Annotated in this window: 49 protein-coding genes and 1 tRNA gene (1 of these 50 running past the window's edge); 23 read left to right on the top strand and 27 right to left on the bottom strand. The window is 57.3% G+C overall.

Going from position 1 to position 57,671, the window contains the following annotated elements; genetic code table 11:
• Both ACR0FB_RS00250 and ACR0FB_RS00245 read right to left on the bottom strand, forming a co-directional pair.
• A protein-coding gene (locus tag ACR0FB_RS00250; RefSeq protein ID WP_171632863.1) for an adenylate/guanylate cyclase domain-containing protein crosses the window boundary here: on the bottom strand, nucleotides 1-135 show its beginning. 924 nt of this gene lie to the left of the window's left edge; only the first 135 of its 1,059 coding nucleotides appear in the window; the start codon lies at nucleotides 133-135; its stop codon lies off the left edge, out of view.
• Nucleotides 132-500, bottom strand: a complete 369-nt coding sequence (locus ACR0FB_RS00245; protein ID WP_152457802.1) for a group I truncated hemoglobin — start codon at nucleotides 498-500, stop codon at nucleotides 132-134. Before ACR0FB_RS00245 ends, ACR0FB_RS00250 begins: the two co-directional genes overlap by 4 nt.
• A gap of 402 nt (nucleotides 501-902) precedes the next feature.
• On the opposite strand from ACR0FB_RS00245, the gene speB reads away from it, so the two are divergent.
• On the top strand, nucleotides 903-1,877 hold the full coding sequence (speB, locus tag ACR0FB_RS00240) for an agmatinase (RefSeq protein ID WP_480619246.1): 975 nt from the start codon (nucleotides 903-905) through the stop codon (nucleotides 1,875-1,877).
• Nucleotides 1,878-1,909: 32 nt separating this feature from the next.
• On the opposite strand, the gene ACR0FB_RS00235 is transcribed toward speB, so the two are convergent.
• The 7 genes from ACR0FB_RS00235 to ACR0FB_RS00205 all read right to left on the bottom strand — a co-directional run bounded on the left by ACR0FB_RS00235 (nucleotide 1,910) and on the right by ACR0FB_RS00205 (nucleotide 10,147).
• Entirely contained in the window at nucleotides 1,910-3,130 is a 1,221-nt protein-coding gene (locus tag ACR0FB_RS00235; protein ID WP_480619244.1) for an aminopeptidase P family protein, read from the bottom strand.
• Nucleotides 3,131-3,292: 162 nt separating this feature from the next.
• Entirely contained in the window at nucleotides 3,293-4,504 is a 1,212-nt protein-coding gene (locus ACR0FB_RS00230; RefSeq protein ID WP_171723384.1) for an ABC transporter permease, read from the bottom strand.
• A gap of 5 nt (nucleotides 4,505-4,509) precedes the next feature.
• The gene (locus tag ACR0FB_RS00225) at nucleotides 4,510-5,784 is read right to left on the bottom strand and encodes an ABC transporter permease (RefSeq protein WP_210092272.1); all 1,275 of its coding nucleotides are present in this window, start codon (nucleotides 5,782-5,784) and stop codon (nucleotides 4,510-4,512) included.
• A gap of 72 nt (nucleotides 5,785-5,856) precedes the next feature.
• Nucleotides 5,857-6,948, bottom strand: a complete 1,092-nt coding sequence (locus ACR0FB_RS00220) for an extracellular solute-binding protein (RefSeq protein ID WP_171632876.1) — start codon at nucleotides 6,946-6,948, stop codon at nucleotides 5,857-5,859.
• 108 nt (nucleotides 6,949-7,056) lie between these two features.
• Complete coding sequence (locus ACR0FB_RS00215) at nucleotides 7,057-8,157, bottom strand: ABC transporter ATP-binding protein (protein WP_171632879.1); 1,101 nt, start codon at nucleotides 8,155-8,157, stop codon at nucleotides 7,057-7,059.
• A gap of 137 nt (nucleotides 8,158-8,294) precedes the next feature.
• Nucleotides 8,295-9,005 (bottom strand): maleate cis-trans isomerase family protein, encoded by a 711-nt coding sequence (locus tag ACR0FB_RS00210; RefSeq protein ID WP_209833281.1) that lies wholly within the window; start codon nucleotides 9,003-9,005, stop codon nucleotides 8,295-8,297.
• On the bottom strand, nucleotides 9,002-10,147 hold the full coding sequence (locus ACR0FB_RS00205) for a M24 family metallopeptidase (protein WP_209833282.1): 1,146 nt from the start codon (nucleotides 10,145-10,147) through the stop codon (nucleotides 9,002-9,004). Before ACR0FB_RS00205 ends, ACR0FB_RS00210 begins: the two co-directional genes overlap by 4 nt.
• Before the next feature lie 195 nt (nucleotides 10,148-10,342).
• On the opposite strand from ACR0FB_RS00205, the gene ACR0FB_RS00200 reads away from it, so the two are divergent.
• Nucleotides 10,343-11,527 carry a M24 family metallopeptidase gene (locus ACR0FB_RS00200; RefSeq protein ID WP_480619242.1) on the top strand — a complete coding sequence of 395 codons (1,185 nt, stop codon included), beginning with the start codon at nucleotides 10,343-10,345 and terminating at the stop codon, nucleotides 11,525-11,527.
• 33 nt (nucleotides 11,528-11,560) lie between these two features.
• Here ACR0FB_RS00200 and ACR0FB_RS00195 read toward each other — a convergent pair whose 3' ends face one another.
• Nucleotides 11,561-12,403, bottom strand: a complete 843-nt coding sequence (locus tag ACR0FB_RS00195; protein ID WP_171723389.1) for a LysR family transcriptional regulator — start codon at nucleotides 12,401-12,403, stop codon at nucleotides 11,561-11,563.
• Nucleotides 12,404-12,509: 106 nt separating this feature from the next.
• On the opposite strand from ACR0FB_RS00195, the gene ACR0FB_RS00190 reads away from it, so the two are divergent.
• Genes ACR0FB_RS00190 through ACR0FB_RS00170 form a run of 5 tightly spaced genes read left to right on the top strand, consistent with a single transcriptional unit; the run spans nucleotide 12,510 to nucleotide 17,309 of the window.
• Complete coding sequence (locus tag ACR0FB_RS00190; protein WP_480619240.1) at nucleotides 12,510-13,109, top strand: amino acid synthesis family protein; 600 nt, start codon at nucleotides 12,510-12,512, stop codon at nucleotides 13,107-13,109.
• Nucleotides 13,081-13,869 carry an alpha/beta fold hydrolase gene (locus ACR0FB_RS00185; protein ID WP_171632894.1) on the top strand — a complete coding sequence of 263 codons (789 nt, stop codon included), beginning with the start codon at nucleotides 13,081-13,083 and terminating at the stop codon, nucleotides 13,867-13,869. The genes ACR0FB_RS00190 and ACR0FB_RS00185 overlap by 29 nt, the downstream gene beginning before the upstream one ends.
• On the top strand, nucleotides 13,866-14,783 hold the full coding sequence (locus ACR0FB_RS00180) for a flavin reductase family protein (protein ID WP_209833290.1): 918 nt from the start codon (nucleotides 13,866-13,868) through the stop codon (nucleotides 14,781-14,783). Before ACR0FB_RS00185 ends, ACR0FB_RS00180 begins: the two co-directional genes overlap by 4 nt.
• 3 nt (nucleotides 14,784-14,786) lie before the next feature.
• Nucleotides 14,787-15,821 (top strand): LLM class flavin-dependent oxidoreductase, encoded by a 1,035-nt coding sequence (locus ACR0FB_RS00175; protein WP_480619238.1) that lies wholly within the window; start codon nucleotides 14,787-14,789, stop codon nucleotides 15,819-15,821.
• Nucleotides 15,822-15,830: 9 nt separating this feature from the next.
• Nucleotides 15,831-17,309: an aldehyde dehydrogenase gene (locus tag ACR0FB_RS00170; RefSeq protein ID WP_480619990.1), complete on the top strand. Its 1,479-nt coding sequence runs from the start codon at nucleotides 15,831-15,833 to the stop codon at nucleotides 17,307-17,309.
• A gap of 405 nt (nucleotides 17,310-17,714) precedes the next feature.
• Here ACR0FB_RS00170 and ACR0FB_RS00165 read toward each other — a convergent pair.
• The 9 genes from ACR0FB_RS00165 to pyrH all read right to left on the bottom strand — a co-directional run bounded on the left by ACR0FB_RS00165 (nucleotide 17,715) and on the right by pyrH (nucleotide 28,063).
• Nucleotides 17,715-17,804, bottom strand: a tRNA-Ser gene (locus ACR0FB_RS00165).
• A 134-nt stretch (nucleotides 17,805-17,938) separates the two neighbouring features.
• A complete protein-coding gene (locus tag ACR0FB_RS00160; RefSeq protein WP_480619236.1) occupies nucleotides 17,939-20,365 on the bottom strand; it encodes a DUF3772 domain-containing protein in 2,427 nt (808 codons plus the stop codon).
• A complete protein-coding gene (locus tag ACR0FB_RS00155) occupies nucleotides 20,365-21,399 on the bottom strand; it encodes a cysteine synthase A (protein ID WP_480619234.1) in 1,035 nt (344 codons plus the stop codon). The genes ACR0FB_RS00160 and ACR0FB_RS00155 overlap by 1 nt, the downstream gene beginning before the upstream one ends.
• 68 nt (nucleotides 21,400-21,467) lie before the next feature.
• Nucleotides 21,468-22,583, bottom strand: a complete 1,116-nt coding sequence (locus tag ACR0FB_RS00150) for an NUDIX domain-containing protein (RefSeq protein ID WP_480619232.1) — start codon at nucleotides 22,581-22,583, stop codon at nucleotides 21,468-21,470.
• A 27-nt stretch (nucleotides 22,584-22,610) separates the two neighbouring features.
• On the bottom strand, nucleotides 22,611-23,051 hold the full coding sequence (locus ACR0FB_RS00145; protein ID WP_171632910.1) for a TrgA family protein: 441 nt from the start codon (nucleotides 23,049-23,051) through the stop codon (nucleotides 22,611-22,613).
• A 15-nt stretch (nucleotides 23,052-23,066) separates the two neighbouring features.
• Nucleotides 23,067-24,275 (bottom strand): class I SAM-dependent methyltransferase, encoded by a 1,209-nt coding sequence (locus tag ACR0FB_RS00140; protein WP_480619231.1) that lies wholly within the window; start codon nucleotides 24,273-24,275, stop codon nucleotides 23,067-23,069.
• Nucleotides 24,276-24,344: 69 nt separating this feature from the next.
• The gene (locus ACR0FB_RS00135) at nucleotides 24,345-25,769 is read right to left on the bottom strand and encodes a cryptochrome/photolyase family protein (RefSeq protein ID WP_480619229.1); all 1,425 of its coding nucleotides are present in this window, start codon (nucleotides 25,767-25,769) and stop codon (nucleotides 24,345-24,347) included.
• A gap of 50 nt (nucleotides 25,770-25,819) precedes the next feature.
• Nucleotides 25,820-27,046, bottom strand: coding sequence for an aminotransferase class V-fold PLP-dependent enzyme (locus ACR0FB_RS00130; RefSeq protein WP_480619227.1), 1,227 nt, complete (start codon nucleotides 27,044-27,046; stop codon nucleotides 25,820-25,822).
• A 264-nt stretch (nucleotides 27,047-27,310) separates the two neighbouring features.
• The gene (gene pyrH / locus ACR0FB_RS00125; RefSeq protein ID WP_152457773.1) at nucleotides 27,311-28,063 is read right to left on the bottom strand and encodes a UMP kinase; all 753 of its coding nucleotides are present in this window, start codon (nucleotides 28,061-28,063) and stop codon (nucleotides 27,311-27,313) included.
• 97 nt (nucleotides 28,064-28,160) lie between these two features.
• Between pyrH and miaA the strand changes: the two genes are divergently transcribed.
• The 5 genes from miaA to ACR0FB_RS00100 all read left to right on the top strand — a co-directional run bounded on the left by miaA (nucleotide 28,161) and on the right by ACR0FB_RS00100 (nucleotide 35,915).
• Nucleotides 28,161-29,054, top strand: a complete 894-nt coding sequence (gene miaA, locus ACR0FB_RS00120; protein WP_480619225.1) for a tRNA (adenosine(37)-N6)-dimethylallyltransferase MiaA — start codon at nucleotides 28,161-28,163, stop codon at nucleotides 29,052-29,054.
• 355 nt (nucleotides 29,055-29,409) lie between these two features.
• On the top strand, nucleotides 29,410-31,074 hold the full coding sequence (locus ACR0FB_RS00115) for an ABC transporter substrate-binding protein (protein ID WP_171723401.1): 1,665 nt from the start codon (nucleotides 29,410-29,412) through the stop codon (nucleotides 31,072-31,074).
• 136 nt (nucleotides 31,075-31,210) lie between these two features.
• Nucleotides 31,211-32,257 carry an ABC transporter permease gene (locus ACR0FB_RS00110; protein WP_152457770.1) on the top strand — a complete coding sequence of 349 codons (1,047 nt, stop codon included), beginning with the start codon at nucleotides 31,211-31,213 and terminating at the stop codon, nucleotides 32,255-32,257.
• Nucleotides 32,258-32,270: 13 nt separating this feature from the next.
• Nucleotides 32,271-33,734 carry an ABC transporter permease gene (locus tag ACR0FB_RS00105; protein WP_171723402.1) on the top strand — a complete coding sequence of 488 codons (1,464 nt, stop codon included), beginning with the start codon at nucleotides 32,271-32,273 and terminating at the stop codon, nucleotides 33,732-33,734.
• A gap of 93 nt (nucleotides 33,735-33,827) precedes the next feature.
• Nucleotides 33,828-35,915, top strand: coding sequence for a dipeptide ABC transporter ATP-binding protein (locus ACR0FB_RS00100; RefSeq protein WP_480619223.1), 2,088 nt, complete (start codon nucleotides 33,828-33,830; stop codon nucleotides 35,913-35,915).
• Between the two features lie 119 nt (nucleotides 35,916-36,034).
• On the opposite strand, the gene ACR0FB_RS00095 is transcribed toward ACR0FB_RS00100, so the two are convergent.
• From ACR0FB_RS00095 to ACR0FB_RS00085, 3 genes are all read right to left on the bottom strand, one after another.
• Nucleotides 36,035-37,021, bottom strand: coding sequence for an MBL fold metallo-hydrolase (locus ACR0FB_RS00095; protein WP_480619221.1), 987 nt, complete (start codon nucleotides 37,019-37,021; stop codon nucleotides 36,035-36,037).
• Nucleotides 37,022-37,151: 130 nt separating this feature from the next.
• Nucleotides 37,152-38,114 (bottom strand): LuxR C-terminal-related transcriptional regulator, encoded by a 963-nt coding sequence (locus ACR0FB_RS00090; RefSeq protein ID WP_171632933.1) that lies wholly within the window; start codon nucleotides 38,112-38,114, stop codon nucleotides 37,152-37,154.
• A gap of 97 nt (nucleotides 38,115-38,211) precedes the next feature.
• The gene (locus ACR0FB_RS00085; protein ID WP_171632935.1) at nucleotides 38,212-38,790 is read right to left on the bottom strand and encodes a lytic transglycosylase domain-containing protein; all 579 of its coding nucleotides are present in this window, start codon (nucleotides 38,788-38,790) and stop codon (nucleotides 38,212-38,214) included.
• 203 nt (nucleotides 38,791-38,993) lie between these two features.
• On the opposite strand from ACR0FB_RS00085, the gene ssb reads away from it, so the two are divergent.
• Both ssb and ACR0FB_RS00075 read left to right on the top strand, forming a co-directional pair.
• Nucleotides 38,994-39,482 (top strand): single-stranded DNA-binding protein, encoded by a 489-nt coding sequence (gene ssb / locus ACR0FB_RS00080; RefSeq protein ID WP_171723404.1) that lies wholly within the window; start codon nucleotides 38,994-38,996, stop codon nucleotides 39,480-39,482.
• 18 nt (nucleotides 39,483-39,500) lie between these two features.
• The gene (locus tag ACR0FB_RS00075) at nucleotides 39,501-40,571 is read left to right on the top strand and encodes a site-2 protease family protein (RefSeq protein ID WP_480619219.1); all 1,071 of its coding nucleotides are present in this window, start codon (nucleotides 39,501-39,503) and stop codon (nucleotides 40,569-40,571) included.
• Nucleotides 40,572-40,580: 9 nt separating this feature from the next.
• On the opposite strand, the gene aroB is transcribed toward ACR0FB_RS00075, so the two are convergent.
• Together aroB and ACR0FB_RS00065 are read right to left on the bottom strand one after the other, a co-directional pair.
• Nucleotides 40,581-41,693, bottom strand: coding sequence for a 3-dehydroquinate synthase (gene aroB, locus ACR0FB_RS00070; protein WP_171723406.1), 1,113 nt, complete (start codon nucleotides 41,691-41,693; stop codon nucleotides 40,581-40,583).
• On the bottom strand, nucleotides 41,694-42,281 hold the full coding sequence (locus ACR0FB_RS00065; protein ID WP_480619217.1) for a shikimate kinase: 588 nt from the start codon (nucleotides 42,279-42,281) through the stop codon (nucleotides 41,694-41,696).
• Between the two features lie 218 nt (nucleotides 42,282-42,499).
• Between ACR0FB_RS00065 and ACR0FB_RS00060 the strand changes: the two genes are divergently transcribed.
• The 8 genes from ACR0FB_RS00060 (at nucleotide 42,500) to ACR0FB_RS00025 (ending at nucleotide 54,224) form a co-directional block, all read left to right on the top strand.
• Nucleotides 42,500-44,020, top strand: coding sequence for a hypothetical protein (locus ACR0FB_RS00060; RefSeq protein WP_480619215.1), 1,521 nt, complete (start codon nucleotides 42,500-42,502; stop codon nucleotides 44,018-44,020).
• A gap of 2 nt (nucleotides 44,021-44,022) precedes the next feature.
• Entirely contained in the window at nucleotides 44,023-44,979 is a 957-nt protein-coding gene (locus tag ACR0FB_RS00055) for a site-specific tyrosine recombinase XerD (RefSeq protein ID WP_171723408.1), read from the top strand.
• A 63-nt stretch (nucleotides 44,980-45,042) separates the two neighbouring features.
• Nucleotides 45,043-46,350, top strand: coding sequence for an HlyC/CorC family transporter (locus ACR0FB_RS00050; RefSeq protein ID WP_480619213.1), 1,308 nt, complete (start codon nucleotides 45,043-45,045; stop codon nucleotides 46,348-46,350).
• Nucleotides 46,351-46,764: 414 nt separating this feature from the next.
• Nucleotides 46,765-49,182 carry a GcvT family protein gene (locus ACR0FB_RS00045; protein ID WP_480619212.1) on the top strand — a complete coding sequence of 806 codons (2,418 nt, stop codon included), beginning with the start codon at nucleotides 46,765-46,767 and terminating at the stop codon, nucleotides 49,180-49,182.
• A gap of 31 nt (nucleotides 49,183-49,213) precedes the next feature.
• Nucleotides 49,214-49,813, top strand: a complete 600-nt coding sequence (locus ACR0FB_RS00040; RefSeq protein WP_480619211.1) for a nucleotidyltransferase family protein — start codon at nucleotides 49,214-49,216, stop codon at nucleotides 49,811-49,813.
• A gap of 750 nt (nucleotides 49,814-50,563) precedes the next feature.
• Nucleotides 50,564-52,000, top strand: coding sequence for a DegQ family serine endoprotease (locus ACR0FB_RS00035; RefSeq protein ID WP_480619209.1), 1,437 nt, complete (start codon nucleotides 50,564-50,566; stop codon nucleotides 51,998-52,000).
• Nucleotides 52,001-52,180: 180 nt separating this feature from the next.
• A complete protein-coding gene (locus ACR0FB_RS00030; protein WP_152457754.1) occupies nucleotides 52,181-52,861 on the top strand; it encodes a response regulator transcription factor in 681 nt (226 codons plus the stop codon).
• A 49-nt stretch (nucleotides 52,862-52,910) separates the two neighbouring features.
• Nucleotides 52,911-54,224 carry an ATP-binding protein gene (locus tag ACR0FB_RS00025; protein ID WP_253284951.1) on the top strand — a complete coding sequence of 438 codons (1,314 nt, stop codon included), beginning with the start codon at nucleotides 52,911-52,913 and terminating at the stop codon, nucleotides 54,222-54,224.
• Here the strand turns inward: ACR0FB_RS00025 and ACR0FB_RS00020 are convergent.
• The 3 genes from ACR0FB_RS00020 to ACR0FB_RS00010 are packed head-to-tail and all read right to left on the bottom strand — an operon-like array spanning nucleotide 54,221 to nucleotide 56,964.
• The gene (locus tag ACR0FB_RS00020) at nucleotides 54,221-54,688 is read right to left on the bottom strand and encodes a CYTH domain-containing protein (RefSeq protein WP_480619207.1); all 468 of its coding nucleotides are present in this window, start codon (nucleotides 54,686-54,688) and stop codon (nucleotides 54,221-54,223) included. The genes ACR0FB_RS00025 and ACR0FB_RS00020 overlap by 4 nt on opposite strands.
• Nucleotides 54,685-55,440 (bottom strand): ParA family protein, encoded by a 756-nt coding sequence (locus tag ACR0FB_RS00015; RefSeq protein WP_480619205.1) that lies wholly within the window; start codon nucleotides 55,438-55,440, stop codon nucleotides 54,685-54,687. Before ACR0FB_RS00015 ends, ACR0FB_RS00020 begins: the two co-directional genes overlap by 4 nt.
• A gap of 3 nt (nucleotides 55,441-55,443) precedes the next feature.
• Nucleotides 55,444-56,964: a CHAD domain-containing protein gene (locus ACR0FB_RS00010; protein ID WP_480619204.1), complete on the bottom strand. Its 1,521-nt coding sequence runs from the start codon at nucleotides 56,962-56,964 to the stop codon at nucleotides 55,444-55,446.
• A 305-nt stretch (nucleotides 56,965-57,269) separates the two neighbouring features.
• On the opposite strand from ACR0FB_RS00010, the gene ACR0FB_RS00005 reads away from it, so the two are divergent.
• A complete protein-coding gene (locus ACR0FB_RS00005) occupies nucleotides 57,270-57,617 on the top strand; it encodes a TfoX/Sxy family protein (RefSeq protein ID WP_171632970.1) in 348 nt (115 codons plus the stop codon).
• Nucleotides 57,618-57,671: the final 54 nt, after the last annotated feature.

The raw sequence follows: 57,671 nt of genomic DNA, 5'->3' as shown, positions 1-57,671 counted from the left end.
GCCCTTTTCAGGAGTGCCGAACCATTCCGTGAAAGGCCCGTTGTGAAACACGAATTGCAGGTCGGATGCGCGCACCACGGCGACGCCGACTCCGATCGCACGCAGCAATTGCTCGTTTATCGCCAGAATGCTCATGCCGCGTTCCGGGTGACTATGATCGAACGTTTGCCTTCGATTGCGGTCAGCGCAGTTTTGATGTCTCCGTCGGACATGCCATGCTGACTTAGCGCGTCGCCAAACAGCTCGGCCATGACGTCAAACTCATTGTGCGAAATGTTCAGATGCCGATGAACTGCTTCGATCCTGTCATCACTGAAAGATGCGGGCCCACCAATCAAGGACGAGACGAACTTGGTTTGATGGTCGATCAGGCGCGGCATATCAATGTCTTCGAAATGATGGCCGATCTCATCCGAATCCAGCGCCATTTCATAGAAGGTCATCACGACCCGGCTGATCGTTTTGAAACCGCCATATTTCTCATAAAGTGTCTGTGCCACACGAATACCCGCGCGTTACCAATCAATAACCCCACAACTTTATATCAAATCGATATTTTTGTTAACGCTTATGATTTTCTGGCCCAGACGGATCAAAAACCGTCTTGCTGAAAAGGAAAATCTGCCAGAGCACCGCTGAGGCCGAAGGGGATCTTTCATACGTTCTTTGGGTATGGGAAATGAAGGAAAGGCAACACTATCAGCGGGATTATCTTTTGACTGATCTTGAAGCACTCTGATGGGCTGGGCCGGATCAGCTTTGAACGCAAGCCAGCCCGCCCTTCTGGAAGAAAATTTCCTCTGGTTCCCCAAAATCCGCCGTTCAAAGAGAATTTGGTTTCAAAACGGCGTGTCCTCATGTTCACATGCAGGAAAACGGCACAACAATCGAAAGGACCCAAAGTGCAGGAACATGGATATGCGTCCGGGCGACTGAATCTTCCTTTTGTCGGAATATCGACCTTCGCAAAATCTCCATATGTCGAGAACTGGGACAGAATCGAGGCCGACGTTTGCGTGCTCGGCGCGCCGTTCGACTTTGGAACCCAATGGCGCCCCGGCGCGCGTTTTGGTCCTCGGGCCGTGCGAGAGGCATCGACCCTTTTCAGTTTTGGCCATGCCGGCGCCTATGATCATGAGGATGACGCGACCTATCTGGACAGTTCGGTTCGGATCGTCGACCTGGGCGATGCGGATATTGTCCACACCAAGACCGAGACGAGCCACAAGAACATAGCCTTTGGCGTGCAAAAAATTCTCGAGGCCGGGGCACTTCCGCTGGTGATTGGCGGTGATCACTCGGTCAACATCCCCTGCATTTCCGCATTTGAAAGCCACTGCGCTGAAAACGGCCCGATCCATGTTGTTCAAATCGATGCGCATTTGGACTTTGTGGATGAACGTCACGGCGTCACCAACGGGCACGGAAATCCCATGCGCCGCGCGATCGAGAAAGACTATGTTTCAGGGATGACCCAGCTGGGCATTCGAAACGTATCGTCCACCGCCAAGGAAGGGTATGACGACGCGAGTGCGCGCGGATCGGACATCCTGTCCGTGCGGCAGGTTCGCAGATTGGGAACAGGGGCTGTTCTTGACCGCATTCCCGAAGGCAAACGGTACTATGTAACGATCGATATCGATGCGTTCTGTCCCTCGATCGCGCCTGGAACCGGCACTCCGAGCCACGGAGGGTTCTTGTACTATGACGTTCTGGAAATCCTTCAGGGACTGGCGAAAAGGGGCGACGTGGTGGGCATCGATCTGGTCGAGGTGGCCCCCGCCTACGACCCCACTGAAAGCACTCAGATTCTGGCGGCACAGCTGCTGTTGAATTTTCTGGGTTTCATTTTTCACGAACGTGCCCGACGCGCGTAAAAGCGGGTGGAGCAGAAGCTCCACCCCAAACCTCAGGCGTCGATAATGTTGTGTCCCGGCCCGTAGGGGAAGCCTGTGATGTTTTCGGCTCCGTCTTCGCTCACAACCAGAATATCGTGTTCCCTGTAACCGCCTGCACCGGGCTGGCCTTCGGGGATCCACAGCATCGGCTCGATCGAGACCACCATGCCGGGTTCCAGCACTGTGTCGATGTCTTCACGGAGTTCCAAACCGGCTTCGCGACCATAGTAGTGGCTCAGAACACCGAACGAGTGCCCATAGCCGAAGGAACGATATTGAAGCAGGCCTTCGTCGGCAAAAAACCGGTTGATCTCGGCGGTGATACCGGAACAGGTGGCACCGGGTTTGATCAAGCTCAGGCCAAGTTCATGCGCGGCCACATTGGCCTTCCACAGGCGCAGACTGTCGGCATCCGGCTCGCCCAGGAACAGGGTCCGCTCCAAGGCGGTGTAATAGCCCGAGATCATCGGAAAGGTGTTCAGCGAAAGTATATCGCCTTTTTGCAACGCGCGTTTGGTGACCGGGTTATGCGCGCCGTCGGTGTTCAAACCCGATTGAAACCAAACCCATGTGTCGCGGTATTCGGCATCCGGATAGGCCCGCGCGATTTCCACTTCCATCGCGTCTCGACCAGCCATCGCGATTTCGATTTCGGTTGCTCCTTCGCGGATTGCGGCATGGATCGCAGCACCACCCACATCGGCCGTGCGCGCTCCTCCCTTGATCAATTCGATTTCTTCAGCGGATTTGATCATCCGCGCGGCCATGGTGTCGGCCGCGATGTCAACCAATTCTGGCTCGCCCAGCATGTTCAGCGCCGTGTCCCGCGCTGCAAGCGTCATGTGGTCGCCTTCGATGCCGATCCGCTTTGCATTCCCGATCAGGCTCGCAACTGCCCGCCAGTAGTTGTCGCGTTTCCAGTCAGTATAAATCACGTTGTCTTCAACCGACCGGCGCCAGGGTTGCCCGGCATCAATATTGGCCGAAACGGTGGTGCAGTTGTCTTGGGTTACAACACAGCCATAAGGGCGCCCGAACGCACAGTATAGAAAGCCCGAATAATAGGCGATATTCTGCATCGATGTCAGCAGCACCACCGGGATATCCCGCTTGGCCATAATCGCGCGCAGCTTGCCAAGACGGCGGTCATACTCAGATTTGCTGAAAGGCAACGGGGCTTTGTCGCCATTGTGGCAGGTGAAGAACTGAGGGCGGTTAGAAATGTCAGTCATCCTTGGTCTCTCATCTATGCCGGGCGTGCATCTCCCGGCCACATGTCCCGGCGTTCAGGACAGGCGGTCTCGGGGTCCGAGAGCCGATCACCTCCGTAGTCGCCGCGACGCCATCGCGGCAGAGATGAACAGGTGAACCGTTAGATCAGACGGTTTGCTGCGTCAAGCGGGCGAAAGACCTCGCAGACGCTCCGACCGGCGCCGCAACAGTTCGACCGTCGTCAGCAGGGCAATGGACAGGACCACGAGGATTGTCGCAACCGCCAGAATGGTTGGACTGATCTGTTCCCGCAGGCCGGTGAACATCTGCCACGGCAACGTCTTTTGCGATGAGGATCCCACAAACAAGACCACGACCACTTCGTCGAACGATGTGATGAAGGCAAACAGGCCGCCCGAGATTACGCCCGGCAATATCAACGGCATCTGTATCTTGAAGAAGGTCCGCACCGGCCCTGCGCCCATATTGGCTGCCGCCCGCGTCAGAGATCGATCAAAGCCCACCAGTGTTGCCGTCACGGTAATGATCACAAAGGGAATACCCAGCACTGCGTGGGCCAGGATAACTTTCAGATAGCCTACGAAGTTCTTGTTCATGCCCAGTGTTCCTTCGAGGAAACGCCCGATATCACTGTAGAAAAAGAACATACCCGTCGCCGAGATGATCAGCGGAACAATCATCGGCGAAATCAGAATTCCCATGATCGCACGGCGTCCGGGAACGTGAGACTGGCTGAGCCCGATCGCGGCCAGCGTTCCCAACGTTACCGAGATAACCGTCGCAATCGGCGCGATGATCAGCGAGTTCTTGAAGCTGCGCTGCCATTCGTTGTTGGTGAAGAAATCACGGTAGTGCTTCAGCGAATAGCCTTCGGGATCAAGCCGCAGCATCTCGGGCGTGAAGGTAAAGAAATCCTGCGCGTTGAAAGACAACGGCAACACCACCAGAATCGGCGTGATCAGGAACACGAAGATCGCACCACAGATCACGCGAAACAGGTAGTGATAGAAAACCTGCTGTGCCGTGAGATACGGCAGCAGCTTGCGCCGATACCGCCCCTCGTACAACCAATAGATAAACCAGGCGAAAAACCAGCCGCCGAGCAGGCCCAATACACCGCCCATCAGACCGGCCATTATGAAACCTATGACGCCGAACCCGATGATATTGATCCAGCGTGCGAGGTTTTCGTTCTTCACGATATTTATGTAGACCCAGGCCAGCCCCGCAATCAGGACGGCCCCGCCCAGTATGCCCAGAAGGACCGAACCATTTCCGGCCCCGACGAAAATGCCGGCAAATGCCCCGGCAAGTGCGACACTGGGCAAAACCATGGACATGGGTTTGCGGGATATCGGTGTCAGTGCTGCCATCTTGATTATCCCAACTTCACGTTATCGATGCCCACGATCTTGTCGTAGACCCAGTAGAGCAACAGCACGACCGCCAGAAGGATCGTACCCAAGGCCGCGGCCAGCCCCCAGTTCAGTGAGGACGAGATGTGATAGGCAATCCGGTTCGAGATGAAGACACCCTTTGTGCCGCCCACGATCTCGGGCGTGATGTAGTACCCAATCGCCAGAATGAACACGAGGATCGAACCGGCACCGATTCCGGGCACGGATTGCGGGAAGTAGATGCGCCAGAACGTCGTCCAATTCGTTGCACCCATGGATTTGGCCGCGCGTGTATAAGACGGCGGAATGGTCTGCATCACCGAATACATGGGCAGGATCATGAAGGGCAGCAGGATATGTGTCATCGCGACGATAGTGCCGATCTGGTTGTTGATTATGATAAGGCGAGCATCATCAGCGACCAGCCCCAGCCAAACGAGGGTATCGTTAATAACCCCCTGTTGCTGCAACATGACCTTCCAAGCGGAGGTTCGCACCAGAAGGGACGTCCAGAAGGGCAAAAGGACCAGTATCATCAACAGGTTAGATACCCGCATAGGCAGCGTCGCCAACAGATAACTGACAGGGTAAGCAAGCAGGATACAAGCACCCGTAATCACGAGCGACATGAACAGAGTACGTCCAAAGAGCTTTATCAGGATTTGCTTGTCTTCGGGTTGAGCCTGCGCGCCTTCCGGGGTTCTGCGCATGTCGACGGCATTCAGGAAGTAACCATTGGTAATCACAGGTGAGTGGGTCTTGATCACGCGCCAGGTTTGCGGATCTCCCCATCCGTCATGAATCTCGATCAATGCTTCCTTGAACGGCCCATCCGTTTCAGGATCCAGTTTTTTGATCTGGCGCCCAGACCTGCGGAACATCGAAGACATGCCAGTCTCTTCGTAGTTCAAACGCGAACCGAGCCTTGTGTGTTCTTTGTTGTCAATCGCGACGATCATGTCGCGGACAAAGGCCTCGTAAACATCCTCGCCCGGCAACTCACCCGACTGTTCGTCCCAGTTGTTCAGGGCTTCGACGGTCAAGGGAAGTGTGTCGGACACGATGCTGTTTTCAACGGACCGAAACAACATCGATGCAATGGGAACGATGAATGAAAACAGGACAAAAAGAAGAAGCGGCGCAATCAACATCAACGCCCGGAGCTTCTGCCTGCGTAGAGAGCGCGCCAGCGACTGCTTGAGCGGTGTTCCATCAGCGGCCAGCATGGGGCCCGCGTTTTGGGTGGCGTCAGTCATTGTTGTCCCTTGGCTTTTCCTGGGTCAGGGGCAGTTTCCCGCCCCTGACAGTGTCACCAATTCAAAACCGGCTTATTGCGCCAGCCACGCCTGGAATTTGGCGTCGATGTCGTCACGGTAATCCGCCCAGAACTCGTAATTGTACAGGAACGTGTTCTTGGCGTTTTCCGGATCGGTTGGCATATGGGGCGCCATATCGATACCCAGTTCGGCATGCTCACCCACCAGCGGAGCCGACGATGCACGGGCCGGGCCGTACGAGATGTACTTGGCCTGATCCGCCAGACGCTGGGTGTCGGTCGCAAAGCGGAGGTAATCCAGCGCGCGTTGCTTACGCTCTTCGCTCAGACCGGCGGGGATGATCCAGCCGTCAATATCGAACACCTGCGCATCCCACAGCATGGCGACGGGCTGGTTCTGCTCCTCGATCACGCTGAACAGACGACCGTTATAGGTCGAGCCCATGATGACCTCGCCGTCGGCCAGCAGCTGGGGTGTGTCCGCACCGGCGGACCACCAAACAACACTGTCTTTGATGGTGTCCAACTTGGCCAGAGCCTGATCCTGACCTTCCGGAGTGGCCAGAACGTCATAAACTTCGTCCTTGGGAACGCCGTCGCAGATCAGTGCCCATTCCATGTTGTTGATGGGGCGTTTCTCCAGCGAACGTTTGCCCGGATAGGTTTCCAGATCGAAGACGGCGCAGACGTCCGTCGGCGGCGTGTCACCAACCAAATCGGTGCGGTATCCGAACGTGGTCGAATACACGATGCTCGGGATGTAGCAATCGCTGACGATCAGATCACCGAAGTCTTCAGATGCCGGCGTGCCATCGGGCGCCGGGGCCAGCATCGCGTCATGGTCGATTTCCATCGCCAGACCTTCGTCGCACAAGCGGATCGCGTCAGACGCCACGACATCGACCACATCCCAGGTGATGTTCCCCGCTTCGTTCATCGCGCGCAGCTTGGCCACCGCCTCGTTCGAGCTGTCATCGTTAAGAATGGTGACGCCGGTCTTTTCCGAATAGGGCTCGTGATACGCCTTCAACTGCGATTTGGAATAGGCCCCGCCCCAGGAAACGATGGTCATTTCCTCGGCCGAAACACCACCCGCCGCAATGGCGACGGCGGCCGTTGTCAGAAGGGTTTTGGTTGCTTTCATGTGTAAATAACTCCCAGTTAGTCCCGTTTATATGTGTGGTCAGCTGATGCACGGGCCTTCATCAGCCGGTCCCTCTGATAGAGCTGTGCTTGTTTCGCGCAGCTTGGTCTATGCGTCGAGCGCACGACAATCCTGGGCCAGCCAGCCGATCTCGATCTCCTGACCGGGGGTCAGGCGGACGGCATCTGGCGCGTTCCGGGTCTTGACGATGAACTCATCATTTCCTGCAACGGACATGCGGAAACGGAATACGTCACCCATGTAGATGAATTCTTTGACAGTCGCTTTCAGCGTATGAGCATCGGCGTGCAAGCGATCCTTGTTGAATTCCACCCGCTCAGGCCGGATTGACACCTTTGTCCTTTCGCCCGGATTGTGAACGTTGATCGGAACCGCGTCGATCTCGGACCCATCGTCCAGCTGGACAAGGCATGTGTCGCCATCAATCGATTTAACGACACCTTCCAAAGTGTTGTTTTCCCCGATGAATTGGGCAACAAAGCTGTTTTCGGGTTCTTCATAAAGCTGATCAGGCGGTGCAAGCTGCTGGATGCGGCCATCGTCGAACACGGCCACACGATCCGACATCGTCAATGCTTCGGTCTGGTCGTGGGTCACATAAACCGTGGTGATTCCCAATTCGTGCGCAAGACGTGTGATTTCGAACTGCATATGCTCGCGCAGCTGTTTGTCCAGTGCGCCCAGTGGTTCATCCATCAACACCAGTTCGGGTTCGAAAACCAAGGCGCGCGCCAAGGCTATTCGTTGTTGCTGACCGCCAGACAACTGAGCCGGGCGCCGGCCTCCAAACGCCCCCATCTGAACCATGTCCAGGGCACGTTGTACCTTTTCATCCCGTTCAGACTTGCCCAACTTGCGGACTTCCAAGGGGAACGAGAGGTTTTCGGCCACTGTCATGTGGGGAAACAGGGCATAGTTCTGGAAGACCATGCCAATCCCACGCTTGTGTGGAGGGATATTGTTGATGGGCTTCCCATCAAGAAGGATTTCGCCATGAGTGGCGGTTTCGAATCCGGCAAGCATCATCAGGCAGGTTGTCTTTCCAGACCCGGACGGCCCGAGCATGGTCAGGAATTCGCCTTTTGGCATTGCAAGGTTGAGATCTTTGACGACGAGATTCTCGCCATCATAAGATTTTTGTACGCGTTGAAATTCAACAAACGCGGCATCGGTATTTGTGTCGGTCACAAGACCCCCTGTTGCGTCAAATGATTATCCGAGTGTTGCGGATTTCATTGATCTGTAGTCAGCAGTTAAGACCATGCAGTGGGCACTTGGCAACAATAGATGACGCTTTTGCGAATTTTCATGTCATTTCTGCTGTTTCAATCAGCAAGATTGAGGCGGCGCATATGCCATGCAAGGCTTTGATTACTTGAAAGAACTGGCTTACCGATCCGCTTGCGAATCTCAGGAATCGCTTCAATCGTGCGCAGGTTGGTACAGCTGAGGAAAACGGCCTCGACCGATGGATCAGATCCCAGTTTCGTCGCGGCCTCGATCACCGACTGCACAGAAATCCGAGCAACCTTTGCCTCTTCGGCCTGCCCGAATGTCCCGAAAACATCCATGGTTATCCCGTTTTCCGAAAACGCGGCACGCAGCGGTGCGTTGACCTCTTCGACATAAGGCGACAGCAACGCAAACCTGGACACCCCAAGATCCGCGGCGCAGGCCGTGGCCGCGCGCAAAGGGTTCGTAACCTCTTTTGTATTGCACGACTGTTTGACAAGTTCCTCCACACGTTTTGAACCAATGACGGAACTTGCGGACGTGCAGCCATAACCCACCACCTCGAAAGGACGCGCGCTGGGCAGCAACCCTGCCGCCGCCGGCAGGGCCTCTTCCATCTCGGCCAGACTTTCTGGTGTCACTTCAATGCCGCTGGGTATCCGTGTTACATACAACGGGTTTTTCCGGTCCGAGAAAATCTTGCCGAACTCCGGCTCAATCGTCTCGTCGACCTGAAGAACAATCAATCCAAGCGGCGGGGCTTGCGGGTCGTCCTCGTCAAGCGTGTATGGCACGTAGGTCATAGCTGGATCATCTCCGGCCCGATACGCGGGCTGATAAAGCGCGGAACATCGTCTGTTACGACGATGTTTTCTTCGTGAACCAAGATCTTGCCACCAACGGCAATGCCCGGCTCCAAGGTCAGCACCATGCCCGGCTCAAGAACGGTCTGGTCCGTCGGGATGAGCGACGGCCATTCGGTCAGCGACATTCCCAACCCATGCCCCAACCGACCGGCATCTGTGCCTTCGGACGCCTTGGTCAGCACCGTGTTCATGGCATGAAACAACTCTGCTGCGGTGGCGCCGGGGCGCGCGATTTCGAATGCAGCATCCGACGCCTCAATCAGCCTGGCGTAAGCAGATTTCACGTCCGGACTTGCCGGGCCGACAGACCAGTTGCGGTCGAAGTCACTGAAATAGCCATCCCAGACCAAGCCGGTGTCAAGCATCAGTACATCGCCAGCCTTCAAGGGGGACGACGACGCCGGAGAAATCACGTCAGAGTAACCGCCCTGCTCTGCCCCACCTGCGAGATACGGCACCCAGTCCGCGCCCTCTTCCAGACAGAGTATCTGGAAACCGCGAAATACTTCATCCAAAGGCACGCCAACCCGAGCAACCTCGGGAACCCGGGCGAAGGCCCGACCGGCTATGGCGCATGCGGTTTCGATTTTAGCTATTTCCGCCTCGGATTTGACCATGCGAAGTTGGCGCAAAATACCGTGATCTCCGGTGATGTGGCGCGAACCGAGCCTGTTTCGCAGGCGTTCAATATCCGACATGGGCATACGCGCGTGCGTCTCGTGACCATCGGGCATTCCGATACGGCCTTTGGGGGGTGTCAATTCCGTCAGGGTGTCCGTCAAAAGCGAGACGCCGTCATCCTGAAGATCGGGTGAGCTCCACGTTCGAATGTCATCGATCCAGGTTTGCCCCATCAACGAGGCGCCGATCGAGGGGATGACTGCAACCGGTTTACCAACCGCAGGCAGGATCAGGAACCAAGGACGGGTCGGGCTTTCCCAGAATCTGGTCAGGTATCCGGTAAAATAACGCACGTCGGTTTCCGTGGTCAGCAGCAGCGCCGACAGGCCAGCGGCATTCATCATCACCTGTGCGCGTTCGGTGCGCGCTGAGAATTCTGCTGGCTCGAACCCTCTCATCCGGCGACCTCAGAGGTGGGGCGCCGCATGCAGCCTGAAACGTGGAAATGACACCGCTTGAATGGCCCGATGCTTTGGCCCGTTCGGTGCGGATTGATATCGGTTTTCATGCAGCCCCCCTGAATTTTCGTTCGTTGACGTGAGCGGATCGGTAGGGTTCTGTCAACCAAAGTCTTTTGTTGACCGGAGGCGCCAATGACCCACTCTGATCCAGCCTTCAGCCGGGCGGAATATGATCGCCGTCTTGCCAAGACCCGAAAGGCGATGGCCGCAAAAGGAATTGATTGCCTTTTTGTCGAAGACCCTTCGAACATTGGATGGCTCACCGGGTATGAGGGCTGGTCTTTTTACGTTCACCAAGGTGCCTTGATCTTTCTTGACGCGGACCCGATCTGGTGGGGGCGCCGGCAGGATGCAAACGGTGCGCTGCGCACGGTGTGGATGGGGGACGATCGGGTTTTTGGATACGCGGATCACTTCGTGCAGTCGACCACACGACATCCAATGCAGGATCTGGCCAAACTTATTGCGGACTGCGGACACGGCCAAAGCCGCATTGGGGTGGAACTTGACAATTATTACTATTCGGCCAAAGCCCATATTACTCTGACGACGGAACTGCCCGGGGCAACCCTGATCGATGCAACGGCCTTGGTCAACTGGCAACGGGTCGTGAAATCTGACGAAGAAATCGCCCTGATGCGCAAGGCGGCCCGGATTTCAGAGTTTGTGACTGACGGCGTGCTTGAGCGCGTTGAACCCGGCCTGCGCAAGAACGAGCTGGTCGCACAGATTTACCATGACGCGATAACGGGCGTCGGTGATGACTGGGGGGATTACGCAGCCATCGTCCCACTTTTACCGTCAGGGTCAGACGCCGCCGCGCCGCATCTGACATGGAATGGAGATGTGTTCAAATCGGGCGAATGCACCTTCTTCGAGCTCTCCGGCTGCTACCGCCGATATCATGCTCCGTTCTGCCGGTCGGTATTTCTGGGTCAACCGCCTGATTATCTCAAAAGGGCTGAGGCGGCCTTGGTTGAAGGGTTGGAAGCGGGTCTGGAGGCTGCGCGCCCCGGCAATCGCGCAAAAGATATTGCCAAAGCGCTGGCGGCGCCTCTCGAACGTGCGGGGATCGAACGCGGCGCCCGCTGTGGTTATCCTGTCGGCCTCAGCTATCCTCCGGACTGGGGCGAACGCACGATCTCGCTGCGGGAAGAAGACAATACGATCCTCGAATCTGGCATGACATTTCACTTCATGCCCGGGCTCTGGATGGATGATTGGGGGCTTGCGATCACCGAATCCATCCTGATCACTGAAAACGGCCCCGCAGAGTGTCTGTGCAAACGACCACGCAAAGTATTCGTCAAGCCCTGAGTGGTGCACGAACGATCCTAGGCCCGCGCCTGATCAAACACGTATCTGTTCAAGCAACCAGTCACGAAACAATGCGGCCGCCGGATTGCTGGCGTCAGCTGAAAGATAATACCCTTCGTTGCAGTCGACAGTGCTGTCATGTGCGCTTTCGACAAGACCGGTTATCATCGCATGTTTCGCCAGAAACTCGCTGATCAGGGCAACCCCGCTGCCATGAACCGCCAATTGAAGCGCCATGCCGAACGTATCGACGAAAACGGCAGGCTGCCGCTGCACGCCCTGCTTGTCGAACCACGTCTTCCATCCGCTTGACGTGCCGACTGCCTCTATCAGGGGAAGGTCAAACGGATCCCCTGCAAGCGTCGGCGCCTTGAGAGCGACAAGCCTGTCAGGCCGCAAACGTTCGCCCCCCCTGCCCACTTGTTTTTCCGATCCGAACCTGACCTGAACGTCAGCTTGCGACGCGTTAAAATCGTCAGGCCAGATTGCGCTGAGCAGCCGCACGCTGATCTCTGGATTGCGGGTGGTGAAGTCCGCGAGGTTTGGGGCGATGACCCATTGCGCGACGCTGACAGATGTGGCCACTGTCAGGACATCTCCTGGTGCGCTAGCGTCGGCCCTTCCGGCGGCGGCGGCAAGCGCCTCAAGCGCACTGCCGACTTCGGGCAGCAGTTTCCGCCCTGCATCCGTCAGGGCCAGACTGCGCGGATGCCTTATGAAAAGCGCTGTCCCCAGACGCATCTCAAGGGATTTCACCTGCTGACTGACTGCCGATTGGGTCAGGCCGATTTCCTCGGCCGCTGCGGTAAAACTCAGGGTCCGGGCCGCCGCCTCGAAGGATCGGAACCAGGTCAGGGGGGGAAGTGATTTTGCCATTGATCAAGTTAGCCATTAATCTTTTTAATGCGAAAGCACATAATTCAATCATTTGTCAAAAACCACACCCGTTTCTACCTTTTCCCAGCGCGACAGGAGAGGTGTGATGAAGCCGGAAATACGCAAGATTGTAACCTACGACGAGGAAGTTCTTGTCGAGGGATTTCGCCCTGCGGAAATCCCATGGCGCATGTTCGCCGTGGCCGCAGTGATTACCAATCCCTGGGCGGGTCGATATGTCGAAGACCTCAAACCGGAAATCCACACATATGGCCCCATACTGGGAAAGATGATGACGGACCGCATGATCGCGTTGGCCAGCAGTGGCGACGCAATCGAAGCCTATGGAAAGGCAGCCGTCGTCGGATTGAATGGCGAGGTCGAGCACGCCTCGGGCATTATTCATACCCTTCGGTTCGGCAATCACTACCGGCAGGCGGTCAGCGCGAAATCCTATCTGGCTTTCACAAACACGCGCGGCCCCGCAAATGCGCCGATCATGGTGCCATTGATGGACAAAAACGATGCCGGGCGGCGGTCTCACTACCTGACCGTTCAATTCTCGATCCCGGACGCACCGCGCGACGACGAAATTGTGGTGGTACTGGGGGCGGCAACATCGGGCAGACCACATCACCGTATCGGCGACCGGTATCAGGATCTCAAGGATTTGGGTCATGACGTGGACAACCCGGCCGCGGTCTGAAATCGGCGGGCTGGCCGCCATCCAGGCAGGCACAGGTCCGGACATCCTGTTGCTGCACGGGGTTGGCCTGCGGGCCGAAGCCTGGGGTGCGCAGTTGGACGGTTTGGCGTCTGTAGCTCGACTGACAGCGCCGGACATGCCCGGTCACGGAGAAAGCCCACTGAGTTTTTTCGGCACGGAACTGTCGGAATACAGTGATGCTGCACACAACGTGCTTCGCGATCTGAACGGGCCCGTCCTTGTTGTCGGCCACTCGATGGGCGCAATGATCGCATTAGACCTTGCCACCAAGGCGCCCGACCGGATTTGCGGCGTCGTGGCAATGAATGCCGTTTTTGAACGCGGCGCAAAGGCCGCGCTGGCGGTTCAGGAACGAGCGGCGGGGCTGGATGGGGAAACACCGGTTGATCCAACCAGCACGCTGCGCCGGTGGTTTGGTGACATCGGTTCGCCTGAACGTGATGCCTGCCGCGAATGGCTGACGGCAATGGATCCGGCTGCTTACAAGCTGGCCTATTCGGTTTTTGCCCAAAGCCGAACTCCGCGGCGCGACGCGCTGGAGAAACTCGCCTGCCCCGCGCTGTTCATAACCGGCAGTCAGGAGCCGAACTCCACCCCAGACATGTCGCATAAAATGGCCGAAGTCACCCCGAACGGCCGCGCGCTGATCATCGATGGGGCGGCCCATATGATGCCGATGACCCATGCAAATCAGGTCAACGCCGCCATTTCCAGCTTTCAAAGCGAGGTGCAATCATGACCGAACTTGATCCCCGCGACCTTCGGCGGGCATTCGGCAAATTCATGACCGGCGTGACCGTCGTTACCACGCGCAGCGCCTCTGGCATGGCCCTGGGCTTCACGGCAAACTCCTTCACTTCGGTTTCGCTCGACCCGCCGCTGTTGATCGTCTGCCCCGGCAAGAACTTGTCTTCATACGGCGAATTCTCGACCTGCACCCATTTCACGGTGAGTGTTCTGGCCGAGGGGCAAGAGGATGTGTCCAATACCTTCGCCGGCTTCAAAGGTGACCGGTTCGCCAAAACCGACCATGATCTCGACGCGCGAGAGATCCCTTTGATCAACGGCGCGGTCGCAACATTTTCCTGCCGGACCCACCAAGTGATCGAGGCAGGAGACCATTGCGTTCTGATCGGACAAGTCGAAGCCTATTCCCACAACGACCACCCGGCGCTGGGCTACGCGAACGGGCAGTACTTCAGCCTTGGCCTGGAACGCGGCGCACTTGAACCGACGGGGCGCAGGATCGTCTGTGGCGCAATCATCGAACACGAAGGCCGCGTGCTGCTTGAGAAAACGGATGCCGGTTTCAGGCCGCCGCAGGTCACATTGTCCGACCGGCGACAGTTGCGCGACAGCCTGTGGCAGGATCTGCATGATCGTGGCATCGACGCACGTCTTGGCGTCGTCTACTCGGTCTATGACGATGCCACAGCGCATCATGTCTACATATTGGGCAATGCGCCGGAACTTCCCAAACACGGCAAGCTTGAGGCCGTCGCGATTGAAGACCTGGCAACCCTTTCCTACACGACGACGCCAATCACCACCATGATTTCCCGTTTCGCGCTGGAAAGCCGGACCCGCGACTTCTCACTGTATCTGGGCAGTGCGCAGCTAGGCGACGTGCACAGCTTTTCTGAAAGGACCTGATGGATGGAGTTTTCCCTTTTTGCACACATGGAACGGCTGAGCCCCGATCAACCCCATGAGAAGCTGTATGAAGAGTTCATCGCGCTGTGTAAAATGGCCGATGAGGCGGGAATGCGTGCCGTCTGGACCGGCGAGCACCACGGGATGGACTTTACGATCGCGCCCAACCCTTTGATGTCTTTGGTGGATATCGCACATCACACCAAGAACGTACGGCTTGGCACGGGTACAGTTGTTGCACCGTTCTGGCATCCGATCAAACTGGCGGGCGAAACGGCTGCGGCAGACCTGATGACAGGCGGCCGTATCGAGCTGGGCATCGCCCGCGGCGCCTATTCGTATGAATATGAACGGATGATGCCGGGAATGGATGCATGGGATGCTGGCCAGCGCATGCGAGAAATCGCGCCACTTTTGCCCCGGCTGTGGGAGGGTGACTGTGTCCATGATGGAGAATATTTCAAATTCCCCGCCACCACCTCGGCCCCCAAACCCGTGCAACCCGGCGGGCCGCCCATCTGGATCGCGGCGCGGGATCCGAACAGTCATGAATTCGGTGTGCAAAACGGCTTTAACATTCAGGTCACACCGCTCTGGCAGGGCATGCATGAGATTGAAACGCTGATGGGGCGCTTTGAAGATGCATGCGCAAACCATGAGGGGCCGCGCCCCAAGATCATGCTGCTACATCACACTTACGTTGGCAGCGACGATGGTGATCTGGGTCAGGCCGCTCGGGAATTGTCGCGCTTCTACAACTACTTCGGGGCCTGGTTTCAAAACAAGCGGCCGGTCCGGCAGGGCTTGATCCAGACTTTGACGGACAAAGAGATGGCGGCCAACACGATGATGGCACCGGAAAACCTGGCGCGCGATCTGACTGTCGGAACCCCGGATGGGGTCACGGAACGTCTGAAACGTTATGAAGATCTGGGCTATGATGAGTATTCGTTCTGGATAGACAGCGGTATGAGTTTCGAACGCAAACGCGCATCGCTGGCCCGTTTCATCGACGACGTCATGCCAAAGTTTCAGTGAGGATCGATGATGCATCAGAAACCACATTTCCAGCTTTACATCGACGGCGCGTGGACCGAAGGGGCGCGCGGGCAAGTGATGCATTCGCAAAACCCGGCGACGGGCCAAGACTGGTCCAGTTTCGCCTGTGCCGCATCCGAAGACGTTGACCGCGCCGTGTCCGCCGCGCGACGGTCACTTGATGATCCCGCGTGGCGCGACATGACGCAAACCGCACGCGGCAAACTGTTGTTCAAACTTGCCCAGCTGATCGAGGAAAACGCCGGACACCTGGGCCAGCTTGAGACCACAGACAGCGGCAAACTGCTTGCCGAAACCGCAAGCCAAACAGCCTATGTCGGTGACTATTATCGATATTATGCGGGGCTTGCGGACAAGATCGAAGGGGCGGTACTTCCGATCGACAAACCGGACATGCACGTCTTCACCAAACGCGAACCGATTGGCGTGGTGGTCGCAATCGTCCCCTGGAACGCTCAGATGTTCCTGACCGCGACCAAGCTTGGCCCCGCGATAGCGGCAGGCTGTTCGGTCGTGCTGAAGGCCTCTGAAATTGCACCCGCTCCGATGCTGGAGTTCGCACGGCTGATCGATGAAGCCGGCTTTCCGCCCGGTGTCGTCTCTGTCATTACGGGGGATGCCGAAAACTGCGCCATCCCGCTTACGCGTCACCCGGACGTGGACCGGATCGCATTCACCGGCGGCCCGGAAACAGCGCGCCATGTCGTGCGCAATTCGGCTGAGAACTTTGCGGTGACTACTTTGGAACTGGGCGGGAAATCCCCGATCATCGTTTTTGATGATGCCAATCTGGATGGCGCGGCCAATGGTTTGATTGCGGGAAACTTCGGCGCCTCGGGTCAAAGCTGCGTGGCCGGCTCGCGGGGGTTGATACATCGCCCGGTACTGGAAGCGCTTGTTGACAAGATCGAACAGAAGATGAAAGGCGTCGCAATCGGCGACCCATTGGAAACGGCCACCCATATTGGCCCGCTTTGCACCACAGCTCAGGTGGACAGAATTCAGGCGACTTTGGCGAAAGCCAAAGAACAAGGCGCACGCATCCGCTTCGGGGGAAACCCTCTGGACCGGCCGGGCAACTTCATGGCCCCTACGCTGGTGGAATGTTCGAGTTCAGAGACCGAGACGCTGAAGGTCGAAATGTTCGGCCCCGTGATGTCTCTGCTGCCATTCGATACGGAAGAAGAAGCGATCGCATTGGCCAACGACTCGCAGTTCGGGCTTGGATCCGGCGTTTTCACTGAAAATGTCGCCCGCGCCCATCGGGTTTCATCCCGCCTGAAATCGGGAATTTGTTGGATCAACACGTATCGCGCAGTGTCCCCGATCGCTCCGTTTGGAGGCTACAATCAATCCGGCTATGGCAGAGAAGCCGGGATCGAGGCCATTCACGATTACACAAGGACCAAAACCGTCTGGCTGAATACGTCGGAACAGCCAATGTCGAACCCGTTCGTCATGCGGTAGCCAGCACGGGGCGCTTTCGACACCCGAGGAACTGCCGGAGCATCGTTTCATCGCATGGCTGGCGCGGGCCCTGGCATCATCCCCAGTGCGCCAGATATATCGCTCGACGCCGAGGTCTTGCTGTCTGATCAGGCACTCTTCCGTGCTGGTCGGTATCCGGAGCAGGCGCTTCGGATAGGTGTGATACTGAGCGCGAACGGCAGCCAGACGCTCATCCCATTGGCGCAGCACTTCTTCCTTCGCGTCGGAAACATAGCGCAGGACCGTTTCCGCCATCCACGTCGCGGCGTGCGCCTGTAGGCCCGAGGGCCATTCTCTGAAAGTCGAGTGCCATCGTTAAACCCTTTTGAGACAGAAAGAAAAAGGCCCCGCTAGGGACCTGATATCGGGTTCGCGATTGGTAAGTGGCGGAGAGACAGGGATTCGAACCCTGGAGACGGTTTCCCGCCTACACACTTTCCAGGCGTGCGCCTTCGACCACTCGGCCACCTCTCCGTGCCGGCGATATTTGGACGAATGCTGTCGGATTTGCAAGGCCTCAATTCGACGAATTCAGGGGAATAGCGCAATTTAATCAATGCGCCCACCGAGGGGTGATCAACGGTCAACACGTGCCGCGTTTGGGCCACTCATGTCTCATCACTGGCACCCAGGTCCATATCCGCCTCGGTCAAATCCGCCGGAGTCTCTGCGACTTTGCGTGGCTCATCCTGCACAGAAACGGAAGGCTCCTGCTTGCTCGGGTTAGATGCCCGCAGGGTTTCGGGATTTCGCAACCAGACATCACGTTGTGCGAACGGGATCTCGATCCCTGCTTCCGAGAATCTGCGGTTGATTTCATGGTTCATGTCAGATTTTACCGACAGAGCCCAATTCACATCCCGCAGGATCGCCCGTATTTCGAAGTCCAAGGAATCTGCGCCGAACCCCTGGAACACAACGCTTGGCGCCGGGTTGGCCAAAACCATCGGATGGTTGTTGGCGATTTCGCCCAGAATGGTTTCGACCTGGCGCGTGTCAGTTCCGTATGCAACACCCACCGGAACGATCACCCGCCCGATCGTGTTGCCGCGGGTATAGTTTGTTACAACACCGCTGATCAGGTCAGAGTTCGGAACGATAACATCCGTCCTGTCGAACGTCTCGACCCGGGTCGAACGAACGGAAATGTCCTTAACATATCCCATCATGCCATTCACATCGATCCAATCCCCCTTGGAAATCGGACGCTCGACCAAAAGGATGATGCCAGAAACGAAGTTCGACACGATTGTCTGCAAACCAAAGCCGATGCCAACAGACAGCGCGCCAGCGACGATCGCCAGCGATGACAGATCAAATCCGGCCACCATGATTGCGACCAACGCGGCAAGAAATATGCCAACGTATCCCGAACCCGCGACAATCGCGTTTTGGCCACCCGGATCGATGTTGGTTTTCGGCAGAAGCGAATTGCGCAGCCCGCTTTGCAACAGACGCGTCAGCGTATAACCGATTGCAAACACGGCAACAAAGGTCAGAAAGTTGCTGGGCGAAATTGTGACGCCACCGATATCAAAACCAAGCAGCAGGCGCGACCATGCTTCCAGCAGATCGGTTTCCCGCGCACCCCAATAGATCGCCAGAATGGGAAGCGCCAAGATGGCCAATGCAAACCCGACCAGTACGGAAAAAAGCGAATCCCCCGCGGCTTCGCCCTGCCCGGTGACCCAGCCGTAAATCTGACTGATGAACCGTTGCAGGATGACCAAGGCCCCGATCAGTACCAATGTCTTGACGGCAGGAAACACGATGGCTTCGGCCGCATTGGTGTATCCGAAAATCGCCAGCAAGGGAGACACGATGCCCAAAAGGAACAAAGCCCGGCGCAGGAATTCGACCAATTGGCTGAACCCTGCGGAACGGGTCGAGGCAACCTGATCCGGTGGCCCGTCCGTTGTTCGAATCTGGCGTATCCGCAACAACAACAAAGCCGTTGCGACAATGACCGGGAAACTGACCACGGCGCGAGTCGCGTCGGAGATGTTTTCGATCCGTTCGAACAGCAACGCCAATTCGTGCAGAACCAGCATCAGGGCGAGCAGATCGATATACACGCGCAGTTCGGTGATGCGCGCAGCGGACAGACGTTTGAACCCTTGCGACGCGCCGATCACGTATACTTGGCGACCAATCCAGTCATAGAAAAATACGATCGCTGCCCAATACGGAATATTCTGAAGCAAAAGGCTGCCCCGCAGACCCGGAACCCCGGTGAGACTGATCGCCGTAACCACGGCCACCACACCGATCCATGGCAACAGAATTCGCAGCAGTGAGATTACGAACGACCAGACCCCCGTCCCGGCCCCGCCGAGCAACCTCAGGTAGTCGCCTCCAAGTTCGGACCACCGTTTTCCAAAGATCAGCAGCACGGCTGAAATGATCAGAAGTATGAAGATTGCGAGACCACGAGCGCGAATTTGCTCGCGCACGACATCTGAACGCAAGTTCGTGATCGTTTCATTTGCCAGGCTTTGAACGGCCTCTTTGACATCCACCCATGCCGGTCCCCAATGCGCCGGGTTGATCGGTGACGGGCCCTGTTCGAAGAACTCTTTTTTCTGCCGCGCGCGAATGATCCGATCAATTTCGCTGATCAGCCCGTTCGCACGGCTATACGCCTCTTCGGATATGATGCGCGGCACACGCAGACTGTTGAGCTGATCCTCAAGATGCGTGCGAAGCTTGGCTATGTCTTCAGGCTCGGTCGTGTCCCCTTCGGGTTTGGGGCCCAACGCTTTTAACTGGCTTTCCAGCGTCGTTATGCGGTCGGTATTTGCCCCACGAGCCCGATTGAAGTCTTCCCTGTAACCACTTATTTCCGAGCGCAAATTCTCTAGCGCGGCGTCAGAGGCGCGGTTCGCCTCGATAACGGCTTCGGCGCGGTTCGCGGTTTTCACCCAACCTTGGTAATATTCACTTTGCCGATCCGTCAGCTGCGCGACAGCGCTATTCGAAAAGCCGACTAAGCACAGGAATAGCAGGGTCAGAAACAGGCGGACCCGTCCAAGCATCACACGTCCTCGAAAACGCCGGGAATGCTACGCGGTGCCTCAGTCATCCAATCCGGAACCGGAAGCTCTTTTTCACGCAGGAACTCGGGGTTGAACAGCTTGGATTGATACCTTGTGCCATAATCGCACAGGATAGTCACAATGGTATGACCCGGTCCCATTTCCTTGGCCAGACGCACCGCCCCTGCCATGTTGATTGCGGTCGACCCGCCCATGACCAGGCCTTCTTCGCGCAGAAGATCAAAGATGTAGGGCAGCGCTTCGTTATCGGTGATCTGATAAGAAAAATCCGGCGTGAACCCTTCCAGGTTTTTGGTGATACGCACCTGCCCGATACCTTCGGCGATCGACCCACCTTCCATCGCGATCTCGCCTGTCGTGTAATACGAATACAGGCCAGCCCCCATGGGATCGGCAAGACCGATCTTGACGCCCTTGGGTTGCAAAACCTGGGCAACGCCTGCCAATGTCCCACCCGAACCGACTGCGCTGACGAACCCGTCAACCTTGCCGTCTGTCTGCTCCCAGATCTCGGGCCCCGTGGTTTCCACATGTGCCTGGCGATTCGCCACATTGTCGAACTGGTTGGCCCAGATTGCGCCATTGGGTTCTGTCTGCGCCAGTTCCTCGGCCAGACGGCGGGAATAGTGCACGAAATTATTGGGGTTGCGATACGGGGCCGCGGGTACCTGAACCAACTGTGCGCCCGCCAGACGCAGCATATCCTTCTTCTCTTCCGATTGGGTCTCGGGGATAACGATAACCGTTTTGAACCCCATCGACGCACCGACCAGGGCCAGGCCAATACCGGTGTTGCCAGCGGTGCCTTCCACGATGGTGCCGCCCGGTTTCAGATCCCCACGCGCGATGGCATCTTTGATGATAAACAGAGCAGCACGATCCTTTACCGACTGCCCAGGGTTCATGAACTCGGCTTTGCCAAGAATCTCGCATCCAGTCTCTTCGCTGATGCGGCGCAGCCGGATCAACGGTGTTTTTCCTACTGCGTCAGCAAGATCTCGTGCAATGCGCATGGTGGCCCCTTGTCATTTGGTATCTTCGAAGATTTACAGGCGCACTGCCGGGACCACAAGCGCGATAGTCACGCGCGCAAACGATCCCGATGGCGGGCCAGCCAGTAAGCCAGAGACACCAGCTGCAAATCCTTGAAAAGATGACGGTCTGTCATATCGATGAACGCGTCGAACGGCAGTATCCGACTGCGAATATCTTCGCCTTCTATATCAAGACCGCCGGTGATGGTTGTCTGGGTCAAGTTGCCAAGCCCGACGTAGAGATACATGAAACCCGTCGACGACCCGCTGGAGGAATACGCCCCGCCCGCATATTCCAGCCTGTCAAATCGAACTCCGGCTTCCTCCATGGCTTCGCGATGTGCCGTCTGTTCCGGCGTTTCGCCGGGGTCGATCATCCCGGCAACCGCTTCCCAAAGCCAGGGCTCTGGATCATCGATCAAAAACACCGGCGGTCTGAACTGCTCGACCAAAAGCACGGTGTCGCGGATCGGGTCATAGGGCAGAACGGACACGGCGCTGCCCTGCATCAAACCGCCCCGGTGCAGCACCGGACCCATGCTGCCGTCATGCTGCCGGTGCTGAAGGTCTATTTCCTCCATCCCGAAATAGTCGACGTAAACGCGTTCGTGCCGGTGCACGATTACGTCTTCGGCTATGTTCCGCAGATCGCCGGTTCGCCGTTGCCTGGCCATGATCTTTGCCCAGGCACGGGTTTGAATGGCACGGACACTGCGCGCCATGGTTTTGGGATCGACTTTGCCGAAATAGGCCATTTCTTCTTCGGCGGCGAGCGCCGTAACCTCGCCCAATTTGTCCGCCCAGCCCTGCAACGACCACAACTCACCGGGTTGCCACGCGCCCGGGGTCGGAAAAAAGACCTGCGCCTGTGCTTCGCCCCCGTCCTCCAGAATGACCGTCAACGATTTCAGGTCATAGTCGAAGGATCCTTCGTAATAAGCCAGTCTGGCCAGATCATCGGAGGACAGGCCCTGCACCAGCAGACCTTCGGCAGCGGCGCCCTTGGCGGGCAGGATCATCGGGAAATCCTGCCCCTGAACCGCGTGAACCGCGTGATCGCACAGCTTGGCAGCGTGAAACGTTATTTCGCTCAGCGGACGGCCCAGGACACGCTGCAACAGCGGCAGATACCGCAACGTTCCATAGAAAAACAAATCAGACAAATTCAATCTCTCTTGTGACGAAACGATTCAGCGCCATTTGCGACTGGCCTGTTCCGTGGCCAGACCGGCGACAACGGCGCCTATTGCAAGCGTAACCAGAATTTCGGGATAGATCAGCTGCTTGCCATAATCGATTCCAATCGAAAAAATGGCCATCACAGCTTCGAACGGACCGCCATATCGATTGCGCATTGCAAGGTCGAACATGCGGTAGCACCCCTGCACGAACAGTGCCCAGAAAATCAGCGAAGCAACGCCGGTCAGGCCGTTGTTTATGCCCGCGGTCCAACCACGCCCAGCGCGCTTGCCCATGATTTTCCAACCACAGATCGCACCAAGAGCCATGTTCACATAAGTGAAGTAGCCATAGTCCTTACCCTCTTCGCCGTTTTCGATAACCATGCCTGAAACAAGAAAGGCCAGCACGACGAGACAAACAGCGGCGACGAGACGCGAGGCAGTGGGCATGTGACGGTCCGTGAGTTAACTTGGTTTTGCTATTGTGATCTGTGTCACATCGCAATTGCCCGTGTCAAAGGCCGCACCGCACGCAGTCAAATAATAATTCCACATGCGGCGGAAACGCTCATCAAACCCCATGTCCGAGATCTGATCCCATTTGTCGTTGAACGTTTCATACCAACGGCGCAGAGTCAGATCATAGCTTTTCCCGAATTCCTTCGAATGCACGACTTTCAACCCGGCCTGATCGATCTGCTGACGCAGGATGGTCGGCGACGGTAGCATCCCGCCGGGAAAGATATATTTCTGAATGAAATCAACGCCGTTCTTGTAAAAATCCCAGCGGTGATCACCCACCGTGATGATTTGCAAGGTTGCCTGGGCACCGGGCTTCAACCTCTCACGAACGGTTTCGAAATAGACCGGCCAGTACTTCTGACCCACGGCCTCGAACATTTCGATGGAAGCTATTCCGTCATAGACCCCGCGTTCATCCCGATAGTCTTGCAGCTTGAATTCAACCCGATCTGATAGACCAGCTTTTTCAATACGTTTCTTGGCGTACTTGAATTGCTCCTCACTGATGGTCAGGCCGGTGACACGCAAACCTCGTTCCTTTGCGGCATATTCCGCGAAGCCGCCCCAGCCACATCCGATCTCCAGTACATGGTCACCTGGTTTGGCACCCATCTCGTCCACAAGACTTGCGTATTTGGCGATCTGGGCCTTCTCGAGGCTTTCCTGCCCAGACACAAAAATCGCGCTGGAATAGGTCATCGTGTCATCCAGCCAAGAACTGTAAAATTCGTTACCCAGATCGTAGTGATACGAGATATTCTTCTTGGCTTGGGCCCTGTTGTTTCTGTGCAGCCAGAACCGCAGCCGTTCATAGGCCTGAACAAGAAACTGGCCCGTAAACCCGTCATAAACGGTCTCGGTTCCAAGATGCACAAGATCCATGAAAGATCGCAGATCGGGTGTACTCCAATGTCCGTCCAGATACGCATCGGAGAAACCCAGTTCTCCTTCGCGGATCAGGCGCGCAAAGACATCGTCGTCGTGAATATCGACCTGTGCCACCGGCCCGGCCTTTGCGCCTTCTGCGCGAAACGTGCGACCGTCGGGTAGTCTGATATCAAGACGCCCGGTTTCCATCCGGTTCAACATTTTAAAGACCTGGGTGAAATATCTGGGCAGGTCTTTTTGCCCTTCGGTCGTCGTCAGGATCATCCGCTCTCCCCTCTGCGGTACGCCCACAAAGCTAGGCGGCGAAATTGTTTCTGGCAAGTTTTCAGTTCCTTAGTGGGGTTTTCGGCTTTCATATGCGCGTAACGCGCGGGTCCGCCCTTCGGGCAATTCGACTATGGGTTTGGGGTAATCCGCATCCGGACGCAGCCCCCATGAACGCGGGACGGCATCAAAATACGACAAAGCGGATTGACTGGGTTCGGTGTAACCTTCAGCGATCCAGCGACGCGTAAAATTCCCGTCAGGATCGAATTTTTCGGCTTGCGTCTGGGGATTGAAAATCCGAAAAAACGGGGATGCATCGGGCCCAGATCCAGCAACCCACTGCCAGCCCATGGCATTGCAGGCCGGATCCCAGTCGATCAGGCAATCCTCGAACCATGTCATCCCTATTTTCCAATGAGTCATCAAGTGCTTGGTCAGATAGCTTGCGACAATCATCCTCGCCCGGTTGTGCATTCGACCCGTCACATACATTTGCCGCAGCCCGGCATCGACAACAGGTATTCCAGTTCTGGCCTGCCGCCACGCAGTGACTTCGGGATGGTCCGGATCAGTATTCCAGGGAAAACTGTCCCATTCAGGCTTCCAGTTGGAAGCCACCAGTTGGGGCGTGTGATACATCAGGTGATAGGCAAACTCGCGCCAGACGAGTTGACGTAGATAGGCATCGGCACCGGGTGTACCGGTCAATGCGGCCCTTTGGACCATATGCCAGACTGTACGCGGCCCAATTTCACCCAAAGACAGGTATTCCGACAGATTGGACGTTCCGTCCTGATCCAACCTGTCCCGGTTGTTGGAATAGTGAGAAATTCGCTCAAGAAACGCCTCTAGATGATCCAGAGCGGCCTGTTCGCCGGGTTTTACATGAGGGCGAACGACGGCCGCGCCCCTGTTCATGGCATTCCCCATCTGCCAATCGCTCAATTTGTCAGAAGCGGGCCACGACACCGGGGCCTGCAAATCGGCAACCCGCGCATTGGGAAATTGTACATCCCGCCCCTGAACCGCACGCCACATGGGTGTGTAGACCCTGAATGGATGCCCCGACTTGGTGGCGACGGTCCAGGGTTCGAAAAGAAGATGCCCGGCAAATGACTTTGCCGTCACTCCTTCTTTTGTAAGCACAGACTTGATCTTCCTGTCACGTTCGATTGAGGCCGGATCGTAAGCGCGGGACCAGAAGACGGAGGTTGCGCCGGTCTCGGCCACAACCCGCTGCACCTGTTCAAGCGCGGCGCCGCGTCGGAAAATAAGTCGGCTGCCCATATCTGCCAGTGACGCTTTGAAAGCCTCCAACCCCAAGCCCAACCGCCACTTCGGCGCGGCCCCCATCTGTTCGACCAGATGGTCATGAATAAACAAAGGTATGACCGGACGGCCACTTTCGGCCGCCGCAGTCAACGCGGGGTGGTCCGACAGACGCAAGTCCCGTCGAAACCACAAAATGATCGGAGCCTGCTGTTGCTTCACAATACGCCCTTGAGGTTTTTTGATTTCTACGCACCCTCAAGAGTAGTGGATCACAAAACGCGCTCAAGAGCCTCCAAAAGCTGATCAACTTCCTGCTTCGTGGTGTAATGGGTGAAGCTGACCCTCAAAACACCCTGCGCCGGGTCGACGCCCATCGCCTGCAAGGGGCACACCGCATAGAAGTCTCCGCCACCCGCCATGACACCGTATTGCGCCAGTTCCGCCGCAACCGGTTCAGCCGGACGGTTCAACGAAAGCGCGACGGTGGGCGCGCGCCGGCTGGCATCGGAAGGACCGATCAGGCGCACAGCGTTTCGATCCTTTACCGCATCCAGAACCGGTTGCAGCAACGACACTTCGTGTGATCGCATCAGATCGTGGACAAATACGCCCTGTTCCGCCGCGCCCGTCTCGGGCCCGCCATGGTGGGCGCAAAGCAGCTTAACATAATCCACCATGCCTGCACAGGCCGCAATCTGCGCGTGATCGGGGCCAGCCGGGGTGAACCGCTTGTAAAGGACGTCACCGTTGAAATAATGCGCCTGGTTGGGCAACAGCTCACCCAATGTGCGGCGGATGACCATGCACCCCTGATGCGGGCCATAGGTCTTGTAGGCAGAAAACAAATAGATATCCGGCCCCAGATCACCAACATTCGGAAATCCGTGCGGGGCGTAGGATACGCCGTCAACGCAGACAAACGCACCCGCCGCATGCGCAATAGCAGTGATCTCGGTGACCGGATTGATCTCGCCAACGACATTTGAGCAATGCGGGAAACAGACCAGACGCACTTTTTCGTCCAGCATGTTTTCCAGATCCTGAGGGTTCAGCGACCCGGTTTCGGGGTCGATCTGCCATTCCCTCACCTCTATCCCGGCCTCGACCAGACGACGCCATGGGCCAGAGTTGGCTTCGTGATCCTGATTGGTCACGACGATCGCCTCGCCGGGCTTCATCCATTGCCGGAACGCCTGCGCCAGGACATAGGTGTTCTGGGTGGTTGAAGGGCCAAAACTCAACTCATCCGTGTCGACTCCCAGAATTGCAGCCATACGCGCACGCGCCTCGTCCATTTCGGCACCCGCAAGGCGGCTGGCCTCATATGGGGCGTAAGGCTGAACCTTGCGCTGCGTGTAGAACCGCGTCAGCCGGTCGATTACTGGTTTGCAGGTGTAAGACCCACCTGCATTTTCGAAGAACGCCTGCCCTTGCAGGCTGCGTTCTGAAAAGGCCGGGAACTGCGCCCGAACGAAATCGATATCCAGAGATTTCATGCCTCATTGCTCCTTAGTTGTGCAGTCAGATCAATGAGATGCCCGCGCATGTTTCCGGACATCTCAGAAATCATGGCAGGTCTTCCAGCCCAGCCTGTGCTTGGGCCTTTGGCCGACGAAACACGGGGCAGCCCTTCGTCTTGGAAGGACAGCGATACTTAGACAGGGCCGTTCACAACCGTCAAGCCAAAGCAAAACAAAAAAGCCCCGGCTCGATGCCGGGGCTTTGAAAGCTTGCGGAATTGTCAGGCGACTCCTTTGGCTTCAACCCTGAACCTTGGTATAGGTCCCCTCGCCCGCGAGAATTCCGCGGAAGCCGCCGGGCTCATCAAGCCCAAAGACGATCAGGGGCAGATTGTTGTCGCGTGCCAGCGCGATGGCCGAAGCATCCATGACCCGCAACCGTTTGGCCAGCACGTCATCATAGGTCACGGTATCATAGCGTACGGCGTCAGCGTGTTCCGCTGGGTCTTTGTCATATACGCCATCCACTCCGTTCTTGCCCATGAAGATCGCCTCGCACGCCATTTCGTTGGCGCGCAGGGTGGCTGCGGTGTCTGTCGTGAAATACGGGTTGCCAGTACCGGCGGCGAAGATACAGACCCTCTTCTTCTCGAGGTGTCGAACAGCCCGGCGGCGGATATAGGGTTCGCACACCTCGTCCATGCGAATGGCCGATATCACGCGGGTGAACACTCCGATCTCTTCCAGTGCGGATTGCATCCCCAGCGCGTTCATCACCGTGGCCAACATGCCCATATAATCCGCCGTTGTCCGTTCCATGCCCTGGGCTGAACCGCTCAGGCCGCGAAAAATGTTTCCACCGCCGATGACCATGCAAATCTCAACGCCCAGATCGTGAACCGATTTCACTTCTTGCGCGATGCGTTGAACTGTTGGTGGGTGCAAGCCGAATCCTTGATCCCCCATCAATGCTTCGCCTGAGATTTTCAACATGACCCGATTGTACTTTGTTTTCGGGGTCTCGGCTGTTTCAGAAGAAGGGGAAAGGCTCATGTTGCGCTCCGGGCTGGCACGGGGTTAATTTCCGGCGCAAAATGAAGCAAAAGCTCCGCAGGTTCAATGCGGTTGGTGAGGATAGAGGCAACCGCGCATGACCCGGCGATCGACAGACCTGCTTTTTCGGCAACTGCCGCCTGTTCCGGACGACAAGCCGGTTCTGATCGCGGGGCCCACGGCGTCCGGGAAATCAGCACTGGCTCTGGAGATCGCCGAACGGCATGGCGGGGTTATCGTCAATGCGGATGCGAGTCAGGTTTATGACTGCTGGCGCGTCATCTCGGCCCGGCCGTCCGCCCAGGAAGAAGCCCGCGCGCCGCATCTGTTGTACGGGCACGTCGCCTATGATCAGGATTATTCTACCGGCCATTGGCTGCGAGAGGTCCTGCCTCTGTTAACGGGGCACCAGCGCCCGATCATTGTCGGTGGGACCGGATTGTATTTCTCGGCCCTGACCGAAGGCATGGCCCAAATTCCTGCGACGCCACCCGAAGTTCGGGCCGAGGCCGATCAGATGTACATGGTAGACCTTCTGGAGGGGGTCGATGCAGACACGCTTGCAAAGCTGGACATTCACAACCGTGCCCGCGTGCAACGCGCATGGGAGGTGCAGCGCGCCACAGGTCGCAGCCTGTTGTCGTGGCAAGCCGAGACACCCCCACCGGTACTTCGGCTGAACGAGACCCTGCCGATCGTTTTTGACGTTGATAAAGCATGGCTGCTGAACAGGATAGAACGCCGCTTTGACCAGATGCTGGAACAGGGCGCGATCGAGGAAGTGCGTGCCATGCAGGACCGGTTCGATCCCACCCTTCCGTCCTGCAAGGCCATAGGCGTGCCGGAACTCAGGGCATATCTGGACGGCGCGATGACTTTGGATCAGGCGCGCGAGCGCGCAACCATTGCGACGCGTCAATTCGCAAAGCGTCAACGCACCTGGTTTCGCGCCCGAATGAAGGCCTGGAATCACATCGATCCCACTAGGTGATACCCGGCACGTCTGACATTGCACAAGCAAGATGCCCCGCCAGCTCTCGAAGCTTACGAGAACTTAATGATTTACTGCGGTTTCCCTTAACAAACCAGGAAAACAATGGGTAAGTCGGCATCGTTTTGGGCTGCTGGAAGAAATGCGTCTTCACGACTTCAACGGATCGCGAATGTCGTTTTTGTACTACTTATGACGATTTCGAACATTGACCTTATCAGAAATCTGGTGCCGAATAACGACATGGGGATGAACAGAGTCCAAGAAACAAAATCCTTCACTCTGGCGACCGTAAGAAACCGGGTCGCGTAGAGCCATAATCAATCAACAAAATCAGTGTCACAGGGAGACATCCATGACGAATACCGTATCCACCGAAGACAAGGTGCACTGGGCGGCAGCGATGCACGCTCAGGAATACCGCGACGGCAAGCTAAGCCGAAGGGAATTCATGACGCGCGCAACCAGTCTTGGGGTTACTGCCGCAGCGGCCTATGGCATGATCGGATTGCCGACACCTGCTTTGGCCGAAACAGCAAAGCAGGAAGGCGGCACGCTGCGTGTGCAGCAGGAAGTCCGCGCCCTCAAAGATCCCAGAACCTATGACTGGTCGCAGATCGCAAACGTGACGCGCGGCACGCTGGAATATCTGGTCGAGTACAACTCGGACGGATCGTTCCGTGGCATGCTGCTGGAAAGCTGGGAAGTCAACGATGACGCAACCGAATACACTCTGAATGTCCGTCCGGGCGTCAAGTGGAACAACGGCGACGATTTCACGGCTGACGACGTTGCCCGCAACATTGCGCGCTGGTGCGACAAGAGCTCGGAAACGAACTCGATGGCGGGCCGCTTTGCAACCCTGATCGACGCGGATACCGGTCAGGCCGGTGAGGGTGTCATCGAAGTCGTCGACGCAACTACGGTCAAACTGAACCTGCCAAAGCCGGATATCACCCTTATTCCGGGCATGGCCGACTATCCCGGCGCGATTGTTCATAGCTCGTTCAGCGAGACTGACCTGCTGAACAATGTTGGAACCGGCCCCTATCTGATGGACGAACTTGAGGTTGGCGTAAAAGCCGTTCTGGTTCGCAACCCGGATCACACTTGGTGGGGTGAAGAAGTGTACGGCCGCCCTGCTCTGGACCGTATCGAGTACATCGACTACGGAACCGACCCTTCTGCCTGGTTGGCGGCGCTGGAATCCGACGAAGTCGACATGCTGTATGAATCGGTGGGTGAATTCATCGACGTGATGGACGGGCTTGGCTATGTGAAGTCAGAAGTGGTAACTGCCGCGACCATCGTTATTCGTCCCAACCAGCTGGCCGAGATCGACGGGCAAAAGCCTTATGCGGACAAACGTGTCCGGCAGGCCCTTCAGATGGCCGTAGACAATTCTGTTTGTCTGGAACTGGGCTATGGCGGTCGCGGAGCGCCGGCGGAAAACCATCACGTAGCACCGTTGCATCCGGAATATGCCGAGCTTCCACCGCAAAAGGTTGATCCCGCGGCAGCCAAGGCGCTGATGGACGAAGCCGGTTTTGGAGATTTCGAGCACGAGATCATCTCGATCGACGATGACTGGCGCCGCAACACCACAGATGCCGTTGCCGCGCAGCTGCGCGATGCCGGAATCAAGGTCAAGCGGACCGTTCTGCCGGGCAATACCTTCTGGAACGACTGGGCCAAGTACCCGTTCAGCTCGACCAACTGGAACCCGCGTCCGTTGGGTGTTCAGATTTGGGCGCTTGCTTATCGTACGGGCGAAGCCTGGAACGAGTTCGGCTATGCGAGCCCCGAGTTTGACGCCATTCTGGAAGAGGCGCTGGCCATTGCCGACGCGGACAAGCGTCGCGAAGTCATGGCGCGTGGCGAAGCACTGCTTCAGGAAGATGGGGTTACTATTCAGCCCTATTGGCGCTCGCTCTATCGCCACATGAAAGAGGGTCTTGTTGGAACCGACATGCATGTGACCTTCGAACACCATCACTACAAGTGGGGCTGGGCTGCCTAAGCACTGCAATCCACACACGAGGGGCGCCTGACACGGGCGCCCCTTTCCAGCCGCAGACTTGCCGACGCGGGGTCGGACGTCCGAGGCCAGAAAATGGTCCAATGATCTGCGGAATACCTGAACAACAGGGGCCACCATGGGACTATTCATCCTACGACGGTTCGGAGTGATGCTGCTTACGGCATTATGTCTGACATTCGTCGTCTTTTTCCTGACCAACCTATACCCGAACCTTGAAAAGCTGGCGAAAACGCAGGGCAACCAGCGTATGTCGGATGAGCAGGTCGAAGCCTGGTTGGAAAACCGCGGCTACTTGCAGCCGACACTCGTTAAATACGGCCAATGGTTGGGCGTGATGCCCGGGTTCCAGAATACACTGGAAGATGGCCAGTTCGTGGGAACCTGCACAAGACCCGGTTCGACTGCAGAGGACACGGCAAGATATTGTGGTGTTCTTCAGGGCGATTGGGGATACTCAACCGTTTTCAAGGAAGAAGTCGGAACCATCGTTGGCAAGCGCTTGGGCAACACAGGTTACCTGATGTTCTGGGTTTTGGTCCTGATGGTGCCATCTGCACTGATCGTTGGTGTACTGGCCGGGATGCGAGAGGGATCAGCCCTGGATCGATCATTGTCGACCTTCTCAATCATCACGACAGCGACACCGGAATACGTATCGGGCGTTATCTTCATCGCGATCTTCACCTCGTCCACCGTGGGGCTGAAATGGTTCAAGGGAACCGCGACGCAAGCGATGGAGAACCCGACATTCGAAAACTTCTTCCTGCCGGTTCTTACCATTGCGCTGTACGGTATGGGCTATATCGCCCGGATGACCCGCGCTTCGATGACCGAAGTGATGACGGCGCAATACATCCGGACCGCACGGCTGAAGGGTGTCTCGTTCCCGAACATCGTCATGAAACACGCCTTGCGCAACGCGTTGATCGCGCCGTTCACGGTTATCATGCTGCAGTTCCCATGGCTGCTGAACGGCGTGGTGATTGTTGAAACCCTGTTCAACTACAAGGGTTTCGGCTGGGCGCTGGTTCAGGCCGCTGGCAACAACGACATCCAGCTTCTGCTGGCGATCTCGGTCGTGTCGGTCTTCGTGGTTCTGATAACGCAGCTGATCTCGGATATCGGCTACGTTTACCTCAACCCGCGCATTCGCATTTCATAAGGAGGGTGAGATTATGGAACCACTAACCTGGACCGGCTCTATCGCCTTCCTGAACCCACTGCTGATGATCGCACTGGCAGCACTTTTCCTGTCGATCCTGGTCTGGATCATCGCCAGTATCTTTTTGCCTGAACAGCAGATTGTCGTGAACCCGGATGGATCCGTCAGTTCTGGCGGCGGTGTCCGTGGATTGATCCAGCTTGCGCTGCACTACAGTTTCCTTGCCAGCGTGGGATTGGCCGTGGCTTATCTGGTGCTGGGCATCCTGATGGGCACTGGCGCAGGGATCATCGGCGCCATTTCCCAGCAATTCCTGCCTGTATGGGTCGCGCTGATCATCATGTTCGCCATGTCCATCGCCTTCAAACGACGGTTGGGGTTGTACGGCAAACTGTATGACAGTCCCATCGGAATGATCGGCTTTGGCCTTGTGATGTTCTGGGTCTTTACCGGCATCTTCGGCGCGCTTGATCTGATCGTGACCCATGACCCTCTGACACAGATCTCTGGCATGAAGAACAAAGTGCCGGGAACGCCTCTGCCAAATCTGGAGGACGGCGAGTATGCCTGGTATCTTCTGGGCGGTGACAATCTGGCGCGTGACGTATTCAGCCGGATGGTCAAGGGGGCCTGGGTTGTGGTGCAAATTGCACCGCTGGCAACGATGTTCGCCTTCATGGTCGGCATTACGCTGGGGCTTCCCGCCGGTTACTATGGGGGCCGTTTTGATACATTCCTGTCCTTCCTCGCCAACCTGATCCTCGCCTTCCCGGTGATCCTGCTGTTCTACCTGCTGGTGACACCGGAGATCGTGGCGACCGGGGTGCCGAACTACATGGCGGCCGTACTGTTCGTGTTCCCGATCCTGTTCATCGGCGTATTGCTGAATTCACGCTATTACACGCGCCCGAATTTCCGTACGCCGTTGCTGATCGGTGTTCTGGGTGTTGCGATCTGGCTGTATCTGTCGCTGATTTCGACCGGTGGCTACATCATCAACACCGACGCCTACCGGATCTGGGGCCTGCCGACCTATCTGGACCTGTTCGATATCCCCGGCGGTATTCTGGTGGTGTTCGTCTCGGTGGTCTTCGTCAACTCGCCCACGGTCTTCCGTATCGTGCGCGGCCTGGCGCTGGATATCAAAACCCGAGATTACGTGGCTGCAGCCCAGACACGCGGCGAGGGGCCGTGGTACATCATGCTTTGGGAAATCCTGCCCAACGCACGCGGCCCCCTGATCGTCGATTTCTGTCTGCGCATCGGTTACACCACCATTCTTCTGGGGACTTTGGGCTTCTTCGGACTGGGCCTTCCGCCGGAAAGCCCGGACTGGGGATCCACGATCAACGAGGGGCGCAAGCTGCTGTCGATCTACCTGCACCCTGCCCTTCCTCCTGCCTTTGCACTGCTGTCGCTGGTTCTTGGTCTGAACCTGCTGGCTGACGGTCTTCGCGAGGAAAGCCTGAAGGACTGATGTGATCGAGGCCGGGGGGCCAGCCCCCCGGACCCCCCGGGATATTTTTGGCCAGATGAAGGGGATCCCCGCATTTGGTGAGGAGTAAGCAAAATGAGCAAAATGGCGGATTATGACGGCCCGATCCTGGAGATCGACAAGCTGTCCATCTCATTCTTTACCCGCCTGCGGGAAATCCCCGCCGTTATGGATTTCTCGGTCAGCGTAGAGCCCGGTGAAGCCGTGGGGCTGGTTGGTGAATCCGGTTGTGGCAAATCAACCGTGGCACTGGGCGTTATGCAGGATCTTGGCAAGAACGGTCGCATCGTCGGAGGCACGATAAAGTTCAAGGGCCGCGATCTGGCAGAGATGTCGGCCGAAGAACTGCGCGACATTCGCGGCAATGAAATCGCGATGATCTATCAGGAGCCGATGGCATCGCTGAATCCGGCGATGAAGATCGGCAAACAATTGATGGAAGTGCCGATGATCCACGAGGGGGTAAGTCAGGAAGAGGCTTATTCCCGTGCGCTGGAAGTGGTGACGGACGTTCGCCTGCCAGACCCCGAGCGGATGTTGAATTCGTTTCCGCACCAACTGTCGGGTGGTCAGCAGCAGCGGATCGTGATTGCGATGGCGCTGATGTCGAAACCGGCGCTGTTGATCCTGGACGAGCCGACAACGGCTCTGGACGTGACCGTCGAGGCCGCCGTGGTTGAACTGGTCAAGGATCTGGGCAAGAAATACGGCACCTCGATGTTGTTCATCTCGCACAATCTCGGGCTGGTTCTGGAAACCTGCGACCGTCTGTGCGTGATGTATTCGGGTGAAGCGGTCGAGCGTGGCTCGATCAAGGATGTGTTCGACGAGATGCAGCACCCTTATACACAGGCGCTGTTCCGTTCGATCCCGCTGCCGGGGGCTGACAAGAACACGCGTCCGCTGGTGGCTATTCCGGGGAACTTCCCATTGCCCCACGAGCGGCCTCCGGGTTGCAACTTCGGACCGCGCTGCGACTATTTCGAAGAGGGGCGCTGTGACGCGAAGGAAATCCTGATGGAGGCCGTTCCTGGAAATGACCGGCACCACACCCGCTGCCTTAAATTCCAGGAAATCGACTGGAACGCCCCACTTGCGCTGGCCGATCAGAAAGAAAAGGGTGAGATTGGCCGAACGGTTCTGAAAATGGACAACCTCAAGAAATATTACGAGGTTGCGGCAAATGCCTTGTTTGGCGGCGGTGAGAAGAAGGTTGTGAAGGCCAACGAAACGCTCAGCTTCGAGGCGCACGAATCCGAGACACTGGCCATCGTGGGGGAATCCGGCTGCGGCAAGTCCACCTTCGCCAAGGTGCTTATGGGATTGGAGACGGCCACAGACGGGCAGATCCTGCTGGACAACCGCAACATCGAACAGGTGCCCATCGAAGAACGCGATGCCAAGACGATCGGCGAAGTTCAGATGGTTTTCCAGAACCCGTTCGACACGCTGAATCCGTCGATGACCGTTGGCCGTCAGATCATCCGGGCGCTTGAAATCTTTGGTGTCGGAAACTCTGAAGCCGAGCGCAAGAAGCGGATGCTGGAGTTGCTTGATCTGGTGAAGCTGCCGCGCGCCTTTGCAGACAGGATGCCGCGACAGCTGTCCGGTGGTCAGAAACAGCGCGTGGGTATCGCGCGCGCCTTTGCCGGCGATGCACGTATCGTTGTGGCGGACGAACCCGTCTCGGCGCTGGATGTGTCGGTTCAGGCTGCCGTGACGGATCTGTTGATGGAGATACAGCGAAAGCACAAGACCACGCTGCTGTTCATCAGCCACGATCTGTCCATCGTGCGTTACCTCAGTGACCGGGTCATGGTGATGTATCTGGGCCATGTTGTGGAATTGGGCACCACGGATCAGGTCTTTGCCCCGCCCTATCACCCCTATACCGAGGCGCTGCTGAGCGCGGTTCCGATTGCGGATACCTCGATCGAAAAGCAGCATATCGTTCTGGAAGGCGATATTCCCTCGGCCATGAACCCGCCACCAGGCTGTCCGTTCCAGACGCGTTGCCGATGGAAATCCGAGGTGCCTGACGGTCGGTGCGAATCCCACGTGCCGCCGGTGCAGACGCTGGCGGATGGCCACCAGATCAAATGCCACCTGGCCGAAGATATTCTGGCCCGGATGGAGCCGGTGATCAAAGTCGCGGCGGAGTAAACCCGTTTCTGAACCTTGAGAAAGGGCCGGTCAGGAACCGGCCCTTTCTATTGGCGCCGCGGTTCGTGGGGAGACAGGCGGCGCTTGGGAGTGGCGTGAGTGGCGACCCCGGTAATTCGTCAGCCGGTCATGACGTTGTTGCCGAAATGCATGAATTCCTGGTTCATTCCTGCAATGCCACCGGCTTCAAGCAGAAGGCTGGCACTGTCGAGCATCTTGTAGCTCTGCTGAGCTTTCACCCAGTCGTCGGCAGATTGCAGAGTGGTCAGCGTGTAGGATGTGACCTCATTCAGGTAATGAGTGGGGATGATCACCTTGGGCTGGAGCTTGGATACGATGTCGTTGCCCTGATCGAAGCTGAGGATATGTTCCGAGCCATCAACCGGCAGCGTCAGAACATCCACCCGACCGATCGCGTCCCAGAACTCCTGTGGCGGGTTGTGGCGGTTGTCGCCCCAGATCAGCGTTCGAATGCCGCCGGTCTCGACCAGATAGACGACCATATCCATGTGGCCCACGTTGTTCGGCGGGCAGGCTTCCACACCGAACTCGGCCAGCGCATTGGTCCAGTCATACCATCCGGGCGCGACACAGGCGTGCTTGTCGGCAAAACCGGTGATCTTGATGTCTGCAAACTCGAACTTGCCCACCATGCGATCCAGCACCATGGTCGAACTTGGGCGTTCAATCGCATCGTGATCAAAATGGGCATGGGTCGACAGGGTGATATCCACCAAGATTTGCGGGAATTCGTTGCGGAACCAAAGCCCCCAAGCGCCCGACGGATCATCGCGCCAGGGATCAAACAGCACTGTTGCGCCATTGGGCGAGGTGATCTTGATCGCACAATGACCATAATAGTCGATGCCAACCGTCCCGGTGCTGGCCTGACCCGTTGCGCCTTGCAGATCTATCACGTGGTTGTTGTTGCCCGGCTGTAGCCACGCCTGAGACTGCGCCTGAGCCGGTCTCGCGCCCAGTACGGAAGTAGTCGCACCGACACCGGCAGCCCCCGCCGCCATAAAGAACGACCGGCGAGACAGCCCCGGCGCCAAATGATCCTTGTCCCCGTTCAGGATGGTTGGTTTCAGATCTTTGCGATCCATTTTTGCGTACCTCTCTGTTGGACATATGCAGGTTTTCCACACGTCCCAATCAAAGGTAACAAGCCAAGGCATCTTGGCTCAGACCGAAAAAATGGGGGCGGAATATGGGGGAAAACCCCATATTCCGTGTTCACGAAATCGAGAGCAAATGACTGCGCAGGTTCTTGCTGCGCCCTTCAAGGCCCAGCTTGCGGCGGATGTTGTTGCGGTGAAAATCGATTGTCGATGTTTCTCGGGACAGGGCCTTGGCGATGTCCTTGGTTGTTTTTCCAAACATGACCATCTGCGCAATCTCGATCTCCGTCGGGGTCATTGCTGCAAACGCATCCGTCAGTTTGTCCGACAATGAAGACGTGATCTCGTTCAGGTTCTTCTCGGCCAACTCAAGATAGACATACTGCGCTTCGTCCCCGGAAAGCTGCGTTCGAACCTTTTCCAGATAGGGCAGAACTCGGCCGCGCACCTGTTCGACAATTTCGTGATCGCGGTTTTTGCGTTCGTCATCCAGACTGGACAGCAGGACGCGCAGCGCCGTGTTGGTTTCCTGCAATTCACGGGTACGATCCGCGACACGGGTTTCAAGCTGCGCCAGTGTTTCGTTGAGTTTCTCTTCCAGCGCGCGGCGCAGGTAAACCTCTTGCAACAAAGCCAAATCCGACTCGACCATGCGTGCGAACTGCGCCAACCCTTCGCGGAACAACAAGGCACGCCGGTTCTGCTTTCGATCCAGAACACAAATCGTTCCGAACACCGATCCATCGGGCCATTTCAGCGGCAGGCCGATGTAAAATGTCATTCCATGTTCCAGATCGTCATTGTCGGCCCAATCCGGATCGCAGGCTGCATCCTCAACCACCAGTTCTCCGTCCCGTTGCAATACGCCCTGACAATAAAGTTTGGGATTCAACTGGAAACTCAAACCAACCGGATACGGGTTTTCGGGATGATCCGAGGTGATCAGCACCGCGTGATCCGGTGCGTCGGTTTTCATGATCAGGCTTGCGGGCACATCCGCCAATTCCGCGACCAGATCAACCAGTTGCTGCCAGTTAACCAGCGTTTCTTGCGGGATCTCAGGGTGGTCAACAGGCATCAGGCGACCTCACCAGTTGCTGGACGATACCCTTTCAGGTTAGTTGGACTGGTTGCGTCGGATCAAGAACCGGACGTTCTGCGCCGCGGCATCGGGTTTAACCGCCCCAGATAACCTTCACGTAGTTCTGGGTTTCCTTGTATGGCGGTATGCCGCCATGCTTTTCCACCGCTTTTGGGCCAGCATTGTAGGCGGCCAAAGCCAGTGGCCAGGATTTGAACTTGCGATACTGCCAGGACAGGTATCTGGCCCCACCTTCGAGATTCTGCTTGGGGTCATGCGGGTTGACCCCCAAAAGCTCGGCGGTCTGAGGCATCAATTGCGCCAATCCCAGAGCACCCTTGTGAGACTTCGCGTGCGGGTTCCATCCGCTTTCCTGCTGAACAAGGCGCAGGAACAAGTCTTCGGGAATGTTGTGAAGGCGGGCAGCCTGTTTCGCCAGATCCAGATACTGGCCGCGATACTTGCCAGTATATCGCTTGCCGGTATGCGTACGGGATGTCTTGGGTTTCAACCGCGCGGAGTCGCGATACTGCGTCGCCGCACGGGAATCCAGAATCTTCGACTGCTTGAGGAAGATATCCTTGCGGCTTTTGGTAGACAGAGTTTGCGCCTGCACAGGCAAAACGGCCAGCACAAGGCAGACAACAGAAAACCCAGCAACCCAAGAACGCATCAATGCCTATCCTGCTCGATAAGAAACCAGTCGGATTATAGGTATTCCCACAAAAAATGAAAGCTTGGTAAAGACCAAAGTAAGACTCTTGCCCAACACTGTTGTATCTACTGTTTTCATCCATGATGCAGGCCGTATAGGGTCTCACGAAACAAGTCGCGCCAGATTCGGCGCACATACGCGAAAACAGAACGAGGAATTACATGGCGGGTTCAGTCAACAAGGTCATTCTGGTCGGAAATCTTGGCCGCGACCCCGAGGTCCGGTCGTTCCAGAACGGCGGAAAGGTTTGCAATCTACGCATTGCCACGTCAGAGACCTGGAAAGACCGCAACACGGGCGAACGCCGCGAACGCACGGAATGGCACTCGGTCGCCATCTTCTCGGAACCGCTGGCCCGTATTGCTGAGCAATATCTGCGCAAAGGCAGCAAGGTTTATATCGAAGGCCAGCTGGAAACCCGAAAATGGCAGGATCAGTCGGGGCAAGACCGTTATACAACCGAGGTTGTTCTGCGCCCCTACCGCGGTGAATTGACCTTGCTCGACAGCCGCGGCGAAGGCGGCGGCGGCGGCGGTGGTTACGGCGGCGGCCAGGCCGGTGGCAGCGGGTACGGAGACCCTTACGGCGGTCCGTCCAGTTCCCCGGCACCGGCATCGGGTGGCATCGACGACGACGAGATTCCGTTCTAGGAAATTCGGAGACACGACATGACATGGTCCTTTTCTCTCGGCCGATTGCTCGGTTCCGAACTGAGGGTCCATGTCACGTTTTTCCTGCTTCTGACCTGGGTGGGCTTTGCGGCCTATTCTGCCGGTGGCCTGCCGGCCGCCATAGACAACCTGTTGTTTGTTCTGGCCTTGTTTGCCTGTGTGGTCGCGCATGAATTCGGTCATGCCCTCATGGCGCGGCGCTTTGGAATCAAGACCCCAGACATAACATTGTTGCCGATCGGCGGGTTGGCCCGTCTTGAAAGGATGCCGGAAAAACCGATGCAAGAAGTGCTTGTGGCACTTGCAGGACCGGCGGTGAACATCGTGATCTGGGTCATACTGGTCGCCTTCGGAGCAGGAGTGCCGATCGAGACGCTTTCCCAGATCGATTCACCGGGTATCGGGTTTCTGAACAGGCTGGCCTACATCAACCTGCTGCTGGCCGTATTCAACATGATCCCGGCCTTCCCCATGGACGGAGGGCGCGTTTTCCGCGCCCTTCTGTGCCTGCGCATGGATCGCGTCAAAGCAACACGCGTGGCTGCTGTCGGAGGTCAGATCGTTGCGGTGGGTCTGGGGTTTTTGGGGCTGAGTTCAGGCAACCCGTTTCTGGTGCTCATCGCCGTGTTCGTGTTCATCGCCGCCAACGCCGAAAGCCAGGAAGTCGCCCTGCGATCCGCAGCGCGCCGGGTTCTGGCGCGGGACGCGATGATCACGGAATTTCACGCGCTTTCCCCCGAAGATACGCTGAGTACCGCGGCGCAAGCCGTGATCCACACCACTCAACACGAATTCCCTGTATTGGACTCAAGCCAGGCCCTGCTGGGATTCGTCACGCGTGAACGGCTGTTCGCTGCGCTGGCAAGTGACCAACCCAGATCTGCGCCCGCCACGTCGATCATGGACGCGGCGGTCCCCGCAGTTTCGCTTATCACCGGGCTCGAGACCGTTCTGGAGCACTTGCACAACGGCGCTCCGGCCATCGCTGTGGTCACTCGGGGTGGTCGCATGATGGGTTACATCACGCGCGAGAACATCGGTGAATTGATGGTCATTCAGGGGCGCTAGGCTTTTAGGTCAAGCCGTGGCAAGCGCATCCGACAGGACCGAAAGAACCGCATCTTTCGGCACATCTGAGGTCACGAACGCCTCTCCGATCCCACGCGCCAGAATAAACCGAAGCTGGCCATCCACGACTTTCTTGTCCTGTCCCATAAGATCCACCAGCGCCTCGGCGCTTGGCAATTCGCCCGGAATATCGGCCAGATCCGTCTTCATCCCCATCGCACGCAAATGCGCGCGCACCCGGCTTGGGTCCTCTTGCGAACACAAACCCAGCCGAGACGACAACTCAAACGCCAGCGCGCAGCCAATTGCCACACCTTCGCCATGCAGAAGGCGGTCAGAATACCCTGTTGCAGCTTCCAGGGCGTGGCAGAACGTGTGACCCAGATTGAGAAGAGCCCTGTCACCTTGTTCGGTTTCATCCCGCGCGACGATGTCGGCCTTCATTTGCACCGAGCGCGTCACCGCATGCACACGGGCCGCCATGTCACCCGAGGAAACGCTTGGCCCGTGCGCCTCAAGCCAATCAAAGAACTTTGCATCACCAAGCAATCCGTATTTCACGACCTCGCCATAGCCCGACAAGAAGTCTCTTTGGGTCATGGTCCCCAGAACAGAGGTATCCGCCAGAACCAGCGAGGGTTGATGAAACGCGCCGATCAGGTTTTTGCCCTGTGGTGCGTTGATCCCGGTCTTTCCACCGACCGAACTGTCCACTTGCGCCAGCAATGACGTTGGAATCTGCACAAAGCGAACACCGCGCCGCAAAACCGCTGCTGCAAAGCCTGCCAGATCTCCGATGACGCCGCCCCCCAAGGCTACGACGACATCCCGGCGTTCGACTTTTTCTGCAAGCAGCCACTCGACGGCGCGCTCGAAATACGGCCAGCTTTTGGTTGCCTCTCCGGCGGGCAGCGCCAGTGCGGTCATCTCGATCCCCGCGGCATTCAGCCCGGCGCGCAGCGCCTCAAGATGCAGACCGGCCACGTTTTCATCCGTCAGAACCGCGACTTTTGGCCGGGCCAGAAGTGGTGATATCCAGCCCCCTGCCCGCGTCAGAAGATCCGGACCGATTTCAACATCATAGGATCGGTCACCCAGGTCCATATGTACTGTTTGGTGCATTTATTTGAGTTCCAAAACATCAGGGCGCGCCAACAGAGCGTCGACAACGCGGCCAACCATATTTTCGATCGAGGTCTCGCCATCCGAATCCACTGTCAGATCGGCCTGAGCATAAACCGGCACGCGAGCCTCATAGAGGGATTTCAGCGTCGCATAAGGATCTGCCGTGCGGAGCAAAGGACGGGTGTCTTTGTGGCGCACACGGTTCCACAGAACATTCAGATCCGCGCGCAGCCAGACGGCAGCACCCTTTTCGGCGATGATGCGACGATTTTCCGGCTGGAGAAACGCCCCCCCACCCGTTGAAAGAATACCTTTTTGTTCATCCAGCAAGCGCCCGATGACCTGCGCTTCCTTGGTGCGAAAGAAAGGTTCGCCGTCACGCTCAAAGATTTCAGGAATGGTCATGTTGGCGGCTGATTCGATCTCGGCATCGCTGTCCAGAAACGGAACACCCAGACGTGCGGCCAACGCGCGCCCCACCGCAGTCTTGCCAGCCCCCATCATACCCACCAGAACCACGGTTTTGTGCAGATCAAAACCACCCTGTGTGTCTGTCGAATGTGTGTTATGCTTAATTTCGCTCATTTAAACGTGAATGACGTGATCTTGGAAAAAATGCCAGTTATAACTTGGCCAAAATCAAAAATTGAGGCAGCGTGGGGCCATGGGCCGACTGATCAAATTCCTGATATATGTTCTTTGCCTGGTATTCATTGGGCTGGTCGCCTACGCCTATGTTGGCCCATTCTTTGGCGCGGATTTTTCTGCGCCTCAAAGTGAAATCCGCGAACCGGTCGTATTGGATGTCAACTAAACAGGCGTTGTTGGCGGTCTTTCTGGCGGGATCGGCACATGCGCAAACCCCGTTATCAGCGATCGAATGGCTTGCGGATCCGCCAGAAAACCTGCCCGGAACCGTATTGCTGGAACCGCCGGTGGCACAGAACGGCGGATTGCCCGAAATTGAGGTCACGCCGCTTGAAGCGTTGTCGCAACCTTTGGGCTTGGTCGCATCATCCGTCACCGGGTTGCCCGTGGATTTGTGGCAAGGCAGCGATGCGAACCGGCTGGCGGAGCTGATCGCGAAGACGCCCGTTCGCGACAACCCGACCATGCAACGCCTGTTGTTTACATTGCTTCTGTCGGAAACCCGCGCACCGGCGGGCCCTGATGCGCAAGAGATTATGCTGCTGGCGCGGCTGGACCGTCTGATGCAACTGGGCGCGGCTGACCCCGTGCAATCGCTGGTTCAACTGGCCGGGCCGACCGATACACAGGATCGGTTTCAGCGTTGGTTTGACGCAACGCTGCTGACCGGTGATGAGGATCGCAGTTGCACCGCCCTTATCGCCGATCCGCACCTGTCAAAGAACTACGCCGCGCAAGTGTTCTGCAAAGCCCGACGCGGAGATTGGGCATCGGCAGCGTTGACGCTTGAGGCAGCGCATGCCCTGAACATCCTGCCGCCGGCAGAGCTGGCGGTTCTGGATCGTTTTCTAAGCCCTGAACTCTATGAAGGCGCGGCTTATCTGCCCCAACCTGAAAACCCGGATCCATTGAGTTTCCGACTGTTCGAAGCGATCGGAGAACGGCTTCCTTCCGCCTCGTTGCCACGCGCTTTCGCCAACGCGGATCTTCGGGATGTGGCCGGATGGAAAGCGCAGATCGAAGCCGCCGAACGGCTTACACGCATTGGCGCTTTGACGCCCAATCAACTGCTTGGACTTTATACCGAAAGGTCCCCGGCAGCGTCCGGCGCAGTTTGGGACAGGGTCGCAGCCATCCAACGATTTGAAAGCGCGCTGGATACGCGAAACGCTGAAGCCATCGGAAAAACGCTGCCGACGGTCTGGCAGCAGATGCGCAGCGTCGGGCTTGAAGTGCCCTTCGCCGAATTGTTCGCCGAGCGTCTGTCAAAGGTTTCGCTGTCGGTGCCGGCGACTGAAAACCTGCGCTGGCGCATTCTGATGCTGTCTGGCCTGTACGAACAGGCTGCACAATCAGCGCCGAACAACTCGATCGATACCCTGTTTCTTGCGGCGCTGGCGCAGGGTGATCCGGGGCGGGCGGTTTCTCCTTCTCCGTTGGCCGACGCGGTTTCTCAGGGGTTTGCATGGGCGGCACCCGTACCCAACGACATCGACGCCTTGCTGGACAATGGTCAACTTGGTGAAGCCATACTGGAAGCCATGCAGTTGTTTGCGCATGGTGCACGGGGCAATCTGGTGGATCTGACCGCAGCAATCGCAACCTTCCGACGCGTGGGCCTGGAAGACACCGCGCGGCGTGCCGCGCTGAGCCTGTTGATCCTGCAAGAGCGCTGAAGATGGCTATTCCGGCGACAAATGAGCTATGGATTTCGACTTTTCTACAGGCCCAGGCAGCGGAACTTGGCGCGGCGACAAATACCTTGCTGGCCTATGGCCGCGATCTGAAAGACTTTGCATCCTGGTTGCAGCACAGGGGATCCGGATTCGATCAGGCAGATCGTGATCAGATCGAGGCCTATCTGATCGACTGCCAGGCACAGGGCTTGTCACGTTCCACCCGCGCGCGGCGATTGTCGGCGATAAAACAGCTGTACCGCTTTGCATTCGAGGAAGGCTGGAGCGAGACGAACCCCGCCATTCAGATCAAAGGTCCGGGGCGGCAGAAGCGACTGCCCAAAACGCTGGACGTGCCCGAAGTCGACCGTCTTCTGGCAGCCGCCCGACAAACCGGGCGCAGCAAGGGCGATCGCATACGCAATACCTGTTTGATGGAAGTTCTGTACGCCACCGGGATGCGTGTGACCGAACTTGTGTCCCTGCCCGTTTCCTCGGCCCGTGGCGATCCCCGTATGTTGCTGGTGATGGGCAAAGGCGGCAAGGAACGCATGGTACCCCTGTCCCCACCGGCGCGGGATGCTTTGGCTGCCTGGTTGATCGCGCGGGACCAAGCCGAAGACCAGACCGTCGAGAAAGGCGGTCAAATATCCCGTTTTCTGTTTCCGTCGCGCGGCAAATCCGGCCACCTGACGCGGCACAGATTCTTTCTGCTGGTCAAGGAACTGGCCGTTCAGGGTGGCGTTTCACCCGAGAAAGTCACCCCGCATACCCTGCGCCACGCCTTTGCCACGCATCTGCTGGCCAACGGCGCGGATCTGCGTTCGATCCAGACCTTGTTGGGTCATGCCGACGTTGCAACGACCGAGATTTATACTCATGTTCTGGATGAACGGCTGTCGGAACTGGTGTTGCAACACCACCCGCTGAGCAAAGACCCTGACGAAGACCGGGGCTAAGCCCTTGATCCAGCAGCGCGGCATCCCCATAACGGATGCGTCACCCTAACCCACCAAGGACCAATGGAACCCTCATCTTCTCTGATCGACAGCACATTCTGGATTACGTCAGGCGCGATCCTCTTGTTGCTCGTTTTGTCCGGCTTTTTCTCGGGTTCGGAAACGGCGCTTACAGCTTCGTCTCGCGGAAAACTGCGGGCGCAGGCCGACAAGGGATCACGGGGCGCAAAAAAGGCGCTGGAAATCACCGATGACAATGAACGCCTGATCGGCTCGGTTCTTCTGGGCAACAACCTTGTCAACATCCTGGCCGCCTCGCTGGCGACGGCCTTGTTCACCCGTTTATTCGGCGAAAGCGGTGTGGCGTTGGCGACCCTGGTCATGACTTTGCTGGTGCTGATCTTTGCCGAAGTGCTACCAAAGACCTACGCCATCACCAATTCCGAAAAGGCCGCGGCGGCTGTTGCCCCGATCATCAGCGTCGTCGTGACAGTGTTTTCACCCATTGTGGCGGCGGTGCGGCTGCTGGTGCGCGGTGTGTTGCGCCTGTTCGGCGTGCAGATCGATCCCGACAGCAACATTCTGGCTGTACGCGAAGAGATTGCCGGCGCCTTGCAACTTGGTCATTCCGAAGGCGTGGTCGAAAAGGAAGACCGCGACCGCATCTTGGGTGCGCTGGATCTGGGCGACCGGACGGTGGAAGAGATCATGCTGCACCGATCGAATATCGAGATGATCGACGCCAATGCCGCCCCAGAGGAAATCCTGAAACAATGTCTGCAAAGCCCCCACACCCGTCTGCCTGTGTTCCGGGACGAGCCGGAAAACATCGTGGGTGTTGTCCACGCCAAGGACCTCTTTCGCGCCATGTATGCGCAGGCAGGCAGCAGCGACGGCGGGACCGACCGTTTGGCAAGCTTTGACATCGGAAAGGTGGCAAACGACCCTTACTTTGTGCCCGAAACCACGACGCTGGACGACCAGATGCGGGAATTCCTGCGGATGCACAGCCATTTTGCATTGGTTGTGGATGAATATGGGTCACTGCGAGGCCTGATCACGCTTGAAGACATTCTTGAAGAAATCGTGGGCGAGATCGCCGATGAGTTCGACATAGACGAAGAGGTGCCGGTAATGCGCACCGAAGATGGCCAGTATCTGGTTGAAGGATCCATGACGATCCGGGATGCCAACAGGGCGCTGGACTGGTCTCTGCCGGATGACGAGGCGAACACGCTGGCCGGTCTGGTGATTCACGAGGCCCAGATGATCCCTGACGTCGGTCAGGTGTTTTCGTTCCACGGTTTCCGGTTCGAGGTCACGGCGCGTGAAGGCAACCGTATCACGGGACTGAAAGTGCGCCCCCTGTAGCGCCTGCGATTTTTCTGAAATGTTCTGCGCGCTGCCCAAGTGCCTGTCGTCAACTGAACGACCCAATTGCACTGAACCGGGCCCGGATATTCCGATCATCGCACAGTTCGACCCAAGCACGGAGCTGGGCGAGATGGGCCAGTTTGATCACGCCGACTTTGTTTCAGCTGTGCAGTAAAGTGGAAAAGCAGCCTTCAAGGCCGAAAAACCACCGGGCGATGTCGTGCTGAACGAGGCCCAGACCGCCTGTTTGTTTGCCCTCGGCTACAGGTTTTGACGACATTGGCTGCGCGAGAAGGCTGTGCAAATCCAAAGCTGGTGCAATAGGTGACATGCGACACTTGTTGTCGCTAACAGACGAGTAATATCCCCATCGGCTCGACAGTTTTTTCCAAAGTCATGGGGAGGAACACTGTGAAAACCACCTGTCAGGTTGCCGTCATCGGGGGCGGCGTCGTCGGATGCTCGGTGCTCTATCACCTGACCAAGCTGGGCTGGTCCGACGTGATGCTGCTGGAGAGGTCGGAACTGACCAGCGGATCGACATGGCACGCGGCGGGCGGGTTTCATACGCTCAACGGCGACACCAACATGGCCGCGCTGCAGGGCTATACCATCCGGCTGTATAAAGAGCTGGAAGAGATCACCGGCATGTCCTGCGGGCTGCACCATGTGGGCGGCATCACGCTGGCCGACAATCAGGACCGGTTCGACATGCTGCTGGCCGAACGCGCCAAGCACCGCTTCATGGGGCTGGAAACCGAGATCGTCGGCCCCGACGAGATCAAGAAGATCGCCCCAATCACCAACACCGACGGCATCATCGGTGCGCTTTATGACCCTCTGGACGGGCACCTCGACCCCTCGGGCACGACCCATGCCTATGCCAAGGCCGCGCGCATGGGCGGCGCCACGATCGAGACCCACTGCATGGTGCGCGAGACCAACCAGCGCCCCGACGGTACATGGGACGTGGTCACCGACAAGGGCACCATCCATGCCGAGCATATCGTCAACGCCGGCGGCCTCTGGGCGCGCGAGGTGGGCGCGATGGCGGGCATCTACTTCCCGCTGCACCCGATGGAGCATCAATACCTCGTCACCGACAACATCCCTCAGATCGAGGCGATCATCGACGCGGGCGGCGAACATCCGCACGTCATGGACCCGGCCGGTGAAAGTTATTTGCGGCAAGAAGGGCGCGGCCTGTGCATCGGGTTCTACGAACAGCCCTGCAAGCCCTGGGCCGTGGACGGCACACCGTGGGAGTTCGGGCACGAGCTGCTGCCTGATGATTTCGACAAGATCACCGACAGCATCGAGTTCGCCTATCGCCGCTTCCCGGTTCTGGCCGAGGCCGGGGTGAAATCGGTAATCCACGGCCCCTTCACCTTTGCCCCCGACGGCAATCCGCTGGTCGGACCAGTGCCCGGCGTGCGCAACTACTGGTCGGCCTGCGGCGTGATGGCCGGCTTCAGCCAGGGCGGCGGCGTCGGCCTGACGCTGGCGCAATGGATGATCGAGGGCGAGCCCGAGCGCGACGTCTTTGCCATGGACGTCGCCCGCTTCGGCGACTGGATCACCCCCGGCTACACCCGCCCCAAGGTGATCGAGAACTATCAGAAACGCTTCTCTGTCGCCTACCCGAACGAGGAACTGCCCGCCGCGCGGCTCAACCGCACCACGCCGATGTATGACATCTTCAGCGATCTGGGCGCGGTCTGGGGCCAGCAATACGGGCTCGAGGTGCCGAACTATTTCGCGCAGGAGGACGAGCCGACCTATGAACCCCCCTCCTTCCGCCGCTCGGACGCCTTTGCGGCAACGGGCCGCGAGGTGCGCGCCGTGCGCGAGGGCGTCGGCATCAACGAGGTGCACAATTTCGGCAAATACCTTGTGACAGGCCCCCGCGCCCGCGACTGGCTGGATCGGATCATGGCCGGGCGCATCCCCAAGCCGGGCCGCCTGTCGCTGACGCCGATGCTGTCGCCCAAGGGCAAGCTGATCGGGGACTTCACCGTGTCGTGCCTGGGCGAGGAGGAGTTCCAGCTCACCGCCTCATATGGTGCGCAGAATTTCCACATGCGCTGGTTCCGGCAGCATCAGGAAGACGGCATAACCATCGAGAATATCAGCGACAAACGCAACGGGTTCCAGATTGCAGGCCCCAATGCCCGCGAGGTTCTGGCTGCCTGCACCCGCGCCGATATCAGCGACATGCGCTTCATGGACGTGCGCCGCATGGTCGTCGGCATGACCGACTGCATCGTGCAACGGGTCAGCTATTCCGGCGACCTGGGGTTCGAGATCTACTGCGATCCGATGGCGCAGCGGCAGCTGTGGTGGACGCTTTGGCAGGCCGGCCAACCGCACGGCATCACCCCCTTCGGCATGCGCGCGATGATGAGCCTGCGGCTGGACAAGTTCTTCGGCTCGTGGATGCGCGAATTCTCACCCGACTATACCCCCGCCGAAACCGGGCTGGATCGCTTCATCGCCTTTGGCAAGGACGCCGATTTCATCGGCCGCGCCGCCGCCGAGGCGGAACGTGCCAACGGCCCCGCGCGCAGGCTCGTGGCCTTCGAAGTCGATGCAGTCGATGCTGACGTGAACGCCTATGAACCGATCTGGCTGGACGGCAAGGTTGTGGGCTTTTGCACCTCGGGCGGTTATTCGCATTATGCCCGCAAGTCCGTCGCCATCGGTTTTCTGCCAACCGAACGCGCAGCAGATGGGCTTGCAACGAAGATCGAAATACTGGGCCAGATGCGCAAGGCAAAGGTCATCTCGACACCCTTGTTTGACGCAGATGGCGCCCGAATGAGGGGATGACTCGGGCTCGGGCTGACGGCATTGTGCTGAAATGACTGAAATACCCATTATCCTTCTGGCGGCTGGCCAATCCAGCCGCATGGGCGGCATCGACAAATTGATGCAGCCGATCAACGGCATCCCGTTGATCGCCCGCTCTGCAAGCGTGGCCTGCGCCGTGGGACCTGTGATCGTCGCCCTGCCCCCTGAACCAAATCCAAGATATGGCGCGCTTGATGGCATGGATGTTCAGATCGTTCCGGTCCGGGATGCGGCAGAAGGCATGAACGCCAGTTTGCGCGCCGCGATCCAAAACCTGCCACCTGATGCACCCGCCGCGATGGTTTTTCTGGCTGATCTGCCCGATCTGACAGAAGCTGACCTGGCAGCAATCCTGAAAGCGCGAGAAACCCATCCCGACAACCTGATCTGGCGTGGGACGACCGAGGAAGGAAAGCCCGGTCATCCGGTGGTGTTTGACAGATACCTTTTTGATCAACTGTCACAATTGCAGGGGGACGACGGTGCCCAGAAGATCGTGCGAAAGCATCAAAACAGTGTTCATCTGCATCCCCTGCCCGGCCGAAACGCACTGTTGGATCTGGATACCCCGGGTGACTGGAAGGCCTGGAGCAAAAAACATGCCCCCTGAACAAACACGGCCCGGTCTTTTCGACCGGGCCGGTGCCCAAAACAGGACTACCACTTTGCTCAATCTCCAAAGCGCGGCCAGTGTGCTTTCAGAAACACCCCGGCTCTCAAACAGCCAAACCTAAACAAGACCCCCTCGTTAACACGCCGTTATCACTTTTGGTGATCGAGTTAGCCGCCAGCGCCCCCTAGCGCTTTTGGCTCCCCTCACTTGGGCACCTTCATCCTCACTTATCCGATCGTTCGAAACAACGTAAAATTGGAAGGAAGGGTTAATTTGGGTCTTGTTCAAATGGCTTTTACGCAACATCGCGACAACCAGAAATCAACTTAAAGGCGATAGACTGTTTTCACAAGAGGTAGCGATTCGTGATTAAGCGCAAACTTATTAGCCAATATCCGTAATCATCAACAATTTTTTTGTGTCAAGCCATGTCTCAGCCAAACCCACCCACAACCATTGGAAGAGCAGTTCTTTTCCCCATCATTTGGAAGGATGATTGTCAACAAAACAAAACAAATTCAATGTTTTTGAAAGTTTGACGCCATTTTTAGCAACAATCCTCCGATTCGCTGCGGTCTTGGTCGGTGAAATTCCGCGAATCCCGATTGACGTCGACCGCAAGCCAACACCGACTTTGTGGCAAAATTAAGATTTATTAATTGATCAGTCAGGAAACGCCAATTCTGAGCATGCATCTGTTGTCTCAACGCGCAGCCGCAACTGCGCGACGATAATCAGGAGACACAAATGAGCATCCGCAAATCCTCGCTTTTACTTCCCCGCACTTCCAACTGGGTCGGTGTCAGTGCGCTCGGCGCGGCCCTACTGGCAACGACGGCTATCCCTTCCATGGCGGACGAGGCATTGGCTGACCTGGTTGAGACCGTATCACCATCGGTCGTAACCATCATCGCTGAACAAGACGCAGTGCCGACCCCAGCCCAGGGGCAGAACTTTGACTTCGAAGGACACCCATTTGGTGAATTCTTCAAACGCTTCGGCGGCCCCGAAGGGTTCAACATGCCGCAACGCGGCCCGTCTCAGGGCCTGGGTTCGGGATTTGTTCTGGACGAAGCCGGATACATTGTCACCAATCACCATGTCGTCGACAATGCCTCGACCGTGACCGTAAGGCTCAGCGATGACCGTACCTTCGACGCCGAAGTGGTCGGAACGGACCCGCTGACGGATATCGCGGTTCTGAAAATCGACGCGGGAACTGACCTGCAAGCCGTAGAGCTTGGCGACAGTGATGAAATCCGCGTAGGTGAAGACGTGGTCGCCATCGGCAACCCCTTCGGCCTCAGCTCGACCGTGACCACGGGCATCGTTTCGGCAAAAGGCCGCAACATCTCGGAAGGCCCTTATGCCGAGTTCATCCAGACGGATGCAGCGATCAACAAGGGCAACTCGGGCGGTCCCCTGTTCAACATGGATGGCGAAGTGGTCGGTGTGAACTCGGCCATCTATTCGCCCAGCGGTGGTTCGGTGGGGCTTGGATTTGCCGTCACGTCCAACATCGTTGAACACATCGCGGCCGATCTGCGGGATGACGGACAGGTGAGCCGCGGTTGGCTGGGCGTGTCGATCCAGAACGTAAGCCCACAACTTGCGGCAGCGTTGGGAATCGACGCTTCCTCGGGCGCGCTGGTGTCTGACGTGGTTGCGGGCAGCCCGGCAGACGGCGCCCTGAAGCAGGGAGACGTTATCCTGACCTTCAACGACGATGCCGTGGAGTCCAGCGGTGACCTTCCCATCCTTGTGGGTACGACCAAGGTCGGCACCGACAGCACTCTGACCGTTTTGCGTGACGGCAAGATGGAAACGGTGACCTTGACGGTTGGCCAGCATCAGGCCGCATCGGCCGAGGCCGACAAGCCGGTCGAGGCGGAAATTGCGGGAACAACACTGGGTGTGACCGTGGCCCCCCTGACCGAAGCGGTTCGGGCAGAAACCGGTGTTGCTGAAACCGTCCAGGGCGTCGTCGTCACCGACCTGAAGCCCGACAGCCCAGCGGCAAAGGCCGGCCTGCAACGCGGCGATGTGATCGTCAAGCTCGGCAATCAGGACACTGTCTCTCCGGACGCGCTGAAATCTGCGCTGGACAGTGAGAAAACCGATCCTGCCCTGGTGCTGATCAACCGTGGCGGCAGCCAGATTTTTGTCGCGGTCGAACTGGCCTGACCTTGAACATGCGTGCGCCGCTTGATGGGGATTTTCGGCGCACGCCTCACCCGGCGGATCAGAGTTGTCCACTATCCGCCGGGCTTGCCGGGTGCCGGCCCAGCACCCGGCAAGAACTTCTTCTAACCATATGCTTTAGTTAAAATTTGTGTTTAAATATCAAAAGAAAGGATCCCGACCATGAGCCGCCGTCTGTTGATCGTCGAAGATGATGCTGACACCAGGGACTTCATCGCCAAAGGTTTTGGCGAAGAAGGGTATGTGGTCGAAACCGCCGCTGACGGTCGTGAGGGGTTGTACCATGCCACGGACGGTGGGTTTGACGCCATTGTTCTTGACAGGATGCTGCCCGGTCTGGACGGGCTGTCGCTGATCAAGTCGATGCGGGCCGCCGGTTTGAAAACTCCGGTTTTGATGCTGACGGCGATGAGCGCTGTGGACGAAAGGGTCAAAGGACTGCGCTCGGGCGCTGACGACTACCTGGTCAAGCCTTTTTCGTTTCAGGAGTTGCACGCCAGAATCGAAGCCCTTTTGCGTCGCCCTCAGGAATCCGAAGAGACGCCGACATTGACTTGCAAAGACCTTCAGATGGACTTGTTGACTCGCAAAGTCACACGCGACGGGCACGAGATCACTCTGACACCGCGTGAGTTTCAGATTCTCGAATTTTTCCTGCGCCGCAAAAACCGTGTGGTGTCGCGCACCATGTTGCTTGAAGGGGTTTGGGATTATCATTTTGACCCGAACACCAACGTCGTGGACGTGCATATTTCGAAGTTGCGACGCCAGTTGGACGAAGGCGGTGACGCGCCGTTGATTGAAACCGTCCGCGGAGCGGGTTACATGATGTCCGATGGATAACCTTCGGCTTTCCCTAAACAATTCCCGCACAAGGTTGGTCGCGACCAGCATGTTTCTGAGCACGATTCTGACGGCGTCAGTGCTCGCCATCGTCTATGTGACCGCCAACCGAAGCATCGAGGCCGAAACCCGCTCGGTCGTGTCAGCCGAGTTGACGGGGCTTGCGGATGAATACGAAAGGCGTGGGCTGATAGGTTTGATCACTGCAATTGAGCGCCGTTTGCCAAGTGCCGCCGAGCGGGATGCGCTTTACCTTTTGACAGACAGGTTGGGGGTCAAACTTGTCGGCAATCTCAAGACCTGGCCGGTGAACATTGCTGCCGGAAGCGGTTGGGTGGACTTGGAATTGCGCCGGGCCGACAACGATCAGCTTGTGCCCGTTTCAGCCGCATCCATCCGCCTGCCGGGCGGCGAGCGCCTGCTGGTCGGGCGGGATGCAGCGTCGCGCCAGCAATTCGACAGGGTACTGTTTCGCTCGGTTGCGCTGGCGCTTGGGATAGCTTTGGTTTTGAGTGTCATCACCGGCTGGTTGTTCACACGCTTGGTGTTTTCACGCCTTTCGGATATCGCCAGCACGGCCGAGAATATCGTTTCAGGCGACCTGTCAAAACGGATGCCGCTGCGCGGAACCGGGGACGAATTCGATCAGGTTTCAGGCACATTGAACAACATGCTTGACCGGATCGAGGAGTTGATAAGCAACCTTCGGACCACATCCAATTCAATTGCTCATGATCTCCGCTCACCTTTGTCTCGTCTGCGGCAAAGGGTCGAGGCCCTCTCTGAACCCGACAAAAGCGACTTGGATCGCGAGATCGACATTGCGCGGGCGACCGGTGAAATCGATCACGTCCTGCGGGTTCTGGGGCAGCTCACTGAAATCTCTCGGGCCGAGGCCGGCCTGGGGCGCGAGCAATTCGAAACCATCGATTTGCAGCAACTTGTTGGTGATGTTGTCGAGCTTTATGACCCGGTGGCCGCCGATCAAGGCGTGCAGCTTGAAGTCAAAGGTTCCGCCCCTGCCATTCAGGGGCACCGGCCCCTTCTGTCGCAAGCTCTTTCCAATCTGTTGGAAAACGCAATGCGTTACGCGCCGGAACATACTGCAATCACGATTTCGATCGGTACTCGCGACGGTTTCACCCAACTGAGCGTCAGGGATCGTGGCCCCGGCGTACCGCCTAAAGAACTGGATCGCCTTCAGCTTCCCTTCGTGACACTTGACCCCGCGCGGACGGAACGGAATGCGGGTTTGGGCCTGGCTCTGGTGGCCGCAATCTCACATATGCACGGCGGAAAATTTGCCGCCCGGAACTGCGACCCCGGGCTGGAAACCACGATCAATCTGGCACAACTGCGTTAATCCGGAACACCGTATATCGCCATGGTCTTGTTCTTGTATCGCGTGTCGGCGGTGACATCCGCACCGAACCAATCCGGTGGCACGTATGCTTTGGCCTGCTCCTCCGAAGTGAATTCTACCTCGACCAAGCGTAGCGGCGCCAGATCGCCTGAAAAGACGTCCAGCTCAAACAGCAAACCATCCGGCAAATGGCCGGTGTAGCGCTCTTTTTCCACCCTGCGCCCTTCTGTTTCCGGCCAGAAGGTTTCGAACTGATCCGCAGTTATCTCAGCCTCTCGCTCTAACCGGACCAGGCCACCAACCCCTTTCAAGGTCAGGAAATACGCATCGTTCTTTTGCCTCAGCCGCAGCTCGGTGGAATCGTCGGGGGCCGTCAGATAACCCTGTCTTACGACGGCCCTTTTCGCTTTGCTCAGGTCCGGCAGGCTTGAAACCAGAAACTTGCGCTCGATTTCCTTGCTCATTGGTTCGAAATCACTCCGTTTTCCAGCTCTTCAAACAGCGCCCTGTAAGACGCACAGGCCGCACTGCGCCCGGCATAAATACAGACCGGGGCACGATTCTGACCCATCTTTTCAATATCCGCAGCGAAAGGAACCACCGTCCGCAAAAAGCGTTTCGGATACAGCTTGCGCATCGCCTTCATGGTTTCCTGATGCAAAACCTTCCGGTGTTGCACCATCGAAAAAAAGGCGCGCAGCTTTTTCTTGCGCAGCTTGTGTTGTTCAAAAAAGCTTACCAACTGATCGAAACTCCGCTCGGACAGGGTTGTCGGCATGACCGGCACAACGATTTCATCGGCAGCTTTGAAGACATTTTCAGACAAAGTCGAAAAGTTGGGCGGGCAATCCAGAACGATCACGTCATAGTCGCTGCCCGCGGCCATCAAAGCTTTTTTCAGCCGCGAGCGTTTGTTTCGCATCCGCGACAGGAACACGTCGAAGTCGCGGAAGGTCAGGTTCGCCGGCAGAACGTCCAGCCCTTCGAAATCGCTGGCCCGGATCGCCTTGATAAACCGCTCCACATCCTCGAAAAACCGCGCATCCTTCAGCTTTTTTGATGGCTTCACCCGAAAGTAGAACCCTGAAGCGCCCTGGGGGTCGAGATCGCACAACAGCACCTGTTGCCCCGCCTGCGCATAGGAATAAGCCAGATTCACCGAAGTAGCGGTTTTGCCGACACCGCCCTTGTTGCTGTAACAGGCAATGATCTTCATTCCTCACTCCTTTTTTCGGTGAAACAAGTTCCGAAACAGGCGACGGCTATCTGGCCCGTCAAACTTCTGAAAGCTGGCAATTACGCGGCTCCGCTCGGCCTTTTGGCGCTGATCCAGAACGGCAATCAATCCCCCCACGGCCAGGCCCATCCGCGCATCCACACGGCCCCGCGTGTCGCTGTGCTGCGCGACAAAAGCCGTCAAGGACTTTTGCTGAACAGCGCAGTCGTTGAACACGCCCAGATTGTCCTGTAGCTTTTTCAACGGTTTGATGATTGTCTTGAAGCTCTTTTCATCGAACAGAGGCCCAAAAATCTCCATCAGATAGCGCAGTTTCTTGCAATCGATACGAAGGTCATGCACGGTTTCGTCCCGAGTTTCGTCAGTGACACCGCGTGCGATTTTGCAGACCGTGCGATACCGTTTCCAGATCAATGCGCACGCGTATTCATGTGCTGCCCGTTTCGCGTTTGATCCGGGCGTCAGGCGGTCTGTTCCGTTGAACATCGCCGTCAGATCGGACATACGGGCGTTGTATTCGTCACTGCGCAACCGGCGGGACAAGCGTGACAGCTCCTTCGCGCGCTCCTTTTCGAAAAGGTCGAACATCTCTTGCAGGCCCGCGTGAAGACTGGGCGGTACAAGACTGAAGTATTTATCTTTTTCCAGAAGATAGACATCCAGATCACGCATACGCCCGGTGGCGGCCATGAGATCGGAAAAGACACGTTTCAATTGCACTGTCTGCGTGTCTGAAAAAACGCCTTTGAACAGGCTGATCACGGAGCGGACCTTTCGCAATGACACCCGGTAATCATGCAGAAACTCTGTGTCGATATCGGCTATCACCCCATATTCGTTTTGCCGGGCAACTTGCAGATATGTTTGAATAATATCAGCCGCGACCTGAATAGACGGCTCAGCTTCCCCCAACTTGATCTCTGGCTTGGCCCGATAGGCGGCCATGCCTGGGAAAAGTCCGGCACAAAGCGCTTCGACACCCGGCCCGCCCCCGGACAATGCGGAAATCGCGGTGTTCACCTTTTGAAATTCTTTCTCATACCCCCGCAGCCGCTGAAGCTGAACGATTGCTGCCTGACCCGTCTGCGAAGACAGGCACCAAGCCGTTCCCCTGACCAGCGTTTTCTCCAGCTCATCCAATACGGCGAGGGGTTTCGTCTGAATCTCTCCGGTTCCGATCTGCATCAGCGCACGCAGTTTGGGGAAACCCTTCAAAGCGGCTGTCACCGGACCCTGCGGCAGGTCTTGAACAAACCGCCCCTGCCCCTTGCAGCGTTGATACAGCGGCGCACGGCCACTCTGGAAAAGCCACAGTGTTTCTGCGACCTCAACCAGAACACGACCTGAATTCCGCAACGATTGATCGCGGCAATCCAAAAGCGCGAAAGATCTCGATTCCGCTGGTGGGTCGATCCTGATCGTGAACCCGGGAATGAGCTTTTCAACATGCGCTTGGTCAATGGATTGGGACAGAATGCACTGAACACCTGAAGGATCGGTCATGATCCACCAATCCGGGGCGTTTTCAGGTATTCATTGACATTTGCCTCAACGATCTTCTGCACGCTGGTTCCTTCTTCGACGGTTCTGATCTTTCATCACGTTCAGCGTAACCGGCTTTTACCTTGGTCAGCAGTTTGTCTGGCCCTGGACCGACCCGCGTTTGGTATCTGTTGGCTTTTGAAACCCGGACCGCCGAGGCAGCATGACTTCATGAGAGCGGAAACACCAGAAGACAGCAAGACATTATGTTGCGCCCACGCGCAAACATGGGTGACAGACCCCAGAGGTGCAATTAAGACAGGCTAATGAGCGATCCAGTTTCTTCGATCCGCAACCTTGGACCGGCTTTCGAGCAGGCCTGCGCGCGCGCCGGCATCCACTCGGCTGAAGAACTGCGACAGCTGGGACCGGATGAAGCCTATGCCCGGCTTTTGCGGGCTGGCACCAAAGCACATTTCATCGGCTACTATGTTTTGGTGATGGGGCTTCAGGGACGCCCTTGGAATGATTGCAAGGGTGAAGAGAAGAAGAAGCTGCGACAGCGTTTCGACGCGATCAAGGCCGGCAACAGCGCCGCGCCGGAAAACCAGATGGTTGCCGATCTGGATGCCATCGGGGTCCGCGTTGCAACCAAAGATCTAAAGCAGGTCTGAATAAAAAAGGCCGCTCCTGGCGGAGCGGCCCGATCTTTCGGTAAAAAACCGGCT

This window comes from Ruegeria sp. P10 (assembly GCF_056534925.1).
This window is presented reverse-complemented; position numbering and strand designations above follow the sequence as displayed.

Bases quoted from the DNA above. Each gene is read 5' to 3' on its own strand.
- ACR0FB_RS00035 (WP_480619209.1), top strand. From the start codon at position 50,564: ATGAGCATCCGCAAATCCTCGCTTTTACTTCCCCGCACTTCCAACTGG.
- aroB (WP_171723406.1), bottom strand. From the start codon at position 41,693: ATGCACCAAACAGTACATATGGACCTGGGTGACCGATCCTATGATGTT.
- ACR0FB_RS00230 (WP_171723384.1), bottom strand. From the start codon at position 4,504: ATGGCAGCACTGACACCGATATCCCGCAAACCCATGTCCATGGTTTTG.
- ACR0FB_RS00085 (WP_171632935.1), bottom strand. From the start codon at position 38,790: ATGCGTTCTTGGGTTGCTGGGTTTTCTGTTGTCTGCCTTGTGCTGGCC.
- ACR0FB_RS00170 (WP_480619990.1), top strand. From the start codon at position 15,831: ATGCATCAGAAACCACATTTCCAGCTTTACATCGACGGCGCGTGGACC.
- ACR0FB_RS00200 (WP_480619242.1), top strand. From the start codon at position 10,343: ATGACCCACTCTGATCCAGCCTTCAGCCGGGCGGAATATGATCGCCGT.
- ACR0FB_RS00020 (WP_480619207.1), bottom strand. From the start codon at position 54,688: ATGAGCAAGGAAATCGAGCGCAAGTTTCTGGTTTCAAGCCTGCCGGAC.
- ACR0FB_RS00015 (WP_480619205.1), bottom strand. From the start codon at position 55,440: ATGAAGATCATTGCCTGTTACAGCAACAAGGGCGGTGTCGGCAAAACC.
- ACR0FB_RS00100 (WP_480619223.1), top strand. From the start codon at position 33,828: ATGAGCAAAATGGCGGATTATGACGGCCCGATCCTGGAGATCGACAAG.
- ACR0FB_RS00040 (WP_480619211.1), top strand. From the start codon at position 49,214: ATGACTGAAATACCCATTATCCTTCTGGCGGCTGGCCAATCCAGCCGC.
- ACR0FB_RS00175 (WP_480619238.1), top strand. From the start codon at position 14,787: ATGGAGTTTTCCCTTTTTGCACACATGGAACGGCTGAGCCCCGATCAA.
- ACR0FB_RS00095 (WP_480619221.1), bottom strand. From the start codon at position 37,021: ATGGATCGCAAAGATCTGAAACCAACCATCCTGAACGGGGACAAGGAT.
- ACR0FB_RS00090 (WP_171632933.1), bottom strand. From the start codon at position 38,114: ATGCCTGTTGACCACCCTGAGATCCCGCAAGAAACGCTGGTTAACTGG.
- ssb (WP_171723404.1), top strand. From the start codon at position 38,994: ATGGCGGGTTCAGTCAACAAGGTCATTCTGGTCGGAAATCTTGGCCGC.
- ACR0FB_RS00185 (WP_171632894.1), top strand. From the start codon at position 13,081: ATGACGTGGACAACCCGGCCGCGGTCTGAAATCGGCGGGCTGGCCGCC.
- ACR0FB_RS00075 (WP_480619219.1), top strand. From the start codon at position 39,501: ATGACATGGTCCTTTTCTCTCGGCCGATTGCTCGGTTCCGAACTGAGG.
- pyrH (WP_152457773.1), bottom strand. From the start codon at position 28,063: ATGAGCCTTTCCCCTTCTTCTGAAACAGCCGAGACCCCGAAAACAAAG.
- ACR0FB_RS00005 (WP_171632970.1), top strand. From the start codon at position 57,270: ATGAGCGATCCAGTTTCTTCGATCCGCAACCTTGGACCGGCTTTCGAG.
- ACR0FB_RS00010 (WP_480619204.1), bottom strand. From the start codon at position 56,964: ATGACCGATCCTTCAGGTGTTCAGTGCATTCTGTCCCAATCCATTGAC.
- ACR0FB_RS00115 (WP_171723401.1), top strand. From the start codon at position 29,410: ATGACGAATACCGTATCCACCGAAGACAAGGTGCACTGGGCGGCAGCG.
- ACR0FB_RS00190 (WP_480619240.1), top strand. From the start codon at position 12,510: ATGAAGCCGGAAATACGCAAGATTGTAACCTACGACGAGGAAGTTCTT.
- ACR0FB_RS00225 (WP_210092272.1), bottom strand. From the start codon at position 5,784: ATGACTGACGCCACCCAAAACGCGGGCCCCATGCTGGCCGCTGATGGA.
- ACR0FB_RS00205 (WP_209833282.1), bottom strand. From the start codon at position 10,147: ATGAGAGGGTTCGAGCCAGCAGAATTCTCAGCGCGCACCGAACGCGCA.
- ACR0FB_RS00050 (WP_480619213.1), top strand. From the start codon at position 45,043: ATGGAACCCTCATCTTCTCTGATCGACAGCACATTCTGGATTACGTCA.
- ACR0FB_RS00055 (WP_171723408.1), top strand. From the start codon at position 44,023: ATGGCTATTCCGGCGACAAATGAGCTATGGATTTCGACTTTTCTACAG.
- ACR0FB_RS00105 (WP_171723402.1), top strand. From the start codon at position 32,271: ATGGAACCACTAACCTGGACCGGCTCTATCGCCTTCCTGAACCCACTG.
- ACR0FB_RS00030 (WP_152457754.1), top strand. From the start codon at position 52,181: ATGAGCCGCCGTCTGTTGATCGTCGAAGATGATGCTGACACCAGGGAC.
- ACR0FB_RS00220 (WP_171632876.1), bottom strand. From the start codon at position 6,948: ATGAAAGCAACCAAAACCCTTCTGACAACGGCCGCCGTCGCCATTGCG.
- ACR0FB_RS00025 (WP_253284951.1), top strand. From the start codon at position 52,911: ATGTTTCTGAGCACGATTCTGACGGCGTCAGTGCTCGCCATCGTCTAT.
- ACR0FB_RS00130 (WP_480619227.1), bottom strand. From the start codon at position 27,046: ATGAAATCTCTGGATATCGATTTCGTTCGGGCGCAGTTCCCGGCCTTT.
- ACR0FB_RS00235 (WP_480619244.1), bottom strand. From the start codon at position 3,130: ATGACTGACATTTCTAACCGCCCTCAGTTCTTCACCTGCCACAATGGC.
- ACR0FB_RS00145 (WP_171632910.1), bottom strand. From the start codon at position 23,051: ATGCCCACTGCCTCGCGTCTCGTCGCCGCTGTTTGTCTCGTCGTGCTG.
- ACR0FB_RS00155 (WP_480619234.1), bottom strand. From the start codon at position 21,399: ATGCGCATTGCACGAGATCTTGCTGACGCAGTAGGAAAAACACCGTTG.
- ACR0FB_RS00110 (WP_152457770.1), top strand. From the start codon at position 31,211: ATGGGACTATTCATCCTACGACGGTTCGGAGTGATGCTGCTTACGGCA.
- ACR0FB_RS00060 (WP_480619215.1), top strand. From the start codon at position 42,500: ATGTCAACTAAACAGGCGTTGTTGGCGGTCTTTCTGGCGGGATCGGCA.
- miaA (WP_480619225.1), top strand. From the start codon at position 28,161: ATGACCCGGCGATCGACAGACCTGCTTTTTCGGCAACTGCCGCCTGTT.
- ACR0FB_RS00065 (WP_480619217.1), bottom strand. From the start codon at position 42,281: ATGAGCGAAATTAAGCATAACACACATTCGACAGACACACAGGGTGGT.
- ACR0FB_RS00180 (WP_209833290.1), top strand. From the start codon at position 13,866: ATGACCGAACTTGATCCCCGCGACCTTCGGCGGGCATTCGGCAAATTC.
- ACR0FB_RS00140 (WP_480619231.1), bottom strand. From the start codon at position 24,275: ATGATCCTGACGACGACCGAAGGGCAAAAAGACCTGCCCAGATATTTC.
- ACR0FB_RS00160 (WP_480619236.1), bottom strand. From the start codon at position 20,365: ATGCTTGGACGGGTCCGCCTGTTTCTGACCCTGCTATTCCTGTGCTTA.
- ACR0FB_RS00195 (WP_171723389.1), bottom strand. From the start codon at position 12,403: ATGGCAAAATCACTTCCCCCCCTGACCTGGTTCCGATCCTTCGAGGCG.
- ACR0FB_RS00210 (WP_209833281.1), bottom strand. From the start codon at position 9,005: ATGACCTACGTGCCATACACGCTTGACGAGGACGACCCGCAAGCCCCG.